The organism is Mucilaginibacter sp. (genome assembly GCF_039925265.1).
GTDB lineage: Bacteria > Bacteroidota > Bacteroidia > Sphingobacteriales > Sphingobacteriaceae > Mucilaginibacter.
Genome location: NZ_JBDSZG010000030.1, coordinates 1 through 55,691 on the forward strand (window position 1 = coordinate 1; position 55,691 = coordinate 55,691).

Sequence of the window (55,691 nt, forward strand, 5' to 3'; positions counted from 1 at the left end):
TGGATATTCCGCTCCATAGTATACCAGTGATTCCGCTACAAAAGGGACCAGTGATTCCGCTGCAAAAGGGGCCAGTCAAAAGATAAGAGGTTGCTAAAAGATCACCGGGAAAGGATGTTTTTTCCATCGGTCAGCGTGTAAAAGGGCTGACATTCCGGCAATAGTATACCACTTATTCCGCTCCAAAGTATACCACTAAGCAGGTTAACCTGCCGTTAATCATAGGTTTGATCAGGTCACACTAATCACCAAATGGAATGGCAAATAAGCTGCTTAATATGAATAAAGTACGACAACTGCTCCTGTTTTTGGAGCGTGGAGCTTCACAAAGATCAATTGCACGGGAAACGGGCACCAACAGGAAAACCATTGCTAACTACCTGGTTAAGTTTGCTCAAACGGATTTAAGTTTTAGCGAACTGCTGGCCCTGGATGACCGTAAACTCGACGAGATCGCAGGAATAAGCAAACCCCTGGCGGAAGAAACAGATCCCCGCAAGGTTCACTTTAACAGCCTGATCGGGCTCCATACGCACGAGTTGGCCAAAGAAGGCGTTACCCGTTTATTGCTTTGGGAGGAATATATTAAGGATTACCCGGAGGGCTTTCAGTATTCCAGGTTCTGTGAGCTTTTACAGGAACAACAGAAGCTGAACAGCGCGACCATGCACTTTGAGCACCAGCCGGGTAAACTACTGCAAGTGGATTTCGCCGGTGCACCGCTGCATTATGTTGACCTGTCTACCGGCGAGGTGATCGCCTGCCCGGTGTTTATTGCCGTGCTTCCCTATAGCGGCTATGGCTATGTAGAAGCCCTGCCTAACGCCAGACTACCCCAGGTAGTGAAAGCGCTCAACAACACACTGGATTACCTTGGCGGTGTGCCATTGGGGGTTAAGTCGGACAACATGAGGCAGTGGGTATCCAAGACCTGCCGGTATGAACCCCAGTTCACCGAAATGCTCCAGCAGTGGTCAAACCATAACCATATCGCTTTATTCGCTGCCAGGGCTTATAAACCCAAAGATAAACCGGCGGTAGAGGGTCTGGTCAGGATCACCTATATGCGCATTTACGCCAAGTTAAGGAACGAAACGTTCCATAGCCTGGCTGAACTCAATCAGGCCATATGGGCCAAGCTGGACCAGCATCACCAGATCAACTTCCAGAAGAAGACTTTTAGTCGTCAGGAGTTATTTACCGGGCAGGAAAAAGCCTTGCTGCAACCCATGCCCGAAACCGCATATTACATCCGTCACTATACCAAAGCGAAAGTTCAGAAAAGCTACCATGTCCTGGTCGGAGAAGACTGGCATTACTACAGCGTGCCGTTCCGCTTTATCGGCAAGGAAGTACGCCTCATCTATTGCCAGGACACGGTGGAGATCTATTACAGTGGCCAGCGCATCGCCCTGCATAAAAGGGATTACCGAAACCATAAGTACACGACCATCACAGAACACATGCCCGCCAGCCATCAGGCTCATTTGGTGACCAGGGGCTTTAGCTCGGCATATTACCTGCAAAAGGCAATGGAGGCCGGGCCCTGTACCCATGCCTTTTTTCAAAAGCTCATGGACAGCAAAAAGGTTATTGAACAGTCCTATACCTCGTGCCTGGGTCTGCTCAGGCTGATCAGTGCCTATGGCCCGGTGCGGATGGAGGCGGCCTGCGCGCGAGGATTAAGCGGCAGCAAGTTTAGCTATACCGCCATTAAAAACATCCTGGCCAACAATATGGACCTGATGGAAGAGCAAATTACCAAAGAATACCGCATCCCCATTCATGTCAACTTAAGAGGCCCGGAGGCATACAATGAAAACTAAAAATAAGTAAATCAAATGAACACACAAAACACTTTAGACCAGCTGAAATCGCTTAAACTAAGCGGTATGGCTAACCGGTATGAGGCAACACTATTGCTTCCCGTACATGAACTCCAGGACGTACACTCCCTGATCGGTATGCTCACCCAAGCCGAGATAGAGTACCGTGACCATGCCCGCACACAAAAGTACCTCAACTACAGCAAGCTCCGGTATCATGCCTTACCTGAAGATATTCTCTGCACACCTGACCGGGGAATCACCCGGGAGCAGGTGCTCAGATTATCTGATGGGATGTTTATCGCCAAAGGAGAAAATGTATTGATCACCGGTGCTACAGGTTGCGGAAAATCCTTTCTGGCTTGTGCCCTGGGGCGCAGTTCCTGCCTGCTTGGTTACCGAACCCTTTATTACAGCATGAACAAGTTTCTGGAATCACTGGCCCAGGCCAGGCTGGACGGCACCTATCTCAAATGGATCAGGGCTATCTCCGCTAACAAGCTTTTGATATTGGATGACTTCGGGCTAAAGGCATTATCTAACGATTCCAGGATCGCCTTGCTGGATATCCTGGAAGACAGGTATGGTAATGGCTCTACCATCATCACATCACAGCTGCCGGTAGATAACTGGTATAACTTTATTGATGAGCCAACGCTTGCCGATGCGATCATGGACAGATTGGCAGCTTCTGCGCATAGAATTGCTTTAACGGGTAAATCTATGCGGAATAAGAAAAATCACTAAGTTTACTGCAAATCACACTGCTTAGTGATGATGGAGCTTTGACTGCTCGTTTACACCTTAAAATGCTGGCCCCTTTTGCAGCGGAATGGTGGTATACTTTCCCCGGAATAATCATCCCATCTTGAATAACGACTGCAAAGATTAAACTGTTATAAACTGCTCGTCTACGCTGTAAATAAAAAATATTTCCCTCTTATCATCCGTTTGAAGCAGATTAACCTGCTCGAAAACAAACCCGTTGCCAATTTGATCATGGTACTCACTTGTCATTAGCGAAACGCATTCCCTATAAAATACCAGTTCATTCCTATATTGACCTTTGATTGCCATTGCAAGGGCCGGAAAAAGTATAACTGGATCAATCTGAGCAATATCGAATACTTCTTCCCAGCGATGCTTATGGATTTCATAGGTCAGGTGTTTGAAATCCGCATACGATTGTTGCTTGTCATAATCATATTTTTGCGGATTATCATAAATGGCCAGCTGTTTGTCCCATATCATTTCCCAGGCGCGGTACAGGTCGATGATAAAATTATCCGGGTCGATCACAATTTTTTCGGCTACAAAAATGTTCCAGATTGCAGCCGGTAGTTCAATATAGATCAAACTATGATCGATGTCGAAATAGCTTTTATAGGTCGCCATTAGATCGTTGAAATGAGATACCTGGTAAACATTACCTCCAAACTGTACAAGCATTTGGCCGTCCTTTGACCTGATATCAAAAGTATTTGGCTGTACCATCGCATACTGACCAAAAGCTTCGGCATATAAATTGAGTGGTAATTTGTTGGTTCCCGACATTTTAATGGACTTTGTATTACAAAATTGCAAAAAAAAGGATAAGCTACCAACCAATATAGTTCTGATCAATATAACCAATATTCTCCAATTTAGCTAAACACTACCCGGCACGCTTAACACACCTTTTTGATAATGTTATGGCTAATGCCTCGGAATACCAAATAGCATCCTGCTTTTTTTCTCATGGCATCCCCTTCGGGCGGGCTTTCCGCTATATCTTCTATCGAAGGATACGCTTCCAATCCCTGATGCTTCCCCCCACACCACCTCCCTTTTTAACACCATTTATTTTCTTTTGAGCCGTCACATATCTCAAAGCTTGAGTTCCTTTCTCCATGTCTTTTGAAACACTGATTGCCTATGGCTCCAATGGCATTTTTTAATTAAATCAATAATTTTTTCAGTCGAAACGGGTAAAAAGCGCAGCTAAAATCAATCCCGGAGCTGTCGTTGGGTTTGCAAGAGACTACGGCATAATGAAAAGCTCGTATCCTCGCTTTTCACCCTGCGGGACTTATTCCGTTTCCTCTTGCCCACTGCCGGGCTTTAAGATTTGCTTTCTTTTTTCCCTTTTTCTTTTGAAAAAAATCATCCCAAAAGTCACGGCGAGAAAAGGAAAACGAAACAAAATAATTATTCATTAAAAAATTAAAAATTATGCTATTCACAGGACGAGTAACCGCAAACGCAGAGTGCAAAGCGGTCAAAGGAGACAAACAGGTAATCAATTTTACCGTAGCCATCAACCAAAGATGGAAAAACAAGGCGGGCGAAAAACAGGAAAAAACCACATTCATTGATTGCGCTTACTGGCGAAATTCTGGCATTGCTGAATACCTCACCAAAGGCGCGGTTGTAGAAATTCAGGGCTGGATGGAAGCACAAGCCTACCAAAGCCAAACAAAAGGGTTGCAGGCGAGATTGATTTGCACCTGCGACACTATCAAGCTTTTTTCGCTGACCACTCAAACAGGACAAAAGGCGGACAAAAAAGAAACTGCAAAGGAAGTTGCAGGAGCAACAGGTACAGGCAAGGACGAAGACGATTTGCCATTCTAATTATTAGCAATCCTATTTATTTCAAAATCAAAATTAAAACATCATGGCACACAACATCAATTTCAACGAACAGACAGGACAGCACAGTTTTTTTAGCGTAAAGGAAAAAGCATGGCACGGATTAGGGCAAATCGTAGCAGACTACCCCACCAGTAAGGAAGCATTAGCTTTTGCAGGGCTTGATTACGAGGTTATCAAATCACCCTTATTTACCCAAAGCAGGGCAATGACAGTTGGCAACGCAGGGGAATTAATAGCAGGTATGGACATTGCCGTTCCTAACTATTATGCCACCATGCGCACCGATAACAATACCGTATTGGGCGTAGTAGGCAGGGATTACAGTATCGTACAGAACCGTGACGCATTCAGCTTTTTTGATGCTATAGTTGGCGGGGACGGGATGCAATACGAAACCGCAGGGGCTTTAGGCAACGGCGAACGCATTTTTATTACTGCTAAACTCCCCGGCTATATTCGTGTAGGAAACGACGATTTTATTGAGAAATACCTTTTTTTGACCACCTCGCACGATGGCTCGGGTAGTATCACCGCAGCATTTACCCCGGTTAGAGTTGTCTGCCAGAATACCCTCGGTGCTGCACTTCGTAACAGCTCCAATACGATCAAAATCAGGCATACCGCCAACGCAGAGGACAGGTTGAAAGAAGCCCACAAGGTTATGGGCATATCTAACAAAATGGCCGATGAACTGGATGGCATCTTTAACCAGTGGACTAAGGTACGCATCTCTGATAAAGAGGTAATGAGCCTGATCCAACAGGCAATGGCACCGAGCAAGGAAGTGCTGAAAAGCCTGAAAACAGGTGAAGAATTGTCCACCGTATTCAAAAATATCTGTGATAACGCCTTTATGTACGCTATGGCAAGCCCTACCCAACAGACCGAAACCACCAAAGGCACTTTGTTTGGCGCATTCAATGCAGTAACGGGCTACTTCCAGAATGTCAAGGAATACAAGGACGATGAAGCCAAAGTAAAATCCATCATAGGCGGTACGGGACAACTGCGCACACAGGCTGCATTTGATTTATGTACCAGCTATGCCAAAAGCGGAGCAGAAGCATTGACCCTCAACTAACATTCAATAGGGGGAGCGATCCCCCTCATTTTAAAATCATAACAGATGAAAACGATAACACTTAAACTATACAGTTTCAAGGAACTTACCAAAGAAGCCAAAGAAAAAGCCCTCACCACTTACCGGGACTTAAATATTGGCTTCGACTGGTGGGAGCATGAATACGAGGACTTTATCGAATTGGTTTCCCACCTCGGCATTGCCGTAGATAAGGACAGTATCAAATTCAGCGGTTTCTATTCGCAGGGTGACGGCAGCGCATTTTCCGCAAAGGTGGATTTCTCCAAACTTTTTAACGCCATCGCCCAACAATCATGGAAAGACTATGCGCCCCAACAGGAGTTCCCGTTCCAGTTGCCGACCATTGACCGCAGGGTACTGGAATTGGTCAAAAATGGCATCCTGCCCAATGAACCGCAAATCATAGGGAGGCAAAAGCAATACGATGTAACCGTGGATTTGGGGATTTATGTCGTTAACGAAAACGGCAGAAACCACGAACTGCTATTCGAGGAACTGGATAACCTCGAAATAGGATTGCGGGACGTGGCGAAACACCTGAACCAATACCTCTACAAGAGCCTTGAAAACCAATACGAGTTTTTGATAAGCGATACCGCTGTTATTGAAACCATGGTGGCGAACGAATACCTGTTTACTGCGGACGGCAGGTCGGCTAACCATTTAATTAACCTGAAAAACAACCCTAAAAATTAAAATTATGGCAAACTGGTGCAGCAATATGGTGGAATTTACCACCAACGACAAAGATAAATTAACCGCCCTGCAAACGCTATTTGAAGAAATGGCAGCGAAAGAAAAGGTAACGGAACACGGGCAACTTCCCCCGTCCAGTAAAGGGGATAGGGACTGGCTGTTTCAAATCCAATGGGATGGTGACATCCTTTATTATGAAACAAAATGGTCGCCGAACGTGGAGGTTATACAGGAAATAGCAGAACACTACGGAGTTGGTTTTCGCTTTGATTATTCGGAAACAGGCAACGGCATCTATGGGCAGTACACCTATGAAAATGGGGTATTGATAGATACCTGTTTGGAAAACGAAGACTTTGAACAATATAGCTATAACGAGGAAACGGACGACTATACATTCGAGGGGGAAACCTACGAAGCCGATTACGACATCCTCGAAATATTACTGGAGAGAAAGAAACAAAACGCCAACACTAAAAATTAAGAACATGAAAACGAACTTTTTTGAACATATAGCGACCCTGAACACCCCCGGCATTTGGAAACTGGCGATACAGGTAGATGCCAACGGCAACTTTACCGTATCGGAACTCTTTACCGCCCTGCATTGCGGGGACAATGCTGCCAAACTGATTATCCCCATGAACCTGTGCGGGACTGCACAGGATTTGGACGAAGGATTTTTTGACAAGGTGACCGAAGCCCTGCCTAAGACCTCCGAACTGTACACCAATATGGAAGCCCACCTGAAAAGCGTGGAAGCAGCCAAGACCGCCTCAAAAATGGAACAGGATAAGAAAAATAAGGAAAAGGCAAAAACCGCCACTACGGGAACTACACCGAAAAACGAGACAGACCAAGAGATACCCGAGCTGAAAGAGGACAAGAAAAAGAAGTATGAGGGCATTATGAAAAGCATTGCGGAACTGAACGACCGCTGCAAATACGAGGAAGCCCTCGACCTGCTGCCAACTGTGGAAGAATACCCCGAAAAGGAAAACGAACTCAAAAACAAACGGGCAGACCTCAACCGCAAAAAAGACCTGATGGCGCAAGCCACCCTGACATTTAATTCATAACCCTAAAACGTAAAGCCATGTTAGTCACAAAATTATTACCACGCATATTCATCCACTCCGAGAACGGACAGAAGATAAGACTGACCGACCCCAACGAGGAATTTAGCCCCGAAGCGGTTTGCAACCACTACGCCAACTTGTACGCTATCCTCAATAACGCCAAAATATCAGGCCCCGAGATCAATAACGACTGCCGGGAGTACGAGTTCGTATCGACCATCGGCACAAAAGGCTAAAAGATGAAAAAGGAAGATAAAGCACGCATCAAAACAAGAAACCCGCAGCAATGGAAACTACATCAGCAAATCGCACAATTCGCCCAAGACCTCGACAGGCTACCCGATGCACGGGAGGCAAGACTGAACAAACCACGTTCAGCCCCGCAGCACCTGCTGCCGATGGTTTTTTAAGGCACAGCTTTTTGCAGATGTACCAACCTGCGGAAGTATTGCCGGAACGCAAAGCAACCGAGCGGGATTTCTTTAAATCCCTCTCTTTTCTGAAAAAGCACTACGGTATGGACGTCACTAACCTGCGCAGCTTGCCCTATCCCTATAATATATTATCCGCAGAAAAGGAGGTCAACAAGCAGCTGAAAGTAAAGAACCGTTACCGGGAATTGCTGATAACCGAACAGGAGGACGGATGTACCTGCCTGTCCGTTAAGGAAAGTTTCGCCCGTGACTTCGGGCTGTATTACATCCCGGTGATGCCCCTTTACCAATTATGGAAGAACAGGGCGCAGAAAAAATGCGCTGAACTGCTCACCGCCGTTTGCGCTTACCTCTATATCAGGGCGGGGGTAGAAAATTATCGTGACGGGGACAATTATATGGCTTATACCTATGATATACTGAAAGACTGGATAGAAGACGATAAGGACAGTTTGGACAAAGCCGAATACCGTGCAAAGAAAAAAGCCCTGAAGTCTGCGGAAATACAAGGGGATTTTATACAGGCCAAAATGCTGCAAAAAGACACGCTGACAGGCTTTGAGGCATTGGCAAATGCTTTTATACCGAAAAGTACCTACGAAACCGCCTGTCTTCAACTTGCTAAAAAAACCTTAAAACTGTCGGCAGCCTATACCCATAACCACCTGTACCTGCATTGCAGCGAGCCAATAACAGATGAAAAAGAGGACGATTATTACCGGGATGATAACATCATCCGAATGACGGAATACATTTCCTTTATCGGGAGCGGGGACGATGCGCTGAGTGATGATGTATTCAGCATGGTGAACACGGACTTTAACGAACGTCCATCGTTCCAGGAGCCGGAACTCGTTACCCACTTTAACGAACCCAAAGGCAAATATGCCGATGACCTGAATTATGAATGTGAGGTCTTTGAGATCATCGACGACCTGTGTACCCTTTTATACAAAAAACCATGAAAGACTTAACCAACATCTTCGGACACCTCCATTTACCTGTAAAAGCGCTCGTGATCTACCAGCGTGAGAAAAAGGGTTACGATGATAAGAGCGACTATTATGTAGAAAGCTTCGATATGGACAAACAGGGTTGCCCCATCAACGGGCATCCTTTATCCATCAGAGAAAGCAACGCCTTAGCCAAAGCCCTGCAAGCCAGTCAAAAAAAAGCGTTGGGTTTTCTCAACCCGAAAGGTTTGCTGCCTCCAAACATCCTTTACCTGAAAAGTACCGTTGACGGCTATGCCGTATGGCGAACCGAACCGCAGCACGTTAAATTGCTGTTCACCGAAAGCCTCGGCATCCCCTCGGAAACCGCAGCGATACCCGCATTGATTTGGAGGGCAAGCCGAAACGCCTTGCAAATATTCGCCATCAAAGACGGGGTGGTAAGCGAAGAAACACCGCTTTGCCATGCCCCGTTCTTTAATGTGTATGCGGACGGCAGGGTTTGTATGGGCAATGTACAAATCGGTATCCCCAAAGACTGCGGTTTGGAACAGTTCATAAACCTATGGCAGGACTACTTTTTTAACAGCTATTTCAGCCACCTGTTTGGCGGCCATTCTCCAGTTACAGGCAATATCGTGCAACTATGGCAAAGCCTCTGCGCCACCAAAGCCAATTTTCCAACCGAAGTATTAATTGAAAACCGTTACCAACTCAAAAATCTCATCCAATGAACACGATAACACCCGTACATATCGCCCACAAATATTTAGGCAACCCAACCAACCCCGTAACAGTGAACCTTATTGGCACAGGCGGGACAGGCAGCCAGATGCTCACCTGCCTTGCCCGTATCCATCAGGCCATGCTTGCCCTGAACCATCCCGGCCTCCTAGTGTATGCTTATGACAATGATACCATAAGCGAGGCTAACCTCGGCAGACAGCTTTTTGCCGAAGCGGAAATAGGCTTGCACAAAAGTGTGGTACTCATTAACCGTATCAATCGTTTTTTCGGGACGAATTGGAAAGCGGTAACAGAACTGTATAATGAAGACCTATTACCCCAAGCCCCTAACGGGGGCAAAGCCAACCTCTTTATTACCTGTGTCGATACGGCTAAAGCAAGGTTTGAAATTTCCGAAATACTGGACGGCTTCGGAGAGCGCAATAACTATGACCGCAATCAGCCCTTATACTGGATAGATTTGGGCAACAGCCGGGACACAGGGCAGGTCGTTTTGTCCACCATCGGCAAACACAAACAGCCGGAATCTGAAAAGTTTGCGCCCGTAGGTAAGCTGCCGTTTGTAACGGAGACCTTTAAAGACCTGCTGGAAATGGCTGATACCACCGACAATACACCGAGCTGTTCCCTTGCCGAAGCCCTCACCAAACAGGACTTGTTCATCAACTCGAACTTAGCCAATATGGGGGCATCCCTGCTTTGGCAACTGTTCCGGGAGGGGTTGCTCTTTAACCGGGGCTTTTTTATGAACCTGCATGATTTCAGGGTGCAGCCTATCAAGGTTGCGCTTCCTTCAATTCCATAAATTACAGACCGACAATAGAATAAACTACTATGAAAATCAGTGACCTGAATGGAAAAATTATCGAAATAGACAATTTACCGCTTGCTATTATGCAAGCGGACGACTACCGCCATTACCAACATACCGACCCCGCCTTTCGCTCATTTGATGAAAGGCAACAGGCGTATTGGGAGGACGTTTACCAAAAACTGTTATCCCTGCAAAGTGCAGGTGAGGCCAGGCTTTAACAACAACACTAAAAACTCGACCATGAAAACATTCATCTATTTTATCGGCACCTGCTTCATTTCTACAGGTGCTTTATTAGGGGCTTTGAACGCAAAGAACCCGTTTCCCGCCTTTGGGATAGCCTTTGGCCTTTGGGCGTTATTCTTTTGGGGATGGAACAGGCGCATAAAGAAAGCGGAGGAAATACGAAACCGGGAACGCCTGTTTGAAGAATACCTGCGCTCCATGATGCGGGAATGCAACCAAAAGTAATAAGGCTATGGTAAAGTTCAAAGCGGGCATTGTCATGACCCCAAGGCAAAAAGCGGAGTTTGACCGGATGAACGCCTTACCACGAAAACCATCGGGCAAGGTGGAATACTATTATAAACCGCAGACCAAATACCCGCCACGGATATATGTGTTCATGCACTCGGAAATTTGGTGCGACCGTAATCGCCGTCCGATGGGATTATACAACGCCATGCCATTTTTGACCCGCCCAATGAACCGGGAGGAAATTGAATATCACCATTTCGACATCCGTTTGTGTTACCACCAGTACGAGGATTGGGAGAAACTCATCTATGCCGAGGAACAGGAAGCGGATGAGCTGGATAAAGAAAACCCCGGAACGGGAACAATATTTTTAGCGCAGCTTAAAAGCTACGGGGAGCGTTATCCTATCGGAACATCCCAAAACCAGCTAACCGTAGCGAAGCCGGAGCAAATGGAAAGTGAAGAAACCCGCTATATACGGAAACTGATACAGCACGGTCAGGAATACACGGCAAAGCAAGTGACAGAACTGATGCGCGCCGAACAGGAGGGTGGCAAGCGGATGTCCATCCTGATCCTGCTACGTGAACTGTATAAGAACTTTGAAAAGAGCGATAAAATACCGATCACTCCCGAACTGATCGAACGTAAAGTCTTTCTGTCACAGGAGCGAACCCGAAAGAACTTCGTCAGACGGGTGTATAAAAAGAACAAGTTGTTTGCACTGGAAGAAATCCATACCCGTTATCCCGGCTATAGTGAACAGCAGCTAACCATCGACCTGAAGCAAAAAACAAGTAAGGTCAAGGCGCACAAAACTAACCCGGTACTTGACCTGCGCCGTTGCCAGTTGGAAAAACTGGCATTTAAACTGAAGGGCGCAACCGATGATGAAGAATACCATGATACCTGCTGTAAAATGGTCATGTTGCAAAATGCCCACGACCACCGCCTGCCAATACCCCTGACCGTTAAATTACAGGGTGAGGTATTGGTCTATTCCTTTCACTGGAAAACAAGGGAACGGACAATTAAATCGTTTGTCGAACTGGCCAACACCAAGGGAATGACCCATGAATCATTGAAAGGCAAATACCAGGAGCTGTTACGATCCCCCCAATAATTTCTGAAAACTTCCCGGCGGCCCCGGCAAAGCCGGGGCCCCAACGTCCCCTGTCCATTTTTTCGTTAGGGGCTTTCCAGGACAGGAGGCGCTTCATTTGTTTTATGATTTTAAACGATGGCGGGTATTCTCTGAGGGTAGAACGAGATTCTATGGTGTTTGGTTGATTGATCGGGAATCTTATCAATGGTTTTTGATTGCTGTTAAAGATTTATAGCCAACTGTTGATATAAGTGGCTATAGTTTTATTTAACACTAAGTTAATATTGTCATAACAAGTCCATTTTTTATAAATTAGAAAATTTTGTCTATTTTAATTTATACGTTTAATTATTAATTAATGAGTTGGCGAAACTTCGCCGCAAAATAATACAAAGCCCCCTTTAGTCAGGAATAAAAATAAGGCCTAAACCTAATACCTATGAAAAAATCGAATCCAAACAAAAAGACGCGTAACAAAGCCCTTACCGACCAAAAACTGATCGATGCGGTTACAGAGATCTTCCAGAAGGAAGGACATACCGGACTGGGCGTGAATAAGGTCGCTCGGGTGGCCGGGGTACATAAAAAACACATTTACGATAACTTCGAGACGTTTGACCGGCTGGTCGAACAATATGTGATCAAAACAGATTACTGGATTTTATTTGGAAATAAAGTCCAGGAGGCGATCAATGAGAATGCGCCGGCAGATACCCAACAACTGATCAGCAGCATTTTAAAAAATCAATTCAAATCTTTCTACGAAGATAAGGATATGCAAAAGCTGATCCTTTGGGAGGTTTCCACAGATAGCGCCCTGATGCGCAGCATCCATAATACCAGGGAAATGACCGGCCAGAAATTACTCGAATTGACGGATGCTAATTTTGAAGGCACGGAAGTTAACTTTCGCGCCATAGCCGCTTTGCTCGTTGGGGGCATCTATTATACGATCCTGCATACCCGGTTTAACGGCGGTATATTTTCCGATATCAATATTTCTACAGAAGAAGGCCGGAGCGAAATGGTACGGGCTTTGGAAATGATGGTAAAATGGGCCTTTGATGCCGGTTCAAATCAGAAGAAATAGCCTGTTCCCAGCATCCTGCCCCTTATTTTTCTTCGAGTACGACACCCTGGTATATCGAAGTAAGCAATTCGCACGGGGGAACTCCAATAGACAAAGCAATTTTATACAATTCCTCCGCTGTTAACTTGGTATCCGCATTATTGGATAACTGGGTGAGACGTGATTTGCTGATTCCTGTACGACGGGAAACTTCAGCCTTGTTTACCGAGCGTCTTGATAAAAAAAGTCCTAAATCAGTCATTAATCTCTAAATTCTTTACAGTTATTTAGAATTAAAGTACACCTGTATAATCAATTCAAACAATTTCATTAATTTTGGATAGCATAACTATACACCTGTTTCGATTAATGAAACTATTTGCATTTTGGACATTCATTATTTTTGTTATATTTAAGCTAATCGATTAACAATGACTAACCAGGAAGATAAAACAGCTAACCCTAATTTCAATTCGCTTGGTGAAATAATGGGCTACTTTCACCAGGTGCCGTTTGAGCAGTTTAAGTCTGATTTGGATGAGTGGTTTCTGAAAAACGTCGGCGAGAAAGGGATCGACCTGGAAAACCTCAATGGGAACTGTACCAAAAACTTCCCTGTGGATCTGCAGGTACTTATTGAAAAAATATATGATCAGGGAGAGGCCTTACAGCGTAAAAAGGAGAAAGATTAAACTTTTCGCTTCGATTAACTGCTAACATTCTCGCAATTTTCTCGTTTCCTCTTTCTTTGGGCATAAACTAAGATGACTAAAGTCGCAAAAAGATGACTTAACCCACCACTTCGGATGAATAGCGAAGTTATTTTTGATAATCGTTATTCAATGATCTGATAATGCTATGAAATATTTCCCTTATGTCCTTTCTGTATTAAGCCTTGGATTTGTTCTTCAGGTTCGCGCGCAGCACCCTGTGCGTGTCGTGTCCGGCATGATCGCTTGGGATGATGGAACTTTAACGCCTAAAGAAAATAAGTACAAGCTTTTCACAGACAGCCTGGACCGCAATCTACAAACGCATCCCAAAGATACCACCAGCCTGTTTTTTCGTGCATTGCTTTACCTGCGCTTTAACAGCATCATAGCCAATCCAGACTTAAGCAGTACCAAGGCTACCAATAATCTGCGGACGGCTAAAGCGATGACGGACCGGGCGGACAGCCTGAAAATGAAAAGCTTTTATCTGAAAGTGTTGAGAGCCGAGGTCTGTAGGGAACTGGCCCGCCGATATGCCCCCGTTGATGTCTGGCGCTGTACTGACCAGCAAGCGGCGGAACGAAAAAAAAAGTACCTATATTATATGGACCTCGCCAATAAATATTATGACGAGCTGGCTGTGCTCGACAGCGAAAATGCCTATGATTATCAGAAATTAAAGGTTAAGAGCGACTATTAGAGGCCGTATACAGTTTCCTGGGATGGTTAATGGGCATGTATCGCCTGCAACCGCTCTTTAAAGGAATTGGCGATCACCGCTTTTATAAAAGGGGAGGCATTTTGAAAGGTAGTATGCTCCTTTACCACCGGCAGGTCGAAATGGATCATTAATTTGGCGAAGCATTCGTCGGCAAAGGAATTGGACACGATCTCTACACCGGAAAAATCAAAAACGATCCTTTCGTTTTTTTCGATCCCCTCAATGATCTGTTTACGCATAGCTGCGCCGGCCACACGGGTGGAAAGCTGTTTGCCGATATGTGAAAACTCGATGCGCATCATTTTAATTTATACAAAAATACAAAAAATCATTACCAAAGTTCGTTATCCTCACCAAAATACTTATCAATGAAAAAGTCATAATCGTCAGGTAACGTATGATGAACAGGCATAATGTCTTTATAATCGACCGGAACATCCGTGTTGATCCGCAGGGATACTAAGGTTCCTTTATAAAAATCGCCTTCCTGGACCTCATAATTTCCATGTGTGGCCAGCAGGTAATGATCGCCGGAGTAGATCAGCAGATCGCCGTCGTTCTTTAAAATAAACTGAGAGGTCGCAAATAATCCAAAGCCCAGTCCTTCACTATTAGTAACACCGCGTTGTATACAGAGATCAAGTGCTTCAGCTTCTGATACCTGTTGGTATTTGCTGTCGGGATGGGTAGTTAGCGAGTGGTGGATGCCATTTCCATTATCGCAGATCGTTAGCCTTATCTCCTGCTTGTTGGGATAATACTGGGCAGATACCCAGCCGCCATTTAAGCCGGAATGGACGATGATATTATCCATGATCTCCCCGAGGCAATAGAACAGTAATTGCAGGACCTCTTTATCAATGCCCCCGTTCTGATAAAGGATCATATTGAGCTCATCCTGCAACGAGTAAAGCGTTTCCCTATCAAAAGATTTTAATTCAATAAACCTGCCGGTGCTGTTGCGGCGGATAAAGTCTTCCTGGAAGGGAACGCCGATAAGGGCATAGAAGTTAATGCGGCTGGCGTAGGTACTATGACCGTCTATAGTAATTTGTACATCGATACCGATCTCACGTAAGTAATTGACTGCTGAGGCCGCGATCAACAGGCTGTCGGAATGCACCATATTATTGGACAAGGCGATAGTTAGGTTTACTGTGTCACCTGGGGATAATTGATAGACCGGTGAAAGAATACGGATAAGTTCCTGATGTATGATTGGCTGCGTAAAATTGATCGATAAGTGGAGTTCAGCCATGAATGAGATTGATTCGTGAATTGCTTCAAATTTATGAAATTAGGCTTTATAACGATTGATATCGTTACTTCTTTTAGGCCAACAGCAATAAAATCTTTCGACCGTATCTGCCAGGTATTCAGTAGCAATTATCGCAATATGGTGTGATATGCCGAGGCGTATTAAATTAAATTCATTGGTCGTTAAGTAACATTAATATTTTTCGTATAAGTCTTTGTTGACAATACCTTCAACAATTTCATAGTTTACTGCAAGTTCATAAGTACTTTTAATAAGGACAGAAAGAATTCCTTTTTGATTTGATCTTTAGTAGCCATCGCAAAAAGTTTTAGAATTAAACAATCTACAAGAGTAAGAATTAAAGTGTGACGTCTTTAAAAAGATTAGCAAAAAGCTCCCCCGGTTCCTTATCAGATGCCAATTCTATTAGATAAAGTTCATGTGACTGAATCTTTGACGAATCTAATTTTGTAAGACGGAGTAAACGATCTCTTTCAATTCCTGTTTTATAGGCTAAGTTGCTAAGATCATAATCTTCCAGAGAAAAAATTATTTTGCCGAGTTCTGTAGAATCTGCTCTTATTTTTGATGAGACGACCTTATCTATTGAATCTAATTTTAAATTTGGATATACTTCTTTCAATAACTGGTTAATTAAGTCTTTTGTGAATAAAGAAATCTTATAAAGTTCAATTGCTGGGATTGCCTTTGTTTCTCCACTCCGCATTTTCCTTACACTGTTAATAGGTATGCCGGTTATTTCAGATATTTCAACACTGTCTTTTCCCTTTTTTGTCAAATAAGGACCTAAAAAATTATCTGGCGCTTCTAATTTCAAAATTGCTTTTTTATTAAAAGTATTGAAGCGGTCTCTAAATGACGAGTGCGTAACAAAAACAATCATTTATTTAAAAATAAATTTAAATAAATGATTGTTTAGTATTATATTTGAATTTGATAAGAAGTTCAATGAACTGAAATTGATGTTAAAATATTCCCCCTTTTAGACAGGGTATTAATTAAGAGTCTCGGCTACCAAATTCTGACAATTACAGCCAACGAGACAATAGATTATGCCCATGACTATATTGTTGTACTTTTGTGTACACTATGGCGTCATGGGCTCTATTGTAAATCCGTTGGCAAGGCCGTCAGAAGCCTGGTAGTACGGTGTTTAGGGCCCATGGTGCCATAGTGCTTTAATATCAACGGGACTCGTATTTAAACGAGTAATGAAAACTAATACAAATTTTAAGCATATTGAAGAAGCTGAAGTTTTTCAAGTAATTGGAAAGGTTGACCCATTTTATAGTCTTAAGATAGTTGCCATTCCATCTGGCATAAGCCCCCAACAGATTTTATTTCCTCTTAAGCCCAAAGCTCCTATATAATTATTTTTAAAGCAGCCAAAGGATCAGTTAATAGTTAAATCTTTTTCTTCGGCTGCTTTTCCTATCAGCCCAATGGGCTCTCTTTCTTAGTTATAAAAAACAGCCTGCAAATCAGGTATGAAAAATTAATATCATAAATGATTTGCGGTTTAACACCCTCAAATTTTTTATGAAAAAAACTATACTTTATATAGTCCTGGCTATGCTTTGTCCATTTTTTAAGCTTTCGGCACAGGAAAATTTTGCTTTAAAAGGGCGGGTAACCGACTCTACAACAAATCATCCCTTAAAGGGCGCAACGATTAAATTACAGGGTTCACTGCTTTCAACTGTTACAGATGAAAATGGCAATTTTTCATTTGCGACAAGCGATAAACGTGGGATATTAATAATCAGCTTTGTTGGCTATGAAACCGCCAAAATAAACTTTATCGACGATAATGTTGGGCCTTTTAATATTTTACTTCACCCAGGTCAGAGCATTCTTAAAGAAGTAAGCGTTGTTTCAACCGGATATCAAACAGTTGCAAAAGAACGAGCCACAGGAAGCTTCGTCTATGTTGATAATAAACTATTAAATCGTAGTGTAGGAACTAATATTATAGACAGGCTGGATGGAGTAACTAGCGGATTGATTTTTAACAAGAATACTAATGGTGTTACCGATAATTCTTCAGCGATCGCAATTCGGGGCAGAAGTACGATTTTCGCAAACCCCAATCCATTGATAGTCATAGATAACTTTCCATATAGTGGGGACCTATCTTCAATAAATCCTAATGACGTACAATCTATTACCGTATTAAAGGATGCCGCCGCCGCGTCAATATGGGGCGCATTTTCAGGTAACGGTGTAATCGTCATTACCACAAAAAAAGGCAAATTTAACCAAGCACCCAAAGTCGAAATCAACAGTAGTATAACTATAGGAAATAAGCCTGATTTACGATATGCACCACAATTTTCTTCATCAAATTATATCAATGTTGAACAATATTTATTTAAACAGGGTTTTTACGATAACGCGCTAACAAGCACATCCTTTCCGATTGTATCTCCAGTTGTTGACCTGCTCGATAAAAGAAGAAACGGATTAATATCGTCAGCGGATTCTGCAAAAGCTATTAATCAGTATAAAGGACAGGATACGCGCGATGATGTGGCAAAATACCTTTATAGAAAGGCCGTTAATCAGCAATACAACATTAATATCTCAGGTGGCGGAAATAACAATCTATATTATTTCAGTTCTGGCTTCGATAAAAACTTAAACAGCCTCAACCGTAATGACTTTGATCGTATAAGTTTAAACGGATCTAATACTTATACACTTTTAAATAAAAAACTTGAAATAACTACTAACGTATATTTTACTAAAAACAAAACCGACAATAACGGTTTGAATTCATTAGGATTTTCCTATCCATATGTCAAACTTAAAGACCAGAATGGAAACGCAGCTAACGTGCCTTATCAATACAGACAAGGCTATATTGATACTGCAGGAAATGGCAACCTATTAAATTGGAATTATCGCCCACTTGATGAACTTGCTCTAAATGACAATTCTACATCCTTAACCGAGTATAGAATCAATGCGGCGGTACGGTACAATTTTTTTAAAGGACTTAACGCATCTGTCCAATACCAGTATGACCAGGGAAATTCGGATCAAAAAACACTATATGATGCGCAAAGCTATTACACCAGGAATTATATTAATCAGTTCACACAATATGATCCGGCTTCCAATACTTACACCAGACCAGTTCCTACGGGGAATATATTAGACCAGGCATATCAATCTTCTATTTCCCAAAACATACGTGCCCAAACTAATTATGATCATGAATGGAATAATGGGAATAGCTTATCGGTTTTAGCTGGAATCGAAGTCCGGGATATCACCACAAATTATACCAGTAATAGGATATATGGTTATGACGATTTAGGTTCAAGCGCAGCAATCGATTATAAAACTACTTATTTGTTAATGCCAACCTATTCGGTCAGCAATATAAGTTCCAACCTCTCCCATTTGGGTACGACCAACCGGTTCGTTTCCTATTTTACCAATATCGCGTATACTTTAAATAGCCGGTATGTATTTTCCGGAAGTGCAAGAAAGGATGAAGCTAACATATTTGGTGTAAATACTAATCAAAAAGGAATCCCTCTGTGGTCATTAGGGGCGAGCTGGGATTTTAGTAAAGAAAAATTTTATCGCTTAAATTGGCTTCCATATCTACGACTAAGAGTAACTAACGGCTATCAGGGCAATGTCGATAACTCCTTATCTTCTTTGGTGACAGCAACTATTGATCCTCAAACTATTAATAATTACCAGCAACCTTACTCCACATTATCAAATCCGCCAAACCCGCAACTCAGGTGGGAAAAGGTGAATATTACTAATTTCGGCGCAGATTTCGCATTTAGTCATGTTCTAAGTGGTAGTTTAGAATACTACATTAAAAGGGGAACCGATTTGATCGGGACCAGTTTGGTCGATCCGACAACGGGTGTAACCACTTTTACCGGCAATTCAGCAGATATGACTGGTAGAGGCATAGACGTTATTTTAAACACAGTAAACGTTAATGGAGTTTTCAAGTGGAATACTTCATTTTTGTTAAGTCATTCTACAGATAAAGTAACCAAATACCTTCTGAAACCTTCGAATGTCGACAATGCGCTCAGTTCAAGTATAAATCCAATTGTAGGCAATCCTTTATATTCATTATATGGATTTGAATGGGGCGGACTTGATGCAACCGGTGATCCTCAGATTTATTTGGATGGCAAATTAAGTAAAGACTATTCTGGTATATATAACTCCATGAATTTATCCAACCTTAAATATCAGGGTACTGCGAACCCTACTACATTCGGGAGTGTAAGAAATGATTTTGCCTGGAAACGTCTTACACTATCCGTTAACATTACTTATAAGTTAGGATATTATTTTAGACGGCCTTCTATAAACTACAGCAGGCTTTTCGCGGGTAATGCAAATTTCCCGGACGGTGATTTTAATAACCGATGGCAAAAGGCGGGGGATGAAGCAAAAACAAATATTCCATCAATGACCTACCCTGCTAATAGTTTAAGAGATCAAGTTTATTACTTCTCCAGCATTTTGATAGACAAAGGTGATCATATCCGGCTACAAGACATTAGCCTGAGTTATGACATTAATAAACAGCAATTCACCAAAATGCCGTTTTCGAATGTCCGGATATATGCTTACATCAACAACATTGGCATTCTTTGGCGGGCAAATAAGGATGGGATAGACCCGGACTATGTACCAAATGGTAATGCTATATACCCTAATCCAAGAACTTTTGCTTTAGGATTAAAAGCCAGTTTTTAAATAATTAATATCAAAAAGATGAAAAAACTTACTTATATATTTTTCGGACTTTTAATGTGTTCAATCTCATTTATATTGAGTTGTAAAAAGTCCTTTCTGGATGAAAAACCGGCAACAAATCTAAACGTACCCAGCTCTTTAAGTGATTTGCAATTGCTTTTGGATAATACGCAGGACATTAACCGAAGCCCGGTATTAGGCGAACTAGCCGCTGATGATTACTACCTGTCTTCAACTGCATGGGGCAGTTTAATAGCGCCATATCAGGCAAATTCCTACATCTGGGCGAAAGATATTTTTGCTGGAAACGGCCAAGTTTCAGATTGGGATGCTCCGTATGCTGAAGTTCTGACGGCCAATGTTGCGCTCGAACAACTAAGTAGGATCGACAGAAATTCAACGAATGGTGCGGATTACGATAACATTAAAGGTAGCGCGCTTTTTATGAGAGCATTTATATTCTTTGATTTAGCCCAGGTATTTGCTCTTCCGTATGACAAAACTACGGCCGGTGCAGATTTAGGCATTCCAATACGCTTAACGGCAGATATCAATGGCCCTTCAATAAGAGCAACTTTGCAGGCCACCTACGATCAGATCATATCCGACGTTTTAAAGGCCAAATCTTTGTTAACCGTCGGCTACGTGAAAAATTACTTTAATCGCCCTACTAAGGCTGCGGCCTATGGATTTTTATCCCGTATATATTTGAATATGAGGAACTATGAACAAGCGGGATTATACGCTGATAGCGCGTTATTATTGCACAGTACATTAATTGATTACAATCAAATAAGCAAAACGTCGAAATCTCCATTTCCATTGATCAATGATGAGTTACTTTACAATAACTATTTGGTAGGCAGTACGCCGACCATTTCAATATTTAGATCAGTTGGATATTCCATTGATACTTTGCTATACCGTTCCTATTCTACAAATGATTTACGGAAGGCTGTTTACTTTTCTATCAACGGCACTACGATCAATCAAAAAGGCGGCTATTCAGGTGGTAGAAATGTCTCTAATGAAATCGCAACCGACGAATTATATTTAAACAGAGCCGAATGTTATGCAAGAGCGGCAAAAAACGACAAGGCCCTGACTGATTTGAATGCACTTTTGTCTAATCGCTATAAAACGGGAACTTATATCCCATTTGTAAACCTATCCGGCCCTACGCTATTAAATACCATCTTAACGGAACGAAGAAAGGAACTTGTTATGCGAGGACTTCGTTGGAACGACATCCGGCGTTTAAATAAAGAAGGTTTTAATATCACGCTGACGCGAACCCTAAATGGAATAGTTTATGTATTGCCTCCAAACGATCCCCGTTTCGTTTTACCCATTCCTCCTGATGTAATTGCATTGTCAGGCATACAACAAAACAATAGGTAAGACATCATTTTAAAACGTAATTAACATGAAAAATATTCTTTTAACAGGCCTTATAGCCATTAATATATTCGGCTTTTCTTTTTCAAATACAAACGGACAAAACTCAACGGGCCCCACAATCGATTCATTCAATAAAAGGGATACGGCCAATTTAACAGATTTCGTCTTTAAAAACCACCTTAATAAAGATGTTCGTCTATCAGATTTTATTGGGAAGTTAGTTGTGGTTGATATTTGGTATTCCGGCTGCGGAGCATGTATAGAATGTAATAACGGGTTGAAAATTGTTCACGAACAATTAAAAAAAGAAAAAATAGTTTTTGTCAGCTTATGCGTTGATAAAGATTCGAAAATGTGGAAGTTAAGTATCGGAAAACAGCAACGTTCCAAACTCAATCCATGGGCAGGAAAATACCGTCCGGCTGAAGGCACAATAACATTGTTCACCGGAGGAACTGGATCAAAAAATGATTTCATACGGAAATATGTCCCTAAGAACTCATTTCCTCAATTATTAATAGTTGGGGTGGATGGGGATATTTTATCAACAGATCCGCCTAGGCCTGATCATCATCCTGAAAACTTAATCAGTTACTTAACTCTACATATGTAAATGGTAAAATAAAAGGGAAAGGAAATAGATTGTCCTTCCCCTTTTATTAATTAAGGAACAAGGCTATTGTCGCCTTTGGAATTTTGAACAAATTTTCCTCCTACTAAGTCATAGCTACATATGTTGGAACTCTGTTCACAACTGTAAGTTTGTCCGCTGATCATTGTATAATGACTGGAAGTTTGATCAGCAACGGTAACACCCCAAGGTTGTTGAGCTGCTTGATTATAATAATATGCCCCTGCAAATTTTGCTGATTTGGCGGTTGTAAATGCACTGAAGCCGATTGCCATTGCACCTACTAATAGGCCAAAGGCGATTTGTTTGAAGTTTTTCATTTTATTGTTTTTTGAAGATATATTTTGAATGAACGAGCCGGAGGGCAATGATGGCGATGAATATAAATGCGAGATTAAACCATATGTGCTGTCCCCAACTTAACTTTTCGATGGCACCACCACAGTGGCATGGGAGGTTTTGTTCCCAAAGCATAGCGCTGATAATATAGAGCGTAAATGCTGACATTATACCAGTAAAGGCATATAATCCGGCTTTTGCCGTTTGCGGAATGAGTAAGAGAATCGATACAATGATTTCAATTACGGGTACTGCGTAAGAAATAAACCCGGCAAATGCGCTGATGAGGTGTACTCTTGTCAAACCCTTATAAAAACGGGCGTGATCAACTATTTTGGCGTAAGCGGTGTACAGGAATAAAAATAGACATATAAAACGTATGCCGATAATTATTCTTTCTTTAGCAAGCTCCGATAACCGAACCCTTTCTCTCTTTAAAATTAAACTTTCCATAGACTTTAATGTGTGTGCCATCTTTTTTATGATGGTGACTTCAGTCACCTGCAGGTACGTAACCTGCATTTTTTTTGAATACTCTTTGTCACCGTGCTCCTTTCTTTATTTGTGATATAAACTTAGGCTAAGGTAGTTGGGTGATTACTTTTTATGCGTGATCTGGATTACCAGTTTCGCGGAAATAGATCACCAGTTTTTGTAAGCAAACCAAGGCGTTTGATCACGTTTTTACTTACCCATTAGCCTGCTGAGGTTCTCGCGGGTCATGTTGAGGTAGGTAGAGATTAGTTTGACGGAAGCCTTTTTAAAGATTTCAGGATGGGTTTTGCGGAACTGGTGATATCGTTCCTCGGCGTTCCAAGTCATCAGGCGGTAATGGAAGAGTTCCTCATGGTACCGCTGGCGGGTAATTACCTGGGTTAAAGTTTTCATTTCGGGAAACTGCTCCAGCCACGGATTTATTTTTTCGTATGGGATAGCAAGCAGTTCGCTTTCCTGTACCGCTTCCAAATAATAATCCGTCGTTTCTTTCCAGTAGCCTTTGTATGAAAAGATGATGTCGTTTTCATTGTAAAAGTTAAGTGTATGTTCCTTGCCGGTCTGGTCGAAATAATAACTCCTCGCAAAACCGCTTACAAGGAACCATGAACGTTGCTCCAACTGCCCGGCTGCATGGAAAACCTGGTGGGCACGATAGTGTTCCGTTTCAGTGTTGTCCTTAAGCTCATTTGTAAATTCCAGGGACAAGGCGGCCACCTTAGATAAATAATCGACGAATAATTGAAAACTCATAAAAGACTCGTTTTGGAATAGCACTACTCGACGATTCATCGATTCCGCATAGCGGCATCAGATTTCAAACAATCGGGTAATTCTTTTTCGTTCACGTGCAAAAAAACAGGCTATTTATTTCCGAAGTGGTGGGTTATGTCAAAATATTGCCTTAAAATTAAAATAATGTTAAATAATAAGCATAACCCACCACTTAGCGTTTTAAGGCGCATTATTTTAGGATATTACTAAACATTCATCATATGAAAATAAACTACGAAAGCGCCAGTTTCAAGGATTTTGAGAACATGGAGGGTATGGACGTATATGCGACAGCCCTTGAATTCCAGAAATATTTACAATTCTTAAAAGACAGCGGTCACCTCAACTATCGGATCGAGTCCTTATCTCCGGTCGGTCCGGAGATGAACTTAATGCTGCCGGGAGATGCCCACCCGACTTGGTGCGTGTGCCTGGTTTCCAATGACTACCTGGGCTTCAGCCAGCATCCTAAGGTGAAGGCGGCCGTTATCAAGGGAACGGAAATGTTCGGGACAGGGTCCGGAGCTTCGCCCGCCATCGGCGGCCATTTCGTTTACCACCATCAGCTTGAAAAGAAGATCGCCGAGTTTTATAAGCGTACCGATGCCATTTTGTACACTACGGGTTATACAGCAAACAGCGCTACCCTGCAATGTTTACTTCATAAGGAGGATATCGCCATTATTGACATGGCCGTACACGCCAGTGTCTACGAGGGGTGTCTGACGACGAACCGTAAAAAGTTCATGCACAATGACCTAGCCGCTTTGGAACTGGCACTTAAAAATGCCCAGCATAGTTACCGCACTAAGATGGTCATTATTGACGGGGTATATAGTCAGGACGGTGATCTGGCCCCGCTCGATCAGATTGCAGAATTGACCCATCGTTACGGTGCCTATCTCGTGGTTGACGATGCGCATGGGATAGGGGTGGTTGGCGACAACGGGCGTGGCGTAATAGAAATGCACGATGCTTTTGACCAGGTGGATATTATTACGGGCACCTTCAGTAAAGCGCTCGGCAATATCGGCGGTTATGTGATCGCCAGTCCGGAAATCATCAACTACCTTAAATTTCAATCTAAACAGCACCTGTTCTCTACTACTGCCACACCTGCCATATTAGGAATATTAAAAGCTATCGAATTGGTGGATGAAGAACCGGAGTGGCGCGTTAAGCTTTGGAAAAATATCAATTACTTGAAAAGCGGACTGATAAATCTCGGCTTTAATGTAGGAACCACAGCATCTGCGGTTATACCCGTTAAGGTTGGCGACATTGGTAAAACACTGGAGGCCGGGCGTTTACTGTTAAAAGCCGGAATATATACTAACCCGATCATGTTTCCGGCAGTAGCAGTAAAGGACGCAAGGATCAGGATGAATGTGATGGCGACCCATACCACTGCGCATCTGGACAAAGTACTTGAAGCCTTCAGCGACGTGGACGGACAATTACACATCTCTAATAAATACCGCTAAATTATACTACCAAGAACATCAGGCACACACTTTATTTATATGTCATCAAATGAAACGACTGGCCAATCAAATATGACCGTCGCCCCTAATTATTTATTGAAAATGAGAAATTTATCTGAAGTCAGCTATGAATTTAATAACCGAACAGCTTCAGCTTTTTGTGAGCGATTCATTAAATCCGCAACAATTCGCTAGACACCATATTTCAAATAGAGAATTTGAGCAGTGGCATGCCTTTTTAAAAAAAGAAGTCGCCAGTTTAAAGAGATTGTCACCTTCCTTCCCCGACCCGCTTTATAAGAAAGGTAGAGCCGCGATCCTATCGTTTTTGAATCAACTGGTTGATTTAAGTAATACGATCAGTAATTATCTTACCCGGCTGCATTCTATTTGGAAAAATCACCCCCAGGCGGTTCAAATCAAAGCGAATTATCTGTTTACCCTAAATACGTTTGATGATTTGCTTTTCGACTTATGTAAATCGTTACCGGGGATAGGCGGGTATGTGAAGATTTCCAATTATAATCTTTCCCAGCTCAAAGCAGGAATGAAAGAACGACTTAAATTATTGTCCAACCATATATCTTTAGCAGTTATTGACGAAGATTTGAAAGAACTCGTACTAACTACTTTTGCCCAAGTCATCGTTAAAAAGGATATCAGGGAAATAGATCAGGCTTATTTTTACAAACTTTCAACCTTGATCCTGGACAAAAAAGAATTAAACTCCAGGGAATTGATGGATCTGTTGATCATCCATAATTTTAATATGCCGGAATTTTTTCATTATTGTATCAACTCCTGGCGTAAGCGGGTTGCCGACATTCCGGGACTTCATGAACAACAGGAAATGATCTTAACAGAAAGGGATCTTCTTTACGATCTGCATATAACAAAAGGTTTAAAAATGCCGGATGCATCTTCTTTGTTATATGAGGATCTAGATCAGTTCCTCGTAGAAAAGTATGTCTATATAAAACATCTGCTGAAGATCAGGAGGGGGGCGATCATGGATAAAGAAAAAGCAAAAGCGGGTATCCGTTTTCTGATGAACCTGCCGGTTCCGCAATTTGGTCTTTTTATCCGTATGCAGATTGAGAAAGGCTTACTGCCCAAAGAGAATGTAGGGGATCTCTTCCATTTTTTTGCCCTTCATTTTTACACCCCTAACACCTTATTTATGTCCGCAGAAAGCCTGCAAAAGAAATCGACTGATGTAGAGTTCTCTACCGCTCAAAAGATGAAAGGCCAGTTGATCGGTATGCTAAATTGGTTAAACGCCAACTTTAACTTATCAAATTATAATTAGAGAAATTAAAGTTGCCTTTCCTGAAATTGCCGGAGCAACCCTTGTTCCTTCAACAGATCCAGCATATCTGCATACCAGGTAAAGCTGAATTCTTTATGTTTCTTCAATTTCATAAGGTTGACATCCATCATATCGCCGAGATTGAATAAGCCCATACGTTCTGCTTGCTGAATAAATTGGATCCCTACGCCCAGTGTCGAAAAGGAACTATTAAGGTTACTCACTGCTACCATTGTTGTCTGAGATTAATTTACATTTTGAATATATCAAAATTGGCAATTATACCCTAAAATTAAATATAAAAATACAGATATGAAATATACTTCATACTAAACAACTGTTTTGTATCGCACATTCGTTCCGTGAAGAATGTCCGTAACGAACAAATAATAAAAGCAATTGGCCAAAGGGTCAGAACTATCAGAACTGAAAAAAAGCTTTCCATGGAAAGGCTTGCCGAATTAGCACAAATAGATTATCGCCAGGTATCCTATGTTGAGTTGGGGCAAACCGATGCATCTATCAGTACTTTATCAGCATTGTGCAAAGGCCTTCAAATTACTTTAGCCGAATTAATGGATGCTAAAGAATTTAAGTAAGTCGCTATTTATTAATTAATTACGTTGGTTTTTGTGTTAGGAAGCCACATTGCAAATCAGGGGGGGTGAAAACTTTGTTTCACCCCCTTTCACTGGTTACGCATCCTCATATCCGCTTGCTTTGCTCCCATGATTACTACAACGGTAATCGATCTGTCAGGTCCTCCTGAAGATCAAGCGAGCGTTATTTGACATGAGGGGATAAAGCATTATCCGGCGGGAAGCCGGAAATTTCGCGAAGGTGAGCGTAAAATCGCAATATGCCGAAAGCGCGAAGGCAGGCGAGGAGCCCGGATCGTAGGATCTGACGTGAGTAATCCCGAAATCTATATATACCGGCAGAAGCGAATTTTCTCGGGTCCGATACCCGCTGCCGGTACACATTAACCACCTTATTACCCCAACACACTTTTATCTACTCGATCTGGTGTCTCTTTCTTTTTTGCCGGCGACCGGCTTTTCTGTTTAACTCAAATCTATTTTTATGAATAATTTATTGACCGCCAGGGAGCTCAAGGAACGGGCCTCACTGGCAGACTTGCTCAGTCGGTTGGGATACCATCCCGTACCCAAACAGGGCCGGGAGAAAACGTATATCAGTATGCTGCGGGATAATGACACCAAGCCATCGTTTAGTGTCAATGACGACCTGGGGGTTTGGTTTGACCATGGAACAGGAAAGGGCGGTAATATTATCGATTTCGGACTGGCCTATTGGAAAACTTTAGGTTTCAACGAAGTCATCAAAAAGATCCAGCAAGTATGCTCGCTGGAAGAAACTTCGGCACCCAGAGTTTTAAGGCCACGCAAATCTGCTAAGGTCCACCATATTGTGGAGCGTGTAAAACCTTTGGGAGCACATCCTGCCATAACGGATTATCTTAAAAGCCGGGGTGTATTTGAAATTGCTAAATTTTACCTTAGCGAAGTATATTATTTTGTCGAAGATGAAAATGATATAAGGAAACATTATTTCGCGGCAGGCTGGCTCAATGAACATAATTCCTGGGAAGTTCGGAACCGCTATTTTAAAGGCTGCATGGGGCATAAGGGAATTACCGTAATCCCCGGTCAGCCCAAGAAAGCAGCGTTATTCGAAGGCTTTCTTGATTTTTTAAGCTGGCGGTTTGAAAACCCCGAAGCAGATCACAGTATCATTGTCTTAAATTCACTGACCTTACTGCAGCAAGGAATAAATAAGGCCAAGGCTTTTTCTTCTTTGGATATTTACTTTGATCGCGACAATGCAGGTAAGCTGGCCAGCAGGGATTTCATTAAAGCCTTGCCTTATGCCACAGACCGCTCGTCGGTCTATGAAGGCTTTAATGACTATAACGACAAATTAAAGGCGCAATTGAAAACAGCCTCTCCGGTAGAAAAGAAGAAAAGTGACTTTTTTTCCAACGTACGGGTTCCTTTTGAAAGGTAGATGATGTCACTTTCGCTTAACCCGTACCTGAACCAGGCAATAGAAGGCGATTGCCCGGAAGTTATGCAAGGTTTCCCGGATAGATCTATGCAATCTGCCCTACATGACAACGCTTAATCCATGGGATATCCCGATTGATTTTGAACAGCTAGGCAATTATACAAAAGGGTTAACAAGCCGAATGACCTCATTAGGACATATACGTCCCCAGGCGCAGTAGTTTTGGATAACGCCTTCGGATGTGGTTCTTTTTTGATTGCGGCCATACGAGAAGGTAGGAAATTTATCGGTATCGAGAAAAATATTGGTGCCTATCATCAAAAAAACAAGCCCATCGATTTCGTTGAAATCACTCGTATGCGGATAGCGGCAGAGCCACTACCTACCGGTAATTTCATACTTGAAAACACCAAATGATAATCAAAATTCCCGTTGCTTTTGCAACGGCAAGATGTCTTTTTGTTTCACAAAAAGTCCCTTGCCCTCCCGGGGGATTTGAAAAAATTCGCAACTCATTTTTTTATGGAGTACGTTAAGAAACTTAATGGCAGACCTAAATTAAAGGAGGGTAAACGGATTAAATTTATCAATGTTAGATTTACCGACGATGAATATGGAGAGATCACTGAATTGGAACAGGAGCTCGGGATCTCAAAAACGGAATTGATCAGAATGCGCGTTTTATCAGACGCTAAGAAAATCATAGTTAATTCAAGGGAACTGATCAAATTCCTGGATAGCGCGGGTGCGGAAATGGGCCGAATCGGCAATAATATCAACCAATTGGCCAAACATGCCAATACCCTCAAATTAAAAGGGGCGCTTAATGAGGCGATCATCATACATTTCAACAAACTCTTTGAGGATTATATTTTGGTACAGCAAAACTTTGAGACAGCGCTCCGGAAAATCATCAGGGCTATGGGCACCTGATTTTCAATACAAGGCGTTCTACTGATCTGGAGTTCTCCTGCTCGGTTGCTATCATGTTATGATGATAGGAAGATCGGTGGTTACTAAGCTATTAAGATCAGCAGTTCGGTTGTTATCCAGCTCGGCTGATCGACCGTTCGGTTGTTCTGCTGTTCTTAGGATAGACTGATCATCTGCTATCATGATCGCAGGATATTAAGCTATGCTGATCTCCAGTTCGTAAGCTATTCTGTTCGTTGGTTCTCTTGATAGCCTGATCGGTTGCTACCCCATAAATTATATCAAACTCCTTAGTGCTATGGTCGCCCACATCTTTGAAAAACCATCAAGGACTTTTGCCGGCGTAAAATACAATACGGATAAGGTGGACCGGAATACCGGAGAGTTAATGCTTATTGCAAATTTTGGGGCTATCCAGTCATTGGCGAATCCCCGGCCGCAGGATCTGGTTAACTACCTGCTGATGATCTCAGCCCAAAATAAGGTGATAAAAAACACCCAGTTCCATGCTGTGATTTCAGCAAGGGGACGAGTATATACTAAGCAGGAATTAACCAAAGCCGCTGTCATGTGGCTAAAAGAAATGAAATATGGCGATCAGCCCTACCTCATCGTTTTCCATAAAGATACGGATAACCACCACGTACATATGGTCAGTTCCAGGGTTGGGAAGGACGGGAAACAAATAGACCGCGATTATGAACAGGTGCGGGCGGTCAGGAATATAGATAGGGTTTTGGGATATACGCTTGCTATGCAATATCACTTTAGCACCAGGGCACAATTCTACCTGGTTCTTGAAAATCAAGGTTTTCTTGGCCGGGACTACATTCAGGAAGAGAAGCTTCAAAAAAAGATCGCCGGGTATAAGCCCGATAAAATTAGAATTGCTCAATTAAAAGACTTGTTTTTAACACACAAAGCTTCACCGGATTTTGTCGAAAGGATGCACCGGCAATTTCAGCTAGACCTGGTATTTCACTCCGCTGAAGGAAAAGCACCCTATGGTTATACCATCATCGACCATGCTACAAAACAGGTCTTTAAAGGTAGCGAGATCTTGAATTTAAAACAACTGCTGGACGAAAATATCAATTTGGAAAACGCCTATTATCCACTCAATATCCAAGTAAAGGATTATTTGCCCGAGAATTCAATTACTTATTATTCTGAAGAATCACCAGAACCAATTGCTATCAGGCCAGTTTCAATTGCCAATGATGTGGATGATCAACAAGTATTTGGTATGAAACGCCGCCGACAAAGGAAAGCAAGAACTAACACCCGATAACGGATAACCCCATGAAACCATCATGAGCAACTGCACATGATAGCTTCAATACCATTAAAAAACATATAACTCCATTGAAAAATTATGATTTGTTTATTTGGCAACCAAAAGGGTGGCGTTGGAAAAAGCACGCTCACCGTCCTATCAGGGAACTTCCTGAGCCTGGCTAAAGACTGGCCAGTTACCATTATAGATATGGACTATCAATTATCTATTTCCCAAAAGTTTGAAAAGGCAAAGGTGCTGGAAAATGAAGAACCTTATGATGTCTTACCGGCCAGCCTTGAAAATTTCCCAATGTTGAGTAGCGTCCTTACTAAGAATAAAAAGGACGCGATCCTGATCGATCTTCCCGGCAAACTGGATGATGACGGCCTGATCCCGGTTTTCCAATCGGCAGATCTGGTGATCTGCCCTTTTTCCTACGATGAGTTCACTTTCGAGTCCACGGTATTGTTTGCCGTAGTTCTGAAAAAGGTAAATCCAAGAGTCGACATCGTTTTCATCCCAAACCGGATCAAGGCAAATGTAAAGTTTGAGATCATGAGTGAGGTAAATGAGCAGCTTTCCAAATTTGGCAGGATCAGTGCCCCCATACCGGACCGTATCGATTTTCAAAGGATCACCACATTTCAAACACCCTTATCACTTGACGGGGTCATCACCCCAATTTTCGAAGAAATTTTTGCCGACAGGTTATGGAAAAAATGAAATCATTAGCTGACCAACTACGGGAACAAATGGTGAAACCCGGAGAAAAGCCCGTTCAGGACAAACCCGCTTTAGGTTCCGAAATTTCAAAAACGCCAAAGAGTAAAACAAACAAGGTTTCCGACTCCGTCATCCTGAAGGCTCTGATCGATTATGACAATACAGATCATAAAACCCTTGTTCATTTCCGGTTTGATAAGCAGACAGTAGAGTTCATGAACAAATTTAAGATAGCGACTGGAGTTGACGTGACCAAGTTCATTGCTTTTTCGGTCAGACATTTTATTGACACTTATCCTGAACTCAAATCCATTATTAAACAATATATGCAAAACTCAAACCTATGAACCGCATGAAATTCATAATCGGAATACTTGGTGCTTATGCCGCTTATTATACGGTACTGATCTTTTGGGATCATTTACGTCACAAACAAAAACCCACGGAAAAGGTCGCTGAAAACACCGCTCCTCCCCACGAAGTTGTAAACGAAATACGATCAATAGCCGAACCAACTGAACCAGAAGTCATCGTTCACGATACTTTGCTTAGATCATTGTGGGCTTATGATAATAGTGATCATAAAAGCATGGTTCACATCAGATTCGATAAACAGACCGTCGATTTATTGATCAAGTTTAAATTGGCCACCGGCGTTGATATGACCAAATTGGTTGCATTTGCGGTTAAGCATCTATTTAAGACTCATCCCGAACTCAAACAAATTATTAAACAATATCTACAAAACACAAAATTATGACCTGGATAAAATTTGCCCTTTGGCTGCTTGGTATCTATACCAGCTATTATGTGGCCCTGATAATTTGGGATAAACTGCGCACCCATAACGGGGAACCCGGCAGTGACAAGCATGAACTCACCTTTGTTGAGGACATTAAGCCTGTTAAATCATTTTTAGAAGAGATCATCGGTACTGGTAAAGAATCACCGGTATCTTTTTCTGGTGGTGTGAGCCTTAAACAGCTTTTTAATCTCGCCCGGGAGGAATCGGTCGAGTACATTAAATCTGTAAGCTTCTGATGAATGAAATTTTTTATGTCTGTTTGTTGCTGCATGATAACGGTCGCAGCATTTGCACAACCCGGCATTGCCGAAATGCAACAGGCTAAACAAGACCTGTCCAACTCGTTCTTTTCAGCCTTTGATCTTGCGCTTGTTTTAGCCATCATATTTGGCACTTTTGGCGCGCTTCGCATCTACCATAACTGGCAGATGGGAGAAAAACGCATGGACGCAGTAGTCGCCGCATGGTTTTTTGCGTCATTTTTTATGATCCTCGCGGGTCCTTTTTTGCGGGCATTATTCGGAATCTGAATGCCTGTCTTCTTTAACGCTTCTTCCAGGAAGCTGTAAAAGGTTCCTGTCTGTACCTTCTTCAAGAATCAAATCTCTATAGGATTTGTGGCAGTACTTGTATTGCGATCCCAATGGGTGAAATAATCGGGGCGTTGTTCGTGATCTGAACGCTCTTTTAGCATAACCGGCCTGCTCTCAGCAGGTTCTAAAAGATCTCCGCCTTTATTTTTTTCTCCAAATTAATGTCCTCAAAAACAAAAAAGTTATGGGCTTCAGCCGTATTGCTGGCCCTGTCTGTTCCGGTTTTCGCGCAAAGCGGTGTTAACGGCCTGAACACTGCCACCTCCACCTTAAAAACCTATGTGGCCCCTGTAACCAATATTACATTGGTGATCGGCGGCATCGTTGGTATCGTTGGTGCCATCCGTGTCTACTCTAAGTGGAACAGTGGTGATCAAGATATCAATAAGGAATTAATGGGGTGGGGAGGATCGTGTGTCTTTCTCGTAGTTTCCGCATTGGTGATCAAAGCTTTCTTCGGCTTGTAATCATGGCCAGGAAGTATCCTGTATATAAGGGGCTGCAACGGCCCCTTATATTTAAAGGGTTCAAAGGCAAATTCATCTATTGGGGAATTGCCTCCCTTTTAACCGGCCTCGTATTCGGTGCTTTAACCATGTCACTGGTCAATATGTGGCTTGGCGCGATGGTACTCATCGGCTTCATTGTTGGTGGCTTACTATTTACAGCCAGCAAACAAAAAGGCGGCCTTCATTCTAAAAGTCGCAATCTAAACATTTACATCCTTAATCATTATGGCCATAAAAACCTTGTTTAACATTCCCTATGCGGGCGTGGATAAAGATGGTGAATACGAATTGCTCATAGGCCTGAATGGGGAATGCTCCGTGGTTATCCAAATGGTTAACCCGGTCATTCGCTATTCTGCATACCCGGCAGGATATGAAGAATTCCACCATCTGCTCATTAATGTAGTTAAAATCTTAGGGGATGGTTATCTCCTGCAAAAGCAGGACATCATCAGCCGCTCACCTTATAAAGGCCCGCCCGCCAATGAATATCTCCAAAAACAATACAATGCCCACTTCGACGGGCGGGAATGTCTGCGGGTTGCCACCTATTTAACCATAACGCGCCAGGTAAAGAAAGGCGCGTTTTATGTTTACGATGGCCGGGTTCTGCGGGATTTCAGGCAGGCCATAGGCAAGGTTTTAGATATACTGCCGTCAGCGAATGCACTAAACGAAGGCCAGTTGAACCAATTGGTCTTGCAGTTGCTCAGCATGGATTTTGGCAGCCCAAATATTGTTCTTGACAATCTTTCTCCTTCAGAGACTGAGATCAGAATGGGAGATCGGTCGGTGCGCAGTATCACCCTCATCAATATTGACAGTATAGACCTGCCACCTGATGTATCCACGCACATTGAACTAAACGACAAGGAAAGCATGCGCGGCTTCCCGGTTGATTTTTTATCCTTCCTTTTTAAGGTGCCCGGTGTGGACGTGATCGTTTTTAACCAGGTCATTGAAATACCTAATCAAGTAGTAACACTCCGCAAGCTGGAGCAAAAAAAGAAACGGCATGCGGGTATTCCAGACCCTGCCAACCAATTGTGCGTTGAAGATATTGATCTTTTATTAAATGATGTCGCCCGCGAAAATCAGTTACTGGTCAATTGCCATTTTAATATTCTGTTAGCAGCCCCTGTTACAACTATTCAAAAGGCGGTCAATTTTGTAGAGAGTTCGCTCTTTCAGTTAGGAATTATCCCCAGCAAAAATGCTTATAACCAACTGGAACTTTTCAGGACTGCTTTGCCGGGTAACGGCGTAGAGCTGAAGGAATATGACTGGTTTCTCACCACCTGCGAGGCAGCCATTTGTTTTTTCTTCAAAGAATCACTTCCCAAGGATGAGCCCTCTGATTTTCTAATAAGATTCACAGACCGCCAGGGTATCCCCGTTGGTATGGACCCCGCCGACCTCCCCATGCGTACAGGCAGGATCAATAACCGAAATAAATTTGTCCTTGGCCCAAGCGGTTCAGGGAAAAGCTTCTTTATGAATGCCCTGATCGAGCAGTATATGCTCTACAACATGGATGTGGTGATCGTAGACACCGGGCACTCTTATTCGGGCTTGTGTTCCTATTATAAGGGAAAGTATATCACCTATACAGATAAATCCCCGATCACGATGAACCCATTCCGTATCACCGAAGCGGAATATAATATAGAAAAGAAAGATTTCCTATGTACCCTGATCGGAGTTGCCTGGAAAGGTGCTGAGGGAACTTTTAGCCCCGTGGAAAGGGATGTGGTGGCCAACGTGATCTCCGCTTATTACAGCAAGTTTTTTGCTGAAAATGGAGAGCTAAACTTTAACACCCTTTATGAATTCGCACTGGTTAAAATACCCGAGATCAAAATCGAGGAAAAGATCGTATTTGATTTTGACGAGTTCAGATATGTTCTTAAGAAGTTCTACAAAGGGGGCGAATTCGATACTATACTGAACAAGGAGACCGATAAATCATTGTTTACGGAACGCTTTATTGTCTACGAAATAGATTCGATCAAGGAGAACAAAATTCTCTTTCCACTCGTGACCCTCTCGATTATGGACGTCTTCATTCAGAAGATGCGCTACCGGTCGGACAGGCGCAAAGCTTTGGTGGTCGAAGAAGCATGGAAAGCCATTGCAAGCCCCCTGATGGCCGGATACTTACTCTACCTCTATAAAACCGTCCGCAAGTTCTGGGGTGAGGCGATTGTAGTAACCCAGGAGCTTGGCGACATCATTGGCAATGTTGTAGTGAAAGATAGTATCGTCAACAACTCGGACACCATTTGTCTCCTCGACCAAACAAAATTCAAGGATAATTACAACGATATCGCCGCGCTGCTTTCCATCAACGAAACCGAAAGACGGAAGATCTTCACCATTAACCAATTGGACAATACAGAAAATCGCGGCCGCTTCAAGGAAGTCTATATCCGGCGGGGTGCAGTTGGCGAGGTGTATGGTGTAGAAGTGTCCTTGCACCAATACCTTACCTATACAACAGAAAAACCGGAAAAATCAGCCATAGAGAGCTATACTAATCGCTTCGGTTCTTACCCGGACGGCCTTGATGCCTTCATCCAGGATTTTAAAGGCAGCGGAAAATCCTTGCCTGCCTTCATTTCACAGGTTAACCAACATCAGCAATCATGAAAGCTAATCTCTTCAAAATTTCAGTAATAAGCTTTATACTAAGCTTATTACTGCGCACTGCCGAAGCACAAACCCTGACCGTTGACCCGGCAGTATCTGCCGCTATTGCGGTTAATGCCGGTGTGATCAATGGCCAGTTAAATACCACAAACAATAAACTTGACGTCATCCAAAAAGGCCAGCTCGCCGTGAGCGGGCAGCTCCTAATCGTAAACGATCTTCAAAACAAGATATATCAGGGACTGAGCCAGGTGGCATCGGTCATCAATAACCTCACCACGATCAAAGAAATAGCCGAATGCGGCATCGATATCATCAACGACGTAGAGTCATCCGTCACCCTGGCCAAATCCGACCCGGTATTATTGCTTTTTGCAGAACAAGGCGCGCGCGATTTTGAAACAAGGGCCGCGACCCTTTCAGCTGATGTAAGTGCATTTGTACTGAAGGGAGGAAAAAACCTGATGGATTCCGGTGAACGGGGAAAGATGCTTAACCATATCGCAGATGAAATGCGCATACTGCGCGGTATAGCCTACGGTATGGAAAGGGCTATGTACTGGGCGAAGATCAATGGCATTTTCCGCTCGCTCAATCCTTGGGCAGAATGGCAAAACCAGGACGTCAGGATCGCCAATGACGTGTTAACCAATGCTAAATACCTGAAGCAATGAAGTATGAACTATTCATGATCTGTCCGCCCTGGAAACAATTTAGAGCATACAAGAGATCAAATAAGATACTGACCGATAGTATTCCGCTAAAGATGTGGTGTGCCCTCCGGGCCTTTAATTTTATGGAATGCTGTTTAGCCGAACTCGCTTCACAAGAGCATGTCGTCTTTGTTTGGGTAACTGAAAAATTCACGGAAGAGTGCCGGGAATACATGGGCCGCCTCGGCTATAAATACGATACCTTTCTGATATGGAAGCGGCCAAAATGGAAGCGGGGCAGTCTGAGCGAGGTTTTTGAATACTTATTGGTGTTCCAAAAAGACGGTTACAAAGTACCCGTGCGTAATTTCCCTGATCCATTAAGTTCACCCTTTACGGGCAAGGTTAAATGCAGGTGCCAAAAGCCCGAAGATGTCTATGCCCAGTTGGAAGCATTATACCCTACAAGGGCCAAGATGCAAATCTTCGGAACCTGCTCGCGCAGAGGCTGGGATGTTTTTCAACGCAATAACACTTAACAACATTTTTATGAAGTATATCTTATTTGTTTTGATCATATGGGCCAATATGGGAATAAATGCTTTTGCACAACAAAAAATACTGGATATCCCTGCCCTGCATCAGCTTGTTGATGAATCGGAGTCCGAGAACAAACTACAGGTAAAAGCCAGGGGCCAACAAGCACTGGCGACAGCCAATGAACAGGCTAACTTAACGCTGCTGGATAAGATGAAGGGAATGTACCGGACTTTGCAGCAACGCTACAATACTCTCGGAACTGCCATAAATATTGCTGACATCGGAATTTACGCTATACCAATGGTATCGCGAATTGTTAGCAACCAGGCGCAGATCGTTCAACTGGTACAAAAAAATCCTGCCTTGATCGCCATTGGTTACCAATCAGCACTGCAATTCACGATGCAGGCCAAAAGCCTGGTCGCTTATGTAACCGGTTTATCCCTATCACTTGGCGATGTGAACCAAATGAAAGCGTCCGACCGGAAAATGCTTTTTGATTACGTGATCTCAGAGCTCAGCAATATCCAGGATCTGTCCGGCAATATGTTGGGCATGATGCAATATTCCAGCCTCGCATCACTGTTAAGAGCGGCTAATCCTTTCCAGAATTTTATTGATGCCGATAAGTCAATCGCCGGGGACATCATTCAAAACGCCAAATACCTCAAACAATGAAACGAAAACTCCAATACTTATTTCTCTTTGCTTTTACCTTTTACCTTTCCCCATGTTTGGCACAGGAATATGTTATCGATTACCAGCATCTCGTTGCCGTATTGCAAAATGCCGCGGTCAGAAGCAGCGCGGAAGTAACCCATGACCAGTATCTCGGAAAGATCAATAATAATATCAACGACCTCAACACCAATGTAGGTTCCGTGGTACTCGCACAAACGATGATCTATGACGGGCTTTCCAATGTCAATTCAGCCCTAAAGGATGGCCTTGCCGTTAAAAACATGGCAGTTATCATAGCCGATATGACCGGTTATATCAACCAGGCATTAGCTATGGCTAAAAGTGAGCCTTACCTGTTGGTATTCGCAGGAAATATTGCCTCTGAAATGCGAACGAGGTCGCTTGCCCTGGTTAGTGATGTTTCCGGTTATATACTCAAAGAGGGCAATAATGTGCTGGCCGATTATGATGCACGCGACCAGCTATTACGCAAAGTTATTACCCAATTACAAATTTTAGACGGCTTGGCATATGGCGCCTGGAAGGCGATGTATTGGGCTAAGGAACGTGGCGTGATCGCTTCACTAAACCCATTTGCCAACTTTATCAGCCAGGATACCCGGATCGTAACTCAGATCATTCAAAACGCTAAATATTTACATCAATGACCATTGTATCTATGCAATGGGATGATCGATCCAATACCATTTAAAACAATTAAAATCATGAAAAAATTCTTAATTCCGCTACCATTTATTTGGTTAGCGCTTTTCCACCAATGTTTTGGGCAGTCTTCAGCACAGGACAAAGCTGTCCGGTACCAGGAAGAACGTATGGTATACCTGCAATGGGATCAAAACAAGTTTGAGCCGAAAGCCGGCTTTTTAAGCCTTAATCCATACTACTGGCTGACCTGGGGTTTGTTCCACCCTAATTATCATAAAACAGATCTACGGCCGCTTAGCGCGACCGGGCCACAAACACAGCGCCTGGCTTTGGTCGGTGCCATGAACAGCACTGACAACAAATATAAGCTCCAATCAGATACCGTCCGCAATACGGCATTGTCGGAAATAGCGAATCAAACCGGCTTGATTTCGGATGCTGATCCTTTATGGCTGCTGTATTACAGCAATGAACTAAGACCGGTACTCAACAATTCGATGGCTTCCATTTTGGCCGGGCTTTCCCTGCAGGTAAGTTCCAAACTGGTCTCAGAGGGTCTGTACAGCTGGTATAAAAACGAGCTGGATATGCTAAAGGAAAGAATACAGGCCGCCCACACTACCACCATGGACAGGGGCGCCCGCATCCTCGCTTATCACCGCTACCTGATGGAGTACCGCAGGTTGGCCGGCGTTTGGGCGATCAGAACCTCATCGGCGCAAGCCACTTTAAATATGACCGCTCAGCAGCAAAAGCTTAAAGCCAACCAGGTGACGGTCAGCAACTGGACACCACAAACCGACATCCAGATCGCCAACCAAGTTTTACAACACCTGCAATGAAAAAGAAAATAACATTACTCGCGCTGTTCTGCCTTTCGGTAACAACAGTATTTGCCCAAACGACGACGAATCCCGACAATGGTAAGACCCTGCAATTCCTGCAAGGCGACGGGGTTTACGAAGCTGGCGTTATGGTGTTTTTAAAAGGGCTCAAAGATTCCGTATGGACACACTTTGATCTTTTTATAACCGATGCAAAAGCGCTTTCCGCCATTTTTATGATCATTTTTTTCGCGATCAAATCATATGAAATGATGGTGGGAGATAAACAATTAGAGATCATGCCCCTGTTACGGCCCTTCGGTTTGGCTATGGTCATTATATGGTGGGGCGCGTTTGTAAAAATGATCGCATTCCCTACCGATATCGTAGCCAACCAAACGGAACAGATGTTTAATAGTGAACAAACTATTGTAAATAACCTGCGCCTGAACCGCTCGAACCTGATGCTCGCGGTTGCCAATTCTTTATATACCTACCAGGCACAAACCGAGGTCGCTGAAAAGGAAAGCGATACCTGGTACGGACAAGCCTGGGATTCGGTGACCAGCACAGTTAAGGAAGGGATCAGCAGCGTGGTATCACCTTTGCTGGAATTAAAAAACCGGCTGACGGTGGGTATGCAATTGCTCTTTACCCAGCTGCTGGAATTGTTGGGGATATGGATATTGCGTTTGGCGGTGTACATCATCTTTATGATTCAAATCATTTATTCGACCATCCTGATCATCCTTGGCCCCTTTGCCGTTGCCGTTAGTATTTTGCCGGCATTCCGCGATAGTTTCAGCACCTGGATCGCCCGGTTTGTTTCCGTAAATTTATACAGTGGAATTGCCTATCTCATCATGTACCTCTGCGGGCTCATGCAGGAATATGCGTTAACCTCCGAGATCAGTAAATACAAGGAACTGGTAGGCGAAACAGGACTAAGCGCAAACCTGGAGAAAATGGCCTGGTTTGCCGGCAATGGTATCTTATCCTTTGGCACCGTTATCATCGTATTCCTGATCGGCGCGATCTGCATGTTCACCGTGCCAAGCATCTCTACCTGGATCATTTCGACATCCGGCATCAGTTCAGCGACCTCAACTTTCGGTCGAAGTGCAGGAACGGTAATGAGTATGGCCAGGAAAGCAACCGGCAGCTTCTTTTAATTTTTTCTTTCCCCTTTTTAATGTCAGGCTGACCCGCTAAAGCGGGCCGGCTTTTTTTATTTAACGCAAAAATCATGATCATAAAAAATATCGAAGCTAAGGTAAGGCTGGCGACATTTATCGCAGCCGGAAGCCTGCTCACCTCGCTGATCATCGTAGGGATGAACTGTCTTTATGCTTATAAAATGGTATCCAATGCACAAAAAAGCATTTATATATTGGATAACAATATCCCCATACTGGCCCGGCAAACCGACGTCCAAATGAACCGGCCCGCCGAGTACAGGGCGGATGTCGACCTTTTTCATTCTCTTTTCTTTTCATTGACCCCCGATGATAATTACATGGAATACCAGATGAAAAAGGCAATGTACCTGGTGGATGAGTCAGGAATGGAACAATATAATAACCTCAAGGAAAATGGATTTTTTAACTCCATCCTTTCTTCCAGTTCTGTATTGACCCTGCAAACGGATTCTATCATGGTGGATATGCCTAAGCACTATTTCCGCTATTACGGCAAATTAAAAATTGACCGCCGCAGTTCGACGGTCGTTCGCTCCCTAATCACCGAAGGTTACCTGAAGGACATTCCGCGAAGTAACAATAATCCGCATGGTGTCCTCATCACCAGTTGGAAAACCCTTGAAAATAAAGACTTGCAAGATGTTGAGAAAAATTCATTCTAACAGAGATCCCAGGGATACCCTGTATAGCGAGATCCGTAGGGAGTTTAGTGGCTATTTCGCCCTTGGAACCAACGCCGGTAAACGCCTGGCGGGTGCGTATCCAAAATTCATTTTTGGATGTATGGTCATCCTGATGGCGCTGTCACTGGTGTTATCGTTCACTGTTTTCCGCCACCCGGATGCCCCCAAAATATCAGCAATAAAAAAAGTTGATCCGGTTGAGGACGGGTTTAGCCAGATCATGCAGGCTACAAGCAATATTCGGGAAACCATGCATCTCAAAAAGCTGGTGGACAGCCTGACCGGTAAAAGGCAATTGAGCCGGGAAGACAGCACGTTACTGGATAGCGCGCTTGACCGTCTATCAAAAATTCATCAAACACTAAAATAAAAAACCATGAAAATTAATTTTAAGCAGCCCAAATATGTGCTGCCGGTCATCTTACTGCCCTTTTTATGCCTTTTCTTCTATGCCTGGAGTAGCGGCTTTTCAAAACCGAAAGCGGCAGTCAAAGAAACCGTGGGCCTGAACGGGTCAGTCGGCGATGTATCGGCAGATGTGCGAAAAAAACAGTTAACAGATAAACTCGATGCCTACAGGAACACCTATAAACAGGCCGATGGCTTAACCGCCGTAAATGTCATCCCCAGGGAAACTTCAAGTAACCCCGCTTTTAACAATGATTATTCCGATCAGCAAAAGAAAAAGCTGGATTCCCTCCAGCAGGCGATGAAGGTAAAATTCGCCACCGGTAATAACTTAAGGGGTGGGGAGGTCGGACAGGGAAGTTTGAGCCACGACAGGCAGGTTGCCAAAGCCATCGAAGAAATGAACAACCGGCAACCTAAGTCACCTCATCCGGCGGAAGCTAACCCAAAAGAAAAAGACCCCATGGAGGTATTTAAACAGCAAATGGCCATCATGGATAGTATCAATAAAGCGAATGACCCTGCTTATAAGGATGAACTGAAGAAAAAACAGGCCGCTGATAAGATAACTAAGCTTAAACAAAACCAGGTCAAACTTTCAGTGGAAAAAGCAGCTGCTATTTCCACTGACTTTAATACGGTAATGCCTGAAAAGGAACCTGCATTTATCAGTGCCGTTATTGATGAAAATGTTACCGGTTATGCCGGGTCGCGTTTGCGATTGAAACTGTTGGAGGATATTAAAGCCGGTAATAACCTGATCAAAAAAGGAACTTACCTGTTTGCGCAGATCAGCGGATTTACAGAGCAGCGCGTTACGCTCTCCGTAACCTCTATCTTGTATGATGGTAAAATACTTCCCGTAAAACTGGATGTGTATGATATGGATGGCTTGCCCGGCCTGTATGTGCCTTCATCCGCCTTCCGTGATTTTACCAAGGACCTGGGGAGCAACTCCGTTCAGGGCGTAACCATTGACGGAAGCTCCGGCAACAGCCAGTTTATCATGAGCTCGCTGGACAAAGTATTTCAATCGACTTCGTCCGCGATCGCGGACCTCATCCGCAAAAACAAAGCGAAGCTTAAATACAATTCCTATATCTATTTAATTGACACAGATGCGTTGCAGAACGCCCAGAAAAACTATTAACCACGCAGCACGCACAATCGCCTGTTAACTACAATCAAAACCCGAATAAACATGAAAACTATCTTATTCTTCCTATTGGTGCTATGCGCCCCCTCTCTTTACGCCCAGGATAAATTACCGGTTGTTTATTTACCGGAAAACCTGACTATTCATTTTATCTCCCCTGAGCCGATTCAATACGTGGATATTTCTACCAAAGACCTGATCGGAGACCTTCCTATCAAAAACATACTACGTTTAAAACTGCGCGATTCGCTAAAATCATTTACCGGTTCAGTGGTCACCGTGGCGGGTGAAAAGTTTATTGCCCAGTACCGTTTGTTACCCGGTTATCCGGGTGTACCAACGGAATAAATATTGTTCCCGAGGATATGCGCCCACTGGATATCTCCGGGATCGGGTTTTCTCAAAACCAACTGAAAGGTTTAGCACTTAGCCTTATCGCTAAAAGCCCCGATAGACGGATGGAGAAAGTTAAAGCATTTGGCATTGAAGGTAGGTTAAACCATGTCTATACCGTTGGCGATTATATATTCCTGGATATTGCCTACCACAACAAAACAAACCTGAAATACGACATTGCAGATTTCAGGTTTAAGGTGGATGATAAGAAAGTCACCAAGGCAGCCAATAACCAATCGGTAGAGATCAAACCGGAGTTTGTGCTTTTTAATCCGCCAGCCTTCTCCAAAAACTACCGGAACATCTTTGTTTTTAAAAAGATGTCCTTCCCGGGTAATAAAATCCTGCACGCTGAACTCAGCGAAAAGCAGCTTTCAGGCCGTATCATCACCCTAAGTATTTCCTACCAGGACATCCTTGACGCAGACATACTGCCCAATTAATTCTTATATCCCTTTTTATGACTGATTCCATAGCCTACGATTATGTAAAGCTTGTGTTGGAAGAAGAATTCTACAGGACCTATCTGCGCTTCTCCAACCACGGGATACTCCACTACGAGCTTACTAATATCCTCGAACTCTGTGCACCGCTGGTCACAGGCCTTGACGAGGACGACCGCTTTTTAAAATATGAAGTGATCGGCACCATAGCAGATTATTTACAGGAGGTTTAATATGGCATTCAATCCCGTAAGGAAGATGGCAGACAATATTGCGGCCATCCGAATCGCGCTGGACTTTACTGGCCAGCGGCTCTCCGAAAAAGATTTAGAAACACTTAACAAATATGCTGGGTTTGGTGGTCTTAAAGCGGTCTTGTTCCCACCCGGTGAATTAGCAGAATGGGCAAAATTCGGGGCCTCTGCGACAGACATCAGGTTATATCCGCAGGTCATGGAGATGCATAGCCTGCTTAAGGAAAAATTAACACCGGCAGACTATAAGGCTGCAATTGATGCCTTAAAAAGCAGTTCACAAACAGCCTTTTATACACCGGATTACATCCCAAGAGCGATCTATGCTGCCTTAGCAGAAAGTAATATTTTACCGAAAAGGCTTTATGAACCCAGCGCAGGAGCCGGTGTGTTTATAGCCGAAGCCATACAGGCATTCTCCGGGTTGGAGCAAATAAACGCTGTTGAAAAAGACATACTGACAGGCAAAATACTTACCGCGCTCTGTTCTGTTTATGATGTGCCGGTAACGGTACAGATCAAAAAACTGGAAGAAACAGCCGCGACCGAAAAGGCGCAATCGGATATCGTGATCAGTAACATACCATTCGGCAAGATCGCCGTCCATGACCCGGCGTATAATAAAAGTGGGATCTCCGCCAAGGTGCATACCTACTTCTTTGCAAAAGGACTGGACAAGATCAAAGACGGGGGCATTTTAGCCTATATCGTTACCGATGCCTTTCTGAATAATCCCTCCAATGCGCTTGCCCGCAAATATTTATTCACGTCAGCCGACCTGTTAACGGTTGCGGTTTTACCGGCCAACTTGATGAAAGAAAATGCCAATGTCGAAGTAGGCATGCACCTGATCCTGGTTCAGAAAAATAACACAAAGGAAACGCTCAGCGAGGCGGAAAGTCAGCTGATCGATACGGTAGAATGCGAAAATTCATTTGGTAAATATCACCTAAATGCCTGGTTGGCGGATAAAACCGAACTGGTCTATGCGGACGAGATCATAGAAGGCACCAATGCCAGGGGCAAAGCTTCAAGAATGGCCTGGCAGAACGGCGACATGCTCGATATCGTTCCCTTGCTTCAGCAACAACTGGTTTCCGGGTTTGCCAATTTCGATCATGCCAAATGGGAAGCGATATCCTTTGATAAAAAACAGGCACAATTGACACAGTTTACTTTTCTACCTGTTCCCGAACAAGAAAAAAAAGCAGATAAGCAGGAACTAAGTTTCGGCCAGCTGGGCCTTTTTGATGCACCCGTCCAGACTGATCAGGATAATAAGGCGCTGGCCTATCTCGATGATCTCGATAAACAATTCGTTGATGCCGGAACAGCCCGTGTGATCAGTTTCATTCGCACAACAGTTAAACCGCTTCACGACAGCATCGTCCTGATCAGCGCCCGTGCGAAGGCAAACAGCCGGTATAATTACAAGCTCTATAGCAACCTTTCGGAGATCTCCTTTCCCGGTAAATGGATGTCCGGCGTTAACCTCGGCCATGAACTCGATGCCCTTTCCCTTAAACTGAAACATTTCGGTCATGACTACCGGTACGAGGGTGATACCAGCCTCGAACCCGCATTTAAACTATTACCGGACAGGCCCAAAGCTTTTACCGACCTGAAGCCATTCTATACAAAGGATACCCTGGTCATTTTTAATAATAAGCTTGGCCTCATCGGGGAACCGCAAAACTTTGAGGCAAAATTTGAACCGCTCGACCCGCAACCTGAATTGTCATTTTACAGGGACTACCTGGCGCTCCGCGATATTTACCTGGAACTTTCGGGCTATGAAAACGAACACCAGATCCAATTTCCCGAACTAAGGCGTTCACTTAATTTAAATTATGATGCTTTCGTCAACCGGTATGGCGAGCTGAACAAAAACAGCAACCGAAACCGCATATTTAATGATGCTGCTTTAGGTTTCAAGATCGTTTCTTCCCTCGAAATCAAGGATCAGGACAAATTTGTACGCTCCGATATATTTTACGGGCCACTTTTTCAGCAAAGGGAAATGCTGAAAACGGATGATCCTTCCGAAGCATTGGCACGCTGCCTGAATGATACCGGCCGGGTTGACCTTTCTATCCTTACGCAGGTCACCGGCCTAACCGAAGATGAGGTGATCCTCAGACTGGATAACCAAATCCTGTTAAACCCGCAAACACTTCAATGGGAAACCACCGACAATTATCTCTCCGGCAATGTTGTACAAAAGTTAAGGACAGCTGAAAAGCTGGCGGAGGAAGAACCACAGCATCTGCAATTTGCAAGGAGCCTTGCGGCCATTCGCCGGGTACAACCGGAAAGAATTCCTTTTGAAAGGTTAGACTTTAACCTGGGCGAGCGGTGGGTACCCATCGAATACTACCAGCGCTTTGCTACTGATTTATTTAAACTGGACACAAAAGTTGACTTTTATAACTCCATTGATACCTATAAGGTAAGCTATACCAAAAAAGGCAATACCATTACCAATGAAGAATTTTCGGTCAATCCCAAAGAAAGTAACAAGATCACCGGCCGCACCTTGCTGGAATATGCGCTGCTCAATACCAATCCGCATTTTACCTACCCGGTAGAACAATATGGAAAGGTAGCCCGTGTACCCGATACCGAAGCCATACAAAACGCGCATCGTAAGATCGACAACATCAGGTCGCGGTACCTGCTTTGGTTGTTGGAGTTACCCAATGAAGACAAGCAGTATTTAGAAAAACGATATAACGACACTTATAACTGCTACGCGCTCCGGGAATATGACGGTAGCCACCTGAGTTTTCCGGGACTGGATTTTAAGGCATTAAAGATCGCTGACCTCTATCCCTCACAGCGAAATGCAGCCTGGCGGATCATTCAGAACAGCGGTGGCCTGATAGATCACGAAGTTGGATTGGGTAAAACCCTGACCATGATCATTGCCGCCATGGAGATGAAACGGTTGGGAATCGCCCATAAACCAATGATATTGGCCCTTAAAGCCAACATTCAGCAGATCACCGATACCTTCAGGCTGGCTTATCCCAAAGCGAAACTCTTAGCTCCCGGTGAAAATGATTTTGAGCCGGCAAAACGCAAAAGGATCTTTCACGAGATAAAAAACAACAATTGGGACTGCATCATCCTCACACATGACCAGTTTGGTAAAATACCGCAGGACCCGGAGATCCAACGGCAGATCTTCGAAATTGAACTGGACAACATCGAACTCGACCTGCATGCCTTGCAGGATTCCGGTGAAGAGATCACGAGGGAAATGCTAAAAGGTTTGGAGATCCGAAAGGAAAACCTGGAAGCCAAGTTGAAGGGGGTGATCGATGCAATAGATCAGCGAAAAGATACGGGCATTAACTTCAGTGAACTGAATATCGATCATTTATTTATTGATGAATCGCATAAGTTCAAGAACCTGACCTTCACGACCAGGCACACCAAAGTTGCCGGCTTGGGGAACCTCGCAGGCAGTCAAAAAGCACTTAATATGCTTTTTGCGATCCGTACTTTACAAGACCGTTACGACACTGATCTTTGTGCTACCTTTCTTTCAGGTACGCCAATTTCCAATAGCCTGACCGAGATGTATTTGATCTTCAAATACCTTCGGCCCCGGGAACTGGAAAGACAACAGATTTCCAACTTCGATGCATGGGCAGCGGTCTATGTGCGTAAAACGGTAGATTTTGAATTTAATGTAACCAACGAGATCAGGGCTAAGGAACGTTTCCGCCACTTCATCAAAGTTCCTGAACTCGCCTTGTTTTATAACCAGATCACCGATTATAAAACGGCAAAACATATCAATCTCGATAAGCCGGAAATCGACGAAACGCTGGTGAATATTAAACCCACACCTGACCAGCAGGAGTTTATCAAACGGTTGATGCAATTTGCCAAAACGGGTGATGCCACCCTGATCGGCAGGCGGCAACTGACCGCTAAGGAAGATAAGGGCCGTATGCTTATTGCCACCAACTACGCCAAAAAGATGGCAGTGGATATGCGCCTTGTCGATCCGCAAAAATATGGCGATCATCCGGATAATAAAGTCAACGTATGCGCCCGGAATGTCGCGGAGATCTACCACGAAAGTACCCCGAATAAAGGAACGCAGATCATTTTCAGCGACATCGGCACACCGAAAACTAATGAATTCAATGTCTATGATGCCCTTAGGGAGAAGCTCATAAGGGACTTCAACATCCCGGCGAACCAGATCACTTTCATTCATAACTGGGCAACCGATAAGCAGCGGAAAGAGTTGTTTAAAAAGATGAATGCCGGGGAGATCCGGATTCTGGTCGGCAGCACGGAAAAAGCGGGTACCGGCCTAAATGTACAGGAACGGATCGTTGCCATGCACCACTTAGATATACCTTGGAAACCGTCAGAGCTGGAGCAGCGGGATGGCCGGGGTGCAAGGCAGGGCAACTGGCTCGCTAAAATGTTTTATGGCAACAAGGTCAGGAACTTTATTTATGCGGTCGAACAGTCTTTGGATAACTACAAATTCAACCTGTTGAAGAACAAACAGATCTTCATCAGCCAGATGAAAAACAGTGAACTGTCTGTGCGTACACTGGATGAAGGAGCGATGGATGAACAAAGCGGTATGAGTTTCTCTGAATACATAGCCATCCTATCAGGGGACACCTCCTTGCTGGAAAAGACCCGCCTGGATAAGAAGGTTGCCGAATTAGAGGGGTATAAAGGGGCCCATTTTAAGGAAGTGTCCCGGAGCCGTTACCTGTTAGAAGACCTGGAAAAGAAAAGCCGGGAAACTACCTCAACGCTGGAACTGGTGCGAAAAGATGACGTCGCTTATAAAGAGGTACTGAAATATGATAATGATGGGGCAAAACTCAATCCCCTGAAACTTATCGATGCATCTCCGGCCGATGCCGTTGCGATCGGCAACCAATTCATTGAATTATATAAGAACTGGCAACCCGAAGATTTTAATAAGCCTGAACTGCTTTTAGGGGAACTGTATGGTTTTGACCTTTATATCAGGCGCAAACTGCAAGCTGTCGAGGATGGATTTTCCAGCAGGATAAACCATGTCACCTCGCTTTATGCCGAGAGCCGGGCCACCGGTATCAAATACATGCAGAATGGCGGCGCACCGAATATCGATAATCCAAAACTGGCAGCGCGTTATTTTTTAGATGCCATTAACAGGGTGGTCGGTATGGTGGAACGCTACGAAAAGGAACTGGTGGGAATCAATACCCAAATTCCTGAAGTTAGGGAACTCACCCAAAGGCCGTTTGAACAGGAATATGAATTAGCCGCTTTGAAAAAAGACCTGGAAAAGCTCGAAATGGAGATCAGTGCCAGGATAGCCGAAAAGGAAAAGCAGGCGCAAACGCAGCAGGTGCTTGATGTAGATGCTGGAGAAGTGGATGATTCGCTGGAATTGGCACCGGCCCATTTAAAACGATAAACGCAAAACCATTTATTCATGAAAAAAATAAGCACATATAGCCGGCCACGCCCGGTTATTGAACTGGACGGTACGCCGTTTTACGTAGATGCACAAATGCTTTACCTTTTTGAGGTCGGGAATGCTGATAACAGGATCGACACGGGCGAAGCACGGTGTTTTAATGACCGAATTGAATTGTGGTACGACCCCACCATTAAAAATGTCTATCAGGGTTCCTACGAAAAGTTTCCGCCAGAACACGTTCATATCTACTATTTTCATTCCTTTGATGCATTAGACCCCACCGGGGCGACAGCCCGCCTGGATGAACTGAATCCGGAATGGCGCTCAGCATTCCGTTCCGGCCTACCGGTCATTGACATCGCCGGGAAGAAATTTTATGTTGACAAGAAAGATAGCTGCTTTTATGAGGTCAATAATTGCTGGAATTGGATCAGGTTTAAGGACATCACCTGCCGAAAAAAAAAGAAAGGCTTGTTAATTAACCTGACGGTACATAACATCGCCTTTCCACATGAGGTCGATGCCGTTGGTCCTTGGGCAAAACTACACTATAACATTGTTTTTATTCCGGTTATCCAGGGGAAACGGGTGAAGAAGATCATTAACCGATATTTTCGGCAGAACAAAACGCCCCCTTCCCCGACCATAAAAATGCCTGTCCGCATGAGGAGGACGCCGTTCGTCATTGGGTAAAACTACATGATGACATCGTTTTGATCATATAAGCCACCCGCAAAAGCCGGTGGCTTTCTTATTTAAATCCATTTGATGATGGAAGAAACAAGAGAGCAGCAAAAGCTTCATGGCTTTTTGCAATGCGCCATTTACCTGTCCATATTACTGGAAGCTGCCATTTTTATTTACCGCGATGCCCCTTTCTGGGGCATTTTTTTTACGCCACTGGAAAGGATCAGTCACCTGATCATTTACTCCAACCTGGTCTATAGTAAGCTGGCCACATTTGGCCTGATCTGCCTGGTCAGCATCGGTACGCTGGCAAAAAAGAAAACAGACCTCGACCCTAAAAAACATATCGCCTACCCGCTTACACTCGGTCTGTTTTTATTCTTTGGCAGCCTTATTTTCTTTAGACGCTCCTCGCCGCTGGCATTTGCCTATACCACCTGGTATGACCTGGCTTATATGGCCTGTTCCTTTACCGGCGCGCTGATGGTGAGTCTGTCCATGGACAATATCTCCAAATTCATCAAATCAGGATTAGGCAAGGATAAATGGAATACGGAAGCTGAAAGTTTCATGCAGCCGGTCAAACGTGTGGATACGCCGTATTCGGTCAATATCCCGATGCTGTTTTATTACAAAGGAAAAGTACATAAGGGCTGGATCAATATCTGCAATGTGTTCCGTGGTACGATGGTGATCGGTACACCGGGCAGCGGTAAGAGTTTCTCCATTGTAAATCCTTTCATACGGCAACTGATCGCCAAGGAGTTCGCGGTCTGTTTGTACGATTTCAAGTTTCCCGACCTCGGCCAAATCGCTTATTATCACTACCTGCTGGCTAAACAGAACGGTAAGCTCAAAGGCTTTACCTTCCACGTCATTAACTTAAATGATATTGAAAAAAGCCGCAGGATCAACCCCTGGCGGGCGGATTACATTCGCTCGCTGGCCGATGCAGCAGAAACAGCCGAAGCATTGGTGGAAGCCTTAAAAAAAGGTGACCGTTCCGGCGGCAGCGATCAGTTCTTTACACAGTCAGCGATTAACTTCTTAGCATCCTGTGTGTATTTCATGAGCAAGTACAAAGGCGGCATCTATTCCAGCTTCCCGCATGTGCTGGCACTGCTGAACCGATCCTATGAAGAAATATTCAATGCCTTAACCTCCGAGCCGGAACTGCGTTCGCTGTTATCACCTTTTATGACGGCCTACCATGCCAAAGCGTTTGACCAGTTAGAGGGGCAGATCGGTACATTGAAGGTATTTATCAGCCGATTGGCGACAAAAGAAACGTACTGGGTTTTTTCAGGCAATGATTTCGATCTGAAGATATCTGCTAAGGAAAACCCTGGAATGTTGGTATTAGCCAACGACCCCAACACCCAAAACATCAACTCGGCCTGTTATTCCATCATTATCAACCGCCTGACCAAACTGATCAACACCAAAGGCAATCTGCCTTCCGCGCTGATCGTGGATGAGGTGCCGACCTTATTTGTCCACCGGGTAGAAAATTTAATAGCTACGGCAAGGTCTAACAAGGTGGCAGTATTGATGGGATTGCAGGAATTGCCGCAATTTAACCAACAGTACGGGAAAGATACCGCTGCAACCATCACGGCGGTTGTCGGCACCGTGATATCCGGCTCTGTCAGGAATAAGGATACGTTGGAATGGCTGGAACGGCTATTTGGTAAATCCAAACAGATGGGTGAAAGCTTATCCATCGACCGCAATAAAACATCTACATCGCTGAACGAAAAGCTGGAAGCACTCATTCCCGCAGGTAAAATAGCTTCGCTTAATTCGGGCGAAATGGTTGGTGTGATCGCCGCTGATGCACAGGAGAAATTTACGGGACAGTTTGAAACATCCGCAGTTAACTGCCGGATCAATCTGGATATGGAAGCCATCAGGCGCGAAGAAAAGGGTTATAAACCTTTACCCGCCTTTTATGATTTCGGCGGGAAACTGGACGAAAAACTCCGCCAGAACTTTGACCATATCAGCCAGGAGATACAAGAAATGGTGTTGGCCTTCAGGCCAGCTTCGCCAAACATACCCGTTAAAGCAACAATGAAGAAATGAGCGAAAACAACAACCAGGTGCAACTACCGGATTTTGTTCTGGTGCATCCGCAATTGAAAGATGACCCTGTGGCCAAGCAGGGGCAAATCGGTTTGATAACTGCAGCTATCCTTAATAGCGATGAATTTTATGTTGGCTTTGATGACAAGGAGGTTGGCTTATATGCTGCCGATGCCTTATTGCTGTTCAAGCCCTCCGATCAGATCTATCAAAACCTGAAGCAGGATGTCATGAAACTGGCCCCGTCGACATTCAAGGACCTGAAAAACATCGCCCTCTTATTGGATTACGGCACGACAAAGCAACAACGGACGGCGATGGAGATCGCGCAAAGGAACCCGGATGTGATCGCATCGGCGATGGTATCACTGGAGGAAACCCTCGGCCTCGACCAGAGCTATAAACGGGGAAGGTAAATAATTTTAAAGGATCATCATGAAAGACGAAGATACTATAGGCTTAACGGTCATGATTAGCCCGGTACTGTGGATATCTGACTATGCCGGTAAAATCGGCATCATCGAATTTACAGACCTTCCAAACGACAACATTTGGGTAAGATTCGAGGATGAGGAAGTAGACTCTTTTAGTTCCAAAACCTTATTTGTGCTTAAAAATGCGGAGGAAATTAATGAATTGGCTGATACTCATCAGGCTGTTTTTGGGGACCACGTCATTAAAAATCTGCGATCCCTTGCCTTGCTTCGAGCATCGGGATCGTATAGCGACCTGAAAAGCGCCTTTACCTTTTTGCAGGACGACCCCGAACTCCATCGGCTGGCTACCATTCGGTTGAATGAGGTTATCGATCCCGATCACAAGCGAAAAATAGGAAGATAAAATCTTAAAAATTAAATATTATGGAAAATCAAACTTTAGCCGGAACGCTTGTTTTGGTGCAGCCGGATCTTGAAAATGATACCGGTCAAAAAAAAGGGCAGATCGGTGTCCTGACTTATGCCCGCTCAGAAACTGAAAACTATGTACGGTTTCCCGAAGGAGGCGAAGCCTTTTATCCTGCGCGGCAGGTCATGATGCTTAAAGATAAGCAACAGGTCTTTGATGACCTGACCAACAACGGCTCGGCTATGCCCCTTGATGATTTTAAGGCCATGTATAAAATTATGCTGTTACAGGACAGGGGTACATCACAGGCCTTATATTCAGCTTTGGCCATTGCCAATGACCATCCTGGTGTACAGGAACGGGTATTGGATGCTATCAGTCAAACGCCTAAACAGGAATTAGCCAAATCCTATGGCCGATGAAAATACTGATCAGCTTTTGCCTGGTCTGCCTCCCCCTTAAACACCTGGTAATAAATTCTGATTTCGGTTACCGCATTCATCCCATTACGGGCAAATATGCCATGCATGCCGGTGTTGACTTTAAAGCTCGCCATGATACCGTATTTGCCATCCTTGATGGCGAAGTAAGATCTGTCGGCTATGATCGTAAGCTCGGTATTAACATTCGCCTGTATCATGGCGGTGAACTGGAATCAGTTTATGGTCACCTCAGCGCGCTATTGGTTAGGCCTCAAGACCATGTGGCAGCCGGTGAAGCTATCGCCATCTCCGGTTCATCTGGAAGAGTTACCGGCGAGCATTTGCACTTCAGCATTTGCTACAAACACAAATACATCAATCCAATTAAATTTTTATATGAACTGCTAAAAAAACAAGAAAATGAACGACAAAAATTTCAAAGCACTTCCCATTCAGCTTGCGAATAAGCTGATAGCGGAGATCAAAGAGGGAAATTCCCTGTTTCAAAAACCTGTTAAAGAAAATGGTATGCCCGCCTTCGTTAAACCGATCAATCCCACCACCGGAAAAGGATATAGCGCCATGAATGCCCTGGTCCTCGGTATGCAGCGTCACGATGACCCGCGCTGGATGTCAGCTGATGCTGCCCGGTATGCCGGTAACTGGGTAAAGGAAGGAGAAAAAGGTACGTTGATCGAGTTTCCAAAAACAAGTGATATTCAAGCGATCCGTACGGCGGAAGGTAAGGTGATCAAAGATGATGCTGGCGTCACCCAGACCAAAACAGTTGAGTTTGAAAAGCCGCAGCAGGCCAAATCCTTTTTGTTCAATGCGGAACAAATGAAGGATATCGTTCCCTTGCAGGAGTATTTGGCGAAACAGGAAGAGGGCCAAACGCTTTCTCCGCTGGAGCGGGCAGCAAAACTGATCGAAGATAGCAAGGCGGTGATCATTCATGGCGGCCAGGAGGCCTATTATGACAAAAAACGGGATGCTATTTTTCTGCCGGAACCCGAACAATTTGAGAATGAAACCAAATACCTGCAGGCTGCCATACACCAACTGGCACACTGGTCGGGACACGAAAGCCGCCTGAACCGTCCGATGGAAGGCAAATTTGCTTCTTTGGATTATTCCCGTGAAGAAATGCGGTCGGCCATTGCAGGTATCCTGATCGGCGGCGAATTAAAGATCGGCCATAACTTCGGCCAGCAGGCTGCCTATATGAGCAATTTCGCCAAGCTCTTAAAAGATGAACCGTTTGAGATCGCTAAAGCATCCAGGGATGCGCAAAAAATTGCCAACCTGTTGTTAGGTGTATCTCAGAAGCGGGAACAAAAGCAGGCCCCGGAAGCGGTAACCTTCAAGAAAGGTGACGAGATCGCCTATTTGGATACCACGTACAAGGTTTTGGAGACCCGTAAAGACAAAAGTATTAAGGTAGAGGATGGCGATGGAAGCCGAAAGGTTTTGAAAACGGATTTTGGCCTCTATAAATCTCTGTTGGAGGCAAAAGCCAATCCCCGAGAACCGGACCTGGTACTTGAAGAAGGACAGGAACAGGGGCAGGCCGAGGAGCAGGGACAAAGCCATAAAATAGGACGATAGATGAACCTCGTTAATTTTCATGAAGATGATCTCCCGATCAAGGATCTGGAAACCATCGGGCTGGCCGCTGGCGGTCAACTCCTGTTTAATGTCGATGACCTGAAAGCTTTGCTTTCAGGTCGCCGGACTTCATTACTCGAATTGCGGGATCTGGAAACCGATAACATCAAGATCAAATCCATCAACGCGAAGATCTCTCTGAAGCCCAATGAATACGGCAAACTGGATCTGCTTATTCACCCGATATACCGCAAAGCGCCAACCCCAGATTTCTTGAATGAAACAGAGGCCACGCAGCTACGAAAAGGCGAAGTAGCCAGTTTGTTAAAGATAACACT

Annotated in this window: 65 protein-coding genes; 56 read left to right on the plus strand and 9 right to left on the minus strand. The window is 43.9% G+C overall.

Annotation, left to right across the window (positions count from 1 at the left end; all coding sequences use genetic code 11):
- Positions 1-278 precede the first annotated feature (278 nt).
- Together istA and istB are read left to right on the plus strand one after the other, a co-directional pair.
- A complete protein-coding gene (gene istA / locus ABIX36_RS13745) occupies positions 279-1,826 on the plus strand; it encodes an IS21 family transposase (protein WP_348082737.1) in 1,548 nt (515 codons plus the stop codon).
- Between the two features lie 15 nt (positions 1,827-1,841).
- Entirely contained in the window at positions 1,842-2,573 is a 732-nt protein-coding gene (gene istB / locus ABIX36_RS13750; protein ID WP_348082738.1) for an IS21-like element helper ATPase IstB, read from the plus strand.
- Between the two features lie 141 nt (positions 2,574-2,714).
- On the opposite strand, the gene ABIX36_RS13755 is transcribed toward istB, so the two are convergent.
- Entirely contained in the window at positions 2,715-3,380 is a 666-nt protein-coding gene (locus tag ABIX36_RS13755) for a hypothetical protein (RefSeq protein WP_348082739.1), read from the minus strand.
- A gap of 657 nt (positions 3,381-4,037) precedes the next feature.
- Here ABIX36_RS13755 and ssb point away from each other — a divergent pair.
- The 13 genes from ssb to ABIX36_RS13820 all read left to right on the plus strand — a co-directional run bounded on the left by ssb (position 4,038) and on the right by ABIX36_RS13820 (position 12,957).
- A complete protein-coding gene (gene ssb, locus ABIX36_RS13760) occupies positions 4,038-4,439 on the plus strand; it encodes a single-stranded DNA-binding protein (protein ID WP_348082740.1) in 402 nt (133 codons plus the stop codon).
- A 43-nt stretch (positions 4,440-4,482) separates the two neighbouring features.
- Positions 4,483-5,541, plus strand: a complete 1,059-nt coding sequence (locus tag ABIX36_RS13765; RefSeq protein WP_348082741.1) for a DUF932 domain-containing protein — start codon at positions 4,483-4,485, stop codon at positions 5,539-5,541.
- A gap of 45 nt (positions 5,542-5,586) precedes the next feature.
- Entirely contained in the window at positions 5,587-6,258 is a 672-nt protein-coding gene (locus ABIX36_RS13770; RefSeq protein WP_348082742.1) for a hypothetical protein, read from the plus strand.
- A gap of 4 nt (positions 6,259-6,262) precedes the next feature.
- On the plus strand, positions 6,263-6,742 hold the full coding sequence (locus ABIX36_RS13775; protein ID WP_348082743.1) for a hypothetical protein: 480 nt from the start codon (positions 6,263-6,265) through the stop codon (positions 6,740-6,742).
- A 4-nt stretch (positions 6,743-6,746) separates the two neighbouring features.
- Positions 6,747-7,337, plus strand: coding sequence for a PRTRC system protein E (locus tag ABIX36_RS13780; protein ID WP_348082744.1), 591 nt, complete (start codon positions 6,747-6,749; stop codon positions 7,335-7,337).
- Between the two features lie 17 nt (positions 7,338-7,354).
- Positions 7,355-7,573 carry a PRTRC system protein C gene (locus tag ABIX36_RS13785; protein ID WP_348082745.1) on the plus strand — a complete coding sequence of 73 codons (219 nt, stop codon included), beginning with the start codon at positions 7,355-7,357 and terminating at the stop codon, positions 7,571-7,573.
- 50 nt (positions 7,574-7,623) lie between these two features.
- Positions 7,624-8,736, plus strand: coding sequence for a hypothetical protein (locus ABIX36_RS13790; protein WP_348082746.1), 1,113 nt, complete (start codon positions 7,624-7,626; stop codon positions 8,734-8,736).
- Positions 8,733-9,458, plus strand: coding sequence for a PRTRC system protein B (locus ABIX36_RS13795; RefSeq protein ID WP_348082747.1), 726 nt, complete (start codon positions 8,733-8,735; stop codon positions 9,456-9,458). The genes ABIX36_RS13790 and ABIX36_RS13795 overlap by 4 nt, the downstream gene beginning before the upstream one ends.
- Positions 9,455-10,276 carry a PRTRC system ThiF family protein gene (locus ABIX36_RS13800; RefSeq protein ID WP_348082748.1) on the plus strand — a complete coding sequence of 274 codons (822 nt, stop codon included), beginning with the start codon at positions 9,455-9,457 and terminating at the stop codon, positions 10,274-10,276. The genes ABIX36_RS13795 and ABIX36_RS13800 overlap by 4 nt, the downstream gene beginning before the upstream one ends.
- Before the next feature lie 29 nt (positions 10,277-10,305).
- Entirely contained in the window at positions 10,306-10,503 is a 198-nt protein-coding gene (locus ABIX36_RS13805) for a hypothetical protein (RefSeq protein WP_348082749.1), read from the plus strand.
- 22 nt (positions 10,504-10,525) lie between these two features.
- Positions 10,526-10,756, plus strand: a complete 231-nt coding sequence (locus ABIX36_RS13810) for a hypothetical protein (protein WP_348082750.1) — start codon at positions 10,526-10,528, stop codon at positions 10,754-10,756.
- A 7-nt stretch (positions 10,757-10,763) separates the two neighbouring features.
- Positions 10,764-11,885: a hypothetical protein gene (locus ABIX36_RS13815; RefSeq protein WP_348082751.1), complete on the plus strand. Its 1,122-nt coding sequence runs from the start codon at positions 10,764-10,766 to the stop codon at positions 11,883-11,885.
- A gap of 421 nt (positions 11,886-12,306) precedes the next feature.
- Entirely contained in the window at positions 12,307-12,957 is a 651-nt protein-coding gene (locus tag ABIX36_RS13820) for a hypothetical protein (protein ID WP_348082752.1), read from the plus strand.
- A 22-nt stretch (positions 12,958-12,979) separates the two neighbouring features.
- Here ABIX36_RS13820 and ABIX36_RS13825 read toward each other — a convergent pair whose 3' ends face one another.
- Positions 12,980-13,198, minus strand: a complete 219-nt coding sequence (locus ABIX36_RS13825) for a helix-turn-helix transcriptional regulator (protein ID WP_348082753.1) — start codon at positions 13,196-13,198, stop codon at positions 12,980-12,982.
- Between the two features lie 169 nt (positions 13,199-13,367).
- On the opposite strand from ABIX36_RS13825, the gene ABIX36_RS13830 reads away from it, so the two are divergent.
- Both ABIX36_RS13830 and ABIX36_RS13835 read left to right on the plus strand, forming a co-directional pair.
- On the plus strand, positions 13,368-13,628 hold the full coding sequence (locus ABIX36_RS13830) for a hypothetical protein (RefSeq protein WP_348082754.1): 261 nt from the start codon (positions 13,368-13,370) through the stop codon (positions 13,626-13,628).
- 166 nt (positions 13,629-13,794) lie between these two features.
- Positions 13,795-14,349 carry a hypothetical protein gene (locus ABIX36_RS13835; protein ID WP_348082755.1) on the plus strand — a complete coding sequence of 185 codons (555 nt, stop codon included), beginning with the start codon at positions 13,795-13,797 and terminating at the stop codon, positions 14,347-14,349.
- 26 nt (positions 14,350-14,375) lie between these two features.
- Here ABIX36_RS13835 and ABIX36_RS13840 read toward each other — a convergent pair whose 3' ends face one another.
- The 3 genes from ABIX36_RS13840 to ABIX36_RS13850 form a co-directional block, all read right to left on the minus strand.
- Positions 14,376-14,672, minus strand: a complete 297-nt coding sequence (locus ABIX36_RS13840; protein WP_348082756.1) for an STAS-like domain-containing protein — start codon at positions 14,670-14,672, stop codon at positions 14,376-14,378.
- Positions 14,673-14,701: 29 nt separating this feature from the next.
- Entirely contained in the window at positions 14,702-15,628 is a 927-nt protein-coding gene (locus tag ABIX36_RS13845) for an ATP-binding protein (protein ID WP_348082757.1), read from the minus strand.
- 358 nt (positions 15,629-15,986) lie between these two features.
- Positions 15,987-16,466 (minus strand): hypothetical protein, encoded by a 480-nt coding sequence (locus ABIX36_RS13850; RefSeq protein ID WP_348082758.1) that lies wholly within the window; start codon positions 16,464-16,466, stop codon positions 15,987-15,989.
- A gap of 394 nt (positions 16,467-16,860) precedes the next feature.
- Between ABIX36_RS13850 and ABIX36_RS13855 the strand changes: the two genes are divergently transcribed.
- The 4 genes from ABIX36_RS13855 (at position 16,861) to ABIX36_RS13870 (ending at position 22,409) form a co-directional block, all read left to right on the plus strand.
- On the plus strand, positions 16,861-17,019 hold the full coding sequence (locus ABIX36_RS13855; protein WP_348082759.1) for a hypothetical protein: 159 nt from the start codon (positions 16,861-16,863) through the stop codon (positions 17,017-17,019).
- Positions 17,020-17,188: 169 nt separating this feature from the next.
- The gene (locus tag ABIX36_RS13860; RefSeq protein WP_348082760.1) at positions 17,189-20,395 is read left to right on the plus strand and encodes a SusC/RagA family TonB-linked outer membrane protein; all 3,207 of its coding nucleotides are present in this window, start codon (positions 17,189-17,191) and stop codon (positions 20,393-20,395) included.
- Positions 20,396-20,413: 18 nt separating this feature from the next.
- The gene (locus tag ABIX36_RS13865) at positions 20,414-21,796 is read left to right on the plus strand and encodes a RagB/SusD family nutrient uptake outer membrane protein (protein WP_348082761.1); all 1,383 of its coding nucleotides are present in this window, start codon (positions 20,414-20,416) and stop codon (positions 21,794-21,796) included.
- Positions 21,797-21,821: 25 nt separating this feature from the next.
- The gene (locus ABIX36_RS13870; RefSeq protein ID WP_348082762.1) at positions 21,822-22,409 is read left to right on the plus strand and encodes a thioredoxin-like domain-containing protein; all 588 of its coding nucleotides are present in this window, start codon (positions 21,822-21,824) and stop codon (positions 22,407-22,409) included.
- Between the two features lie 50 nt (positions 22,410-22,459).
- On the opposite strand, the gene ABIX36_RS13875 is transcribed toward ABIX36_RS13870, so the two are convergent.
- The 3 genes from ABIX36_RS13875 to ABIX36_RS13885 form a co-directional block, all read right to left on the minus strand.
- Positions 22,460-22,747, minus strand: coding sequence for a hypothetical protein (locus tag ABIX36_RS13875; protein ID WP_348082763.1), 288 nt, complete (start codon positions 22,745-22,747; stop codon positions 22,460-22,462).
- Position 22,748: 1 nt separating this feature from the next.
- Positions 22,749-23,288, minus strand: a complete 540-nt coding sequence (locus tag ABIX36_RS13880) for a MauE/DoxX family redox-associated membrane protein (protein WP_348082764.1) — start codon at positions 23,286-23,288, stop codon at positions 22,749-22,751.
- A 162-nt stretch (positions 23,289-23,450) separates the two neighbouring features.
- On the minus strand, positions 23,451-24,014 hold the full coding sequence (locus ABIX36_RS13885) for a Crp/Fnr family transcriptional regulator (RefSeq protein WP_348082765.1): 564 nt from the start codon (positions 24,012-24,014) through the stop codon (positions 23,451-23,453).
- A gap of 404 nt (positions 24,015-24,418) precedes the next feature.
- On the opposite strand from ABIX36_RS13885, the gene ABIX36_RS13890 reads away from it, so the two are divergent.
- On the plus strand, positions 24,419-25,519 hold the full coding sequence (locus ABIX36_RS13890; protein ID WP_348082766.1) for an aminotransferase class I/II-fold pyridoxal phosphate-dependent enzyme: 1,101 nt from the start codon (positions 24,419-24,421) through the stop codon (positions 25,517-25,519).
- Between the two features lie 127 nt (positions 25,520-25,646).
- A complete protein-coding gene (locus ABIX36_RS13895) occupies positions 25,647-26,828 on the plus strand; it encodes a hypothetical protein (RefSeq protein ID WP_348082767.1) in 1,182 nt (393 codons plus the stop codon).
- 5 nt (positions 26,829-26,833) lie between these two features.
- Here ABIX36_RS13895 and ABIX36_RS13900 read toward each other — a convergent pair whose 3' ends face one another.
- A complete protein-coding gene (locus tag ABIX36_RS13900) occupies positions 26,834-27,061 on the minus strand; it encodes a hypothetical protein (protein WP_348082768.1) in 228 nt (75 codons plus the stop codon).
- A 129-nt stretch (positions 27,062-27,190) separates the two neighbouring features.
- On the opposite strand from ABIX36_RS13900, the gene ABIX36_RS13905 reads away from it, so the two are divergent.
- The 33 genes from ABIX36_RS13905 to ABIX36_RS14065 form a co-directional block, all read left to right on the plus strand.
- The gene (locus tag ABIX36_RS13905; protein ID WP_348082769.1) at positions 27,191-27,427 is read left to right on the plus strand and encodes a helix-turn-helix transcriptional regulator; all 237 of its coding nucleotides are present in this window, start codon (positions 27,191-27,193) and stop codon (positions 27,425-27,427) included.
- Positions 27,428-27,911: 484 nt separating this feature from the next.
- On the plus strand, positions 27,912-28,856 hold the full coding sequence (locus tag ABIX36_RS13910; protein WP_348082770.1) for a toprim domain-containing protein: 945 nt from the start codon (positions 27,912-27,914) through the stop codon (positions 28,854-28,856).
- Positions 28,857-29,378: 522 nt separating this feature from the next.
- Positions 29,379-29,789, plus strand: a complete 411-nt coding sequence (mobC, locus tag ABIX36_RS13915; protein ID WP_348082771.1) for a plasmid mobilization relaxosome protein MobC — start codon at positions 29,379-29,381, stop codon at positions 29,787-29,789.
- Between the two features lie 298 nt (positions 29,790-30,087).
- A complete protein-coding gene (locus ABIX36_RS13920) occupies positions 30,088-31,080 on the plus strand; it encodes a relaxase/mobilization nuclease domain-containing protein (protein ID WP_348082772.1) in 993 nt (330 codons plus the stop codon).
- 84 nt (positions 31,081-31,164) lie between these two features.
- Complete coding sequence (locus ABIX36_RS13925; RefSeq protein ID WP_348082773.1) at positions 31,165-31,791, plus strand: ParA family protein; 627 nt, start codon at positions 31,165-31,167, stop codon at positions 31,789-31,791.
- Positions 31,779-32,138 carry a hypothetical protein gene (locus tag ABIX36_RS13930; RefSeq protein ID WP_348082774.1) on the plus strand — a complete coding sequence of 120 codons (360 nt, stop codon included), beginning with the start codon at positions 31,779-31,781 and terminating at the stop codon, positions 32,136-32,138. Before ABIX36_RS13925 ends, ABIX36_RS13930 begins: the two co-directional genes overlap by 13 nt.
- 5 nt (positions 32,139-32,143) lie before the next feature.
- A complete protein-coding gene (locus ABIX36_RS13935; protein ID WP_348082775.1) occupies positions 32,144-32,551 on the plus strand; it encodes a hypothetical protein in 408 nt (135 codons plus the stop codon).
- Positions 32,548-32,832: a hypothetical protein gene (locus tag ABIX36_RS13940; RefSeq protein WP_348082776.1), complete on the plus strand. Its 285-nt coding sequence runs from the start codon at positions 32,548-32,550 to the stop codon at positions 32,830-32,832. The genes ABIX36_RS13935 and ABIX36_RS13940 overlap by 4 nt, the downstream gene beginning before the upstream one ends.
- A 3-nt stretch (positions 32,833-32,835) precedes the next feature.
- Positions 32,836-33,126 carry a DUF4134 family protein gene (locus ABIX36_RS13945; RefSeq protein WP_348082777.1) on the plus strand — a complete coding sequence of 97 codons (291 nt, stop codon included), beginning with the start codon at positions 32,836-32,838 and terminating at the stop codon, positions 33,124-33,126.
- Between the two features lie 224 nt (positions 33,127-33,350).
- Positions 33,351-33,656 (plus strand): DUF4134 domain-containing protein, encoded by a 306-nt coding sequence (locus ABIX36_RS13950; RefSeq protein ID WP_348082778.1) that lies wholly within the window; start codon positions 33,351-33,353, stop codon positions 33,654-33,656.
- Between the two features lie 2 nt (positions 33,657-33,658).
- Positions 33,659-33,946, plus strand: a complete 288-nt coding sequence (locus ABIX36_RS13955) for a plasmid transfer protein (protein ID WP_348082779.1) — start codon at positions 33,659-33,661, stop codon at positions 33,944-33,946.
- On the plus strand, positions 33,924-36,347 hold the full coding sequence (locus ABIX36_RS13960; RefSeq protein WP_348082780.1) for a TraG family conjugative transposon ATPase: 2,424 nt from the start codon (positions 33,924-33,926) through the stop codon (positions 36,345-36,347). The genes ABIX36_RS13955 and ABIX36_RS13960 overlap by 23 nt, the downstream gene beginning before the upstream one ends.
- The gene (locus tag ABIX36_RS13965; protein WP_348082781.1) at positions 36,344-37,021 is read left to right on the plus strand and encodes a hypothetical protein; all 678 of its coding nucleotides are present in this window, start codon (positions 36,344-36,346) and stop codon (positions 37,019-37,021) included. Before ABIX36_RS13960 ends, ABIX36_RS13965 begins: the two co-directional genes overlap by 4 nt.
- A 14-nt stretch (positions 37,022-37,035) precedes the next feature.
- Positions 37,036-37,539 carry an MT-A70 family methyltransferase gene (locus ABIX36_RS13970; protein WP_348082800.1) on the plus strand — a complete coding sequence of 168 codons (504 nt, stop codon included), beginning with the start codon at positions 37,036-37,038 and terminating at the stop codon, positions 37,537-37,539.
- A 10-nt stretch (positions 37,540-37,549) separates the two neighbouring features.
- Positions 37,550-38,218, plus strand: a complete 669-nt coding sequence (locus tag ABIX36_RS13975; RefSeq protein WP_348082782.1) for a hypothetical protein — start codon at positions 37,550-37,552, stop codon at positions 38,216-38,218.
- Positions 38,215-38,889 carry a hypothetical protein gene (locus ABIX36_RS13980; protein ID WP_348082783.1) on the plus strand — a complete coding sequence of 225 codons (675 nt, stop codon included), beginning with the start codon at positions 38,215-38,217 and terminating at the stop codon, positions 38,887-38,889. Before ABIX36_RS13975 ends, ABIX36_RS13980 begins: the two co-directional genes overlap by 4 nt.
- 57 nt (positions 38,890-38,946) lie before the next feature.
- Positions 38,947-39,729, plus strand: a complete 783-nt coding sequence (locus ABIX36_RS13985) for a hypothetical protein (protein ID WP_348082784.1) — start codon at positions 38,947-38,949, stop codon at positions 39,727-39,729.
- On the plus strand, positions 39,726-40,883 hold the full coding sequence (locus ABIX36_RS13990; protein ID WP_348082785.1) for a plasmid transfer protein: 1,158 nt from the start codon (positions 39,726-39,728) through the stop codon (positions 40,881-40,883). The genes ABIX36_RS13985 and ABIX36_RS13990 overlap by 4 nt, the downstream gene beginning before the upstream one ends.
- A 74-nt stretch (positions 40,884-40,957) precedes the next feature.
- Complete coding sequence (gene traK, locus ABIX36_RS13995; protein ID WP_348082786.1) at positions 40,958-41,572, plus strand: conjugative transposon protein TraK; 615 nt, start codon at positions 40,958-40,960, stop codon at positions 41,570-41,572.
- Entirely contained in the window at positions 41,550-41,963 is a 414-nt protein-coding gene (locus ABIX36_RS14000) for a hypothetical protein (protein WP_348082787.1), read from the plus strand. The genes traK and ABIX36_RS14000 overlap by 23 nt, the downstream gene beginning before the upstream one ends.
- A 6-nt stretch (positions 41,964-41,969) precedes the next feature.
- Complete coding sequence (gene traM, locus ABIX36_RS14005) at positions 41,970-43,151, plus strand: conjugative transposon protein TraM (protein WP_348082788.1); 1,182 nt, start codon at positions 41,970-41,972, stop codon at positions 43,149-43,151.
- Positions 43,152-43,202: 51 nt separating this feature from the next.
- Positions 43,203-43,505, plus strand: coding sequence for a hypothetical protein (locus ABIX36_RS14010; protein ID WP_348082789.1), 303 nt, complete (start codon positions 43,203-43,205; stop codon positions 43,503-43,505).
- 17 nt (positions 43,506-43,522) lie between these two features.
- Positions 43,523-43,996, plus strand: a complete 474-nt coding sequence (locus tag ABIX36_RS14015) for a DUF4138 domain-containing protein (RefSeq protein ID WP_348082790.1) — start codon at positions 43,523-43,525, stop codon at positions 43,994-43,996.
- 17 nt (positions 43,997-44,013) lie between these two features.
- Positions 44,014-44,229 (plus strand): hypothetical protein, encoded by a 216-nt coding sequence (locus tag ABIX36_RS14020; RefSeq protein ID WP_348082791.1) that lies wholly within the window; start codon positions 44,014-44,016, stop codon positions 44,227-44,229.
- Position 44,230: 1 nt separating this feature from the next.
- The gene (locus ABIX36_RS14025) at positions 44,231-49,699 is read left to right on the plus strand and encodes a helicase-related protein (RefSeq protein ID WP_348082792.1); all 5,469 of its coding nucleotides are present in this window, start codon (positions 44,231-44,233) and stop codon (positions 49,697-49,699) included.
- Between the two features lie 18 nt (positions 49,700-49,717).
- Positions 49,718-50,398 (plus strand): hypothetical protein, encoded by a 681-nt coding sequence (locus ABIX36_RS14030; protein ID WP_348082793.1) that lies wholly within the window; start codon positions 49,718-49,720, stop codon positions 50,396-50,398.
- Positions 50,399-50,476: 78 nt separating this feature from the next.
- The gene (locus ABIX36_RS14035; protein WP_348082801.1) at positions 50,477-52,477 is read left to right on the plus strand and encodes a type IV secretion system DNA-binding domain-containing protein; all 2,001 of its coding nucleotides are present in this window, start codon (positions 50,477-50,479) and stop codon (positions 52,475-52,477) included.
- Positions 52,474-52,893: a hypothetical protein gene (locus ABIX36_RS14040; RefSeq protein WP_348082794.1), complete on the plus strand. Its 420-nt coding sequence runs from the start codon at positions 52,474-52,476 to the stop codon at positions 52,891-52,893. The genes ABIX36_RS14035 and ABIX36_RS14040 overlap by 4 nt, the downstream gene beginning before the upstream one ends.
- A 19-nt stretch (positions 52,894-52,912) precedes the next feature.
- Positions 52,913-53,317, plus strand: a complete 405-nt coding sequence (locus tag ABIX36_RS14045; RefSeq protein ID WP_348082795.1) for a hypothetical protein — start codon at positions 52,913-52,915, stop codon at positions 53,315-53,317.
- Between the two features lie 20 nt (positions 53,318-53,337).
- Positions 53,338-53,745 carry a hypothetical protein gene (locus ABIX36_RS14050; protein WP_348082796.1) on the plus strand — a complete coding sequence of 136 codons (408 nt, stop codon included), beginning with the start codon at positions 53,338-53,340 and terminating at the stop codon, positions 53,743-53,745.
- Positions 53,742-54,212, plus strand: coding sequence for a M23 family metallopeptidase (locus ABIX36_RS14055; RefSeq protein WP_348082797.1), 471 nt, complete (start codon positions 53,742-53,744; stop codon positions 54,210-54,212). The genes ABIX36_RS14050 and ABIX36_RS14055 overlap by 4 nt, the downstream gene beginning before the upstream one ends.
- Complete coding sequence (locus tag ABIX36_RS14060) at positions 54,166-55,353, plus strand: zincin-like metallopeptidase domain-containing protein (RefSeq protein ID WP_348082798.1); 1,188 nt, start codon at positions 54,166-54,168, stop codon at positions 55,351-55,353. The genes ABIX36_RS14055 and ABIX36_RS14060 overlap by 47 nt, the downstream gene beginning before the upstream one ends.
- On the plus strand, positions 55,354-55,691 hold a 338-nt coding region (locus ABIX36_RS14065; protein ID WP_348082799.1), incomplete at its 3' end, for a DUF4099 domain-containing protein. It abuts the gene before it with no gap.

What these genes read in the sequence shown, in the direction of transcription:
- ABIX36_RS13820 (WP_348082752.1), top strand. Translation starts at nt 12,307, where the DNA reads ATGAAAAAATCGAATCCAAACAAAAAGACGCGTAACAAAGCCCTTACC.
- ABIX36_RS14040 (WP_348082794.1), top strand. Translation starts at nt 52,474, where the DNA reads ATGAGCGAAAACAACAACCAGGTGCAACTACCGGATTTTGTTCTGGTG.
- ABIX36_RS14050 (WP_348082796.1), top strand. Translation starts at nt 53,338, where the DNA reads ATGGAAAATCAAACTTTAGCCGGAACGCTTGTTTTGGTGCAGCCGGAT.
- istB (WP_348082738.1), top strand. Translation starts at nt 1,842, where the DNA reads ATGAACACACAAAACACTTTAGACCAGCTGAAATCGCTTAAACTAAGC.
- ABIX36_RS13920 (WP_348082772.1), top strand. Translation starts at nt 30,088, where the DNA reads ATGGTCGCCCACATCTTTGAAAAACCATCAAGGACTTTTGCCGGCGTA.
- ABIX36_RS13890 (WP_348082766.1), top strand. Translation starts at nt 24,419, where the DNA reads ATGAACTTAATGCTGCCGGGAGATGCCCACCCGACTTGGTGCGTGTGC.
- ABIX36_RS13930 (WP_348082774.1), top strand. Translation starts at nt 31,779, where the DNA reads ATGGAAAAAATGAAATCATTAGCTGACCAACTACGGGAACAAATGGTG.
- ABIX36_RS13950 (WP_348082778.1), top strand. Translation starts at nt 33,351, where the DNA reads ATGTCCTCAAAAACAAAAAAGTTATGGGCTTCAGCCGTATTGCTGGCC.
- ABIX36_RS14030 (WP_348082793.1), top strand. Translation starts at nt 49,718, where the DNA reads ATGAAAAAAATAAGCACATATAGCCGGCCACGCCCGGTTATTGAACTG.
- ABIX36_RS13790 (WP_348082746.1), top strand. Translation starts at nt 7,624, where the DNA reads ATGGAAACTACATCAGCAAATCGCACAATTCGCCCAAGACCTCGACAG.
- istA (WP_348082737.1), top strand. Translation starts at nt 279, where the DNA reads ATGAATAAAGTACGACAACTGCTCCTGTTTTTGGAGCGTGGAGCTTCA.
- ABIX36_RS13935 (WP_348082775.1), top strand. Translation starts at nt 32,144, where the DNA reads ATGAAATTCATAATCGGAATACTTGGTGCTTATGCCGCTTATTATACG.
- ABIX36_RS14055 (WP_348082797.1), top strand. Translation starts at nt 53,742, where the DNA reads ATGAAAATACTGATCAGCTTTTGCCTGGTCTGCCTCCCCCTTAAACAC.
- ABIX36_RS13860 (WP_348082760.1), top strand. Translation starts at nt 17,189, where the DNA reads ATGAAAAAAACTATACTTTATATAGTCCTGGCTATGCTTTGTCCATTT.
- ABIX36_RS13875 (WP_348082763.1), bottom strand. Translation starts at nt 22,747, where the DNA reads ATGAAAAACTTCAAACAAATCGCCTTTGGCCTATTAGTAGGTGCAATG.
- ABIX36_RS13825 (WP_348082753.1), bottom strand. Translation starts at nt 13,198, where the DNA reads ATGACTGATTTAGGACTTTTTTTATCAAGACGCTCGGTAAACAAGGCT.
- ABIX36_RS14035 (WP_348082801.1), top strand. Translation starts at nt 50,477, where the DNA reads ATGGAAGAAACAAGAGAGCAGCAAAAGCTTCATGGCTTTTTGCAATGC.
- ABIX36_RS13940 (WP_348082776.1), top strand. Translation starts at nt 32,548, where the DNA reads ATGACCTGGATAAAATTTGCCCTTTGGCTGCTTGGTATCTATACCAGC.
- ssb (WP_348082740.1), top strand. Translation starts at nt 4,038, where the DNA reads ATGCTATTCACAGGACGAGTAACCGCAAACGCAGAGTGCAAAGCGGTC.
- ABIX36_RS13895 (WP_348082767.1), top strand. Translation starts at nt 25,647, where the DNA reads ATGAATTTAATAACCGAACAGCTTCAGCTTTTTGTGAGCGATTCATTA.
- ABIX36_RS13830 (WP_348082754.1), top strand. Translation starts at nt 13,368, where the DNA reads ATGACTAACCAGGAAGATAAAACAGCTAACCCTAATTTCAATTCGCTT.
- ABIX36_RS13810 (WP_348082750.1), top strand. Translation starts at nt 10,526, where the DNA reads ATGAAAACATTCATCTATTTTATCGGCACCTGCTTCATTTCTACAGGT.
- ABIX36_RS13780 (WP_348082744.1), top strand. Translation starts at nt 6,747, where the DNA reads ATGAAAACGAACTTTTTTGAACATATAGCGACCCTGAACACCCCCGGC.
- ABIX36_RS13970 (WP_348082800.1), top strand. Translation starts at nt 37,036, where the DNA reads ATGATCTGTCCGCCCTGGAAACAATTTAGAGCATACAAGAGATCAAAT.
- ABIX36_RS13785 (WP_348082745.1), top strand. Translation starts at nt 7,355, where the DNA reads ATGTTAGTCACAAAATTATTACCACGCATATTCATCCACTCCGAGAAC.
- ABIX36_RS13770 (WP_348082742.1), top strand. Translation starts at nt 5,587, where the DNA reads ATGAAAACGATAACACTTAAACTATACAGTTTCAAGGAACTTACCAAA.
- ABIX36_RS13865 (WP_348082761.1), top strand. Translation starts at nt 20,414, where the DNA reads ATGAAAAAACTTACTTATATATTTTTCGGACTTTTAATGTGTTCAATC.
- ABIX36_RS13800 (WP_348082748.1), top strand. Translation starts at nt 9,455, where the DNA reads ATGAACACGATAACACCCGTACATATCGCCCACAAATATTTAGGCAAC.
- ABIX36_RS13980 (WP_348082783.1), top strand. Translation starts at nt 38,215, where the DNA reads ATGAAACGAAAACTCCAATACTTATTTCTCTTTGCTTTTACCTTTTAC.
- ABIX36_RS14025 (WP_348082792.1), top strand. Translation starts at nt 44,231, where the DNA reads ATGGCATTCAATCCCGTAAGGAAGATGGCAGACAATATTGCGGCCATC.
- ABIX36_RS13840 (WP_348082756.1), bottom strand. Translation starts at nt 14,672, where the DNA reads ATGATGCGCATCGAGTTTTCACATATCGGCAAACAGCTTTCCACCCGT.
- ABIX36_RS13775 (WP_348082743.1), top strand. Translation starts at nt 6,263, where the DNA reads ATGGCAAACTGGTGCAGCAATATGGTGGAATTTACCACCAACGACAAA.
- ABIX36_RS13835 (WP_348082755.1), top strand. Translation starts at nt 13,795, where the DNA reads ATGAAATATTTCCCTTATGTCCTTTCTGTATTAAGCCTTGGATTTGTT.
- ABIX36_RS13765 (WP_348082741.1), top strand. Translation starts at nt 4,483, where the DNA reads ATGGCACACAACATCAATTTCAACGAACAGACAGGACAGCACAGTTTT.
- ABIX36_RS14000 (WP_348082787.1), top strand. Translation starts at nt 41,550, where the DNA reads ATGTTGAGAAAAATTCATTCTAACAGAGATCCCAGGGATACCCTGTAT.
- ABIX36_RS14045 (WP_348082795.1), top strand. Translation starts at nt 52,913, where the DNA reads ATGAAAGACGAAGATACTATAGGCTTAACGGTCATGATTAGCCCGGTA.
- ABIX36_RS14015 (WP_348082790.1), top strand. Translation starts at nt 43,523, where the DNA reads ATGCGCCCACTGGATATCTCCGGGATCGGGTTTTCTCAAAACCAACTG.
- ABIX36_RS14020 (WP_348082791.1), top strand. Translation starts at nt 44,014, where the DNA reads ATGACTGATTCCATAGCCTACGATTATGTAAAGCTTGTGTTGGAAGAA.
- ABIX36_RS13900 (WP_348082768.1), bottom strand. Translation starts at nt 27,061, where the DNA reads ATGGTAGCAGTGAGTAACCTTAATAGTTCCTTTTCGACACTGGGCGTA.
- ABIX36_RS13885 (WP_348082765.1), bottom strand. Translation starts at nt 24,014, where the DNA reads ATGAGTTTTCAATTATTCGTCGATTATTTATCTAAGGTGGCCGCCTTG.
- ABIX36_RS13870 (WP_348082762.1), top strand. Translation starts at nt 21,822, where the DNA reads ATGAAAAATATTCTTTTAACAGGCCTTATAGCCATTAATATATTCGGC.
- traK (WP_348082786.1), top strand. Translation starts at nt 40,958, where the DNA reads ATGATCATAAAAAATATCGAAGCTAAGGTAAGGCTGGCGACATTTATC.
- ABIX36_RS13925 (WP_348082773.1), top strand. Translation starts at nt 31,165, where the DNA reads ATGATTTGTTTATTTGGCAACCAAAAGGGTGGCGTTGGAAAAAGCACG.
- ABIX36_RS13945 (WP_348082777.1), top strand. Translation starts at nt 32,836, where the DNA reads ATGAAATTTTTTATGTCTGTTTGTTGCTGCATGATAACGGTCGCAGCA.
- ABIX36_RS13815 (WP_348082751.1), top strand. Translation starts at nt 10,764, where the DNA reads ATGGTAAAGTTCAAAGCGGGCATTGTCATGACCCCAAGGCAAAAAGCG.
- ABIX36_RS14060 (WP_348082798.1), top strand. Translation starts at nt 54,166, where the DNA reads ATGAACGACAAAAATTTCAAAGCACTTCCCATTCAGCTTGCGAATAAG.
- mobC (WP_348082771.1), top strand. Translation starts at nt 29,379, where the DNA reads ATGGAGTACGTTAAGAAACTTAATGGCAGACCTAAATTAAAGGAGGGT.
- ABIX36_RS13795 (WP_348082747.1), top strand. Translation starts at nt 8,733, where the DNA reads ATGAAAGACTTAACCAACATCTTCGGACACCTCCATTTACCTGTAAAA.
- ABIX36_RS13985 (WP_348082784.1), top strand. Translation starts at nt 38,947, where the DNA reads ATGAAAAAATTCTTAATTCCGCTACCATTTATTTGGTTAGCGCTTTTC.
- ABIX36_RS13910 (WP_348082770.1), top strand. Translation starts at nt 27,912, where the DNA reads ATGAATAATTTATTGACCGCCAGGGAGCTCAAGGAACGGGCCTCACTG.
- ABIX36_RS13990 (WP_348082785.1), top strand. Translation starts at nt 39,726, where the DNA reads ATGAAAAAGAAAATAACATTACTCGCGCTGTTCTGCCTTTCGGTAACA.
- ABIX36_RS13960 (WP_348082780.1), top strand. Translation starts at nt 33,924, where the DNA reads ATGGCCATAAAAACCTTGTTTAACATTCCCTATGCGGGCGTGGATAAA.
- ABIX36_RS13880 (WP_348082764.1), bottom strand. Translation starts at nt 23,288, where the DNA reads ATGCAGGTTACGTACCTGCAGGTGACTGAAGTCACCATCATAAAAAAG.
- ABIX36_RS13955 (WP_348082779.1), top strand. Translation starts at nt 33,659, where the DNA reads ATGGCCAGGAAGTATCCTGTATATAAGGGGCTGCAACGGCCCCTTATA.
- ABIX36_RS13855 (WP_348082759.1), top strand. Translation starts at nt 16,861, where the DNA reads ATGAAAACTAATACAAATTTTAAGCATATTGAAGAAGCTGAAGTTTTT.
- ABIX36_RS13805 (WP_348082749.1), top strand. Translation starts at nt 10,306, where the DNA reads ATGAAAATCAGTGACCTGAATGGAAAAATTATCGAAATAGACAATTTA.
- ABIX36_RS13975 (WP_348082782.1), top strand. Translation starts at nt 37,550, where the DNA reads ATGAAGTATATCTTATTTGTTTTGATCATATGGGCCAATATGGGAATA.
- ABIX36_RS14010 (WP_348082789.1), top strand. Translation starts at nt 43,203, where the DNA reads ATGAAAACTATCTTATTCTTCCTATTGGTGCTATGCGCCCCCTCTCTT.
- ABIX36_RS13755 (WP_348082739.1), bottom strand. Translation starts at nt 3,380, where the DNA reads ATGTCGGGAACCAACAAATTACCACTCAATTTATATGCCGAAGCTTTT.
- ABIX36_RS13965 (WP_348082781.1), top strand. Translation starts at nt 36,344, where the DNA reads ATGAAAGCTAATCTCTTCAAAATTTCAGTAATAAGCTTTATACTAAGC.
- traM (WP_348082788.1), top strand. Translation starts at nt 41,970, where the DNA reads ATGAAAATTAATTTTAAGCAGCCCAAATATGTGCTGCCGGTCATCTTA.
- ABIX36_RS13845 (WP_348082757.1), bottom strand. Translation starts at nt 15,628, where the DNA reads ATGGCTGAACTCCACTTATCGATCAATTTTACGCAGCCAATCATACAT.